The sequence below is a fragment of the Chryseobacterium sp. CBo1 genome, assembly GCF_001693475.1.
Lineage (GTDB): Bacteria > Bacteroidota > Bacteroidia > Flavobacteriales > Weeksellaceae > Chryseobacterium > Chryseobacterium formosense.
This window is the reverse complement of record NZ_MAUH01000012.1, coordinates 115343-173013: the sequence shown is the minus strand read 5'-3', so window position 1 is coordinate 173013 and position 57671 is coordinate 115343. Positions and strand designations below refer to the sequence as shown.

The window sequence follows — 57671 nt, the reverse complement described above, 5'->3', positions numbered from 1 at the left end:
ATCGTGAATGCAACCTTAGATCAGGTTTCAGATTTAGATAACCCTATCTTTATTGAGGCAATCGCTGAAGAATTTAAAAACTATTATGACCGTCTTGATTTGAGAGACAACTATTCTATTTTGGCAATTCCCGGTTATTTGGGATCCAATAAAGTAGTTGAAAAATGGGCGAAAATCTGTAACGAAAACAAAGTAATGATGGTTACCGATTTTGCCAATCTTGATAAACCGGATGATGTTGTAGATTTATTTCATTCTGCGAATCTTACAGGAGGTGAATTGCACAGAAGTAATGTCATTATGACTTGTAACTGGCTGGTTGGTCGTGGTAAAGCTGAAGAAGTAGGAGAGGAAGAAAACGTAGAGCTTCCACCGTCAACTTCATTGGCAGGAAAAATCCACAAAACACTGATGTCTCAGGTTGCTGCCGGTAAAAAACACGGTAACATCAACGAAGTAGATGCCGTAAAATTCGAATTGAAAAAAAGTGAAATTTCTCAGCTGGAAAAAATGGGCTTAGTTCCTATGGTGAACGAATACGGTAAGATCATGGCATTCTCTGCAAAAACATTGTTTACGGGAGATAATATCGGTCTTCAGACATATTCTGTCGTTCGTGTATTCGATTATGTAACCAAAGTTTTATTGGATTTCTTAAACAGAAGAGCCTTCGAAAACTGGAATGCAAGAAACGAAGACGATTTGAGAAGACAGATTGTAAGCTTCTTAGACGGTATCAAAGGTGCTGATAAGCTGATCGAAAAATTCAAAATTGTACGTTTCGAACAGGATAAGGTAAATAAAGACAGAGTTTGGCTAGACATCAGACTTACTCCTTATTTCCCGACAAAAAGTTTTGTTATCAAACTAGACGGTCACAAAGGTGATGACGGTAATGAGTGGGATGCAGAATATATCCAGGATTAAATTTCCCAATATTTAATATACAAACCGGTGCGTCAAAACATCGGTTTTTTATTTTTTAATTAAATTTTAAAATCGTTTAATGAAAAATTATTCGTTCATCATTTTCGTATTTGTCATTTTATTTTCAATAATAGGTTGTAAAAAAGAATATCAAAGACCTCAGAAATATGAGATCGACCTTTTTGCCAATGAAAAAAAAGATACGGTAACAGGATATATAATGTCTGAAGATGAAGCTTACGGAATCAGTGATATGGTAATTGCGAGCTCAGATATTTCTGTTTCAGACAGTTCTTCTGGGCGTGGAAAACCGATTTATATTTATAGCGTTAATTCCGGTGATCTATTGTTCAGCAAAAGAGATTCTGCAATTTCGTATCCGTATCATTTTTTATCTAACAGTAAATTAGATTTAAAAAAAGAAAAAAATGATTCGGTGTATGTTTTTTTAGAAAAATTAAGAGGCTACAAATCTATTGCTGAGATGAAAAATATTAAATATCAATGGCTAAAAGGAGCTCCTGTTTATATTCTTGATAACGAGAAAAAATAATTTTATCTTTGCTCATCTAAATGAATTGGTTTTTTGGAAAAGAATAAAAATACTTCAGACTTTCTTCATATTGGTAACAAGCTGTTGAAATGGTATGACAAAAATGCGAGAGATTTACCGTTCAGAAAAACCAAAGATCCTTATAAAATCTGGATTTGTGAGATTGTTTTTCAGCAGACCAGAATTGCGCAGGGTCTGAATCATTATAACAATTTTATCGAAAGATTTCCCGATGTACAAACTTTGGCAAAAGCTCCCGAAGATGAGGTTTTGCTGTATTGGAAAGGTTTGGGATATTACTCACGTGCGATAAACATTCACAAAGCGGCACAGCAGATCATTAATGATTATCAAGGAATTTTTCCTTCAGAATACGAAGAAATTTTAAAATTAAAAGGAATCGGGAAATATACCGCAGCAGCAGTTTCCAGTATTTGTTTTGACGGAAAAATGCCTGCAGTTGATGGTAATTTTTATCGTGTGCTGAGCAGAATATTCGCAGATGATTTTGATATTTCAAATTCTAAATCTTTTACTTATTTTTCTCAGCTGTCAACTCTGATAATGCCCGAAAATGTCGGCGATTTTAATCAGGCGATGATGGATTTGGGCTCGGAAATCTGCAAACCTAAGAATCCTGTCTGCGGCGAATGTCCTGTAAATGAAGATTGTCTTGCTTTTTCATTGAATAAGGTTCCGGAGTTTCCTGTTAAAACAAAAAAAACAAAAGCGCAGGATTTACAATTGCAATATTATTTTATTCATCGAAACGGTCAGTTTCTTATTCAGCAAAGAAAAGATGATTTTATCTGGAAGAAATTGTTCGAATTTCCACCAAAAATTTCTGATGATTTAAAACCATTTATAAAAAGTGTAAAAACCATCAGTCATAAGCTTACCCACAAAAATTTAAGCATAGAAATTTTTAATGTTGAGGTTGATTCTGAAACAGTTTGGGAAGATTTTATTATTAAAAACAATTATATCATCACTGATGTTGAGGGTTCTCATGAAAGATCTTTTCCAAAACCGTTGGAAAATTATATCCAGAATTATGAAGCAGCTTATAGGATTTTGTAGGAAGGAAGTTGGATGATGGAAGATTACAGTTTTAAGAATAAAACTTTTCTAATAAGTGAAATTTTCGATTGAAACTGGTCTTAGCTGAGTGAAACGCCTTTGCGAACGAAAAATATGCAATAACTAATGAAAAAAATCTTTGTGGACTTTGCGTTAAAAAAATCTTCTCCAACAAAATTCAAAACTCATTGAAATGCTGAAATTTGTATCTTAAAATCTGAAATGTAATTTGTATTTTTGCCGGATGATTAAAAAAGTCATTTTTATTTTTGTTTCGATGCTGATTATTTCGTGTGCAAAAGAAGCTACTCCAAAACCTTACGGAGAGTTAAGACTGGAGTATCCTGCGCCGAAATATCAGAAATTTGAGCCTAACTGTATGTACTCCTTTGAGATCTCAGATTTTGCCAAAATTTATGATGCCAAAAGACCTTGTTGGTATTATCTGAACTATCCGAAAATGAAAGCCAAAATTTTCCTGACCTATTATCCGATCAATAATGATTTTGCACAGCAGATTCAGGAAACAGAAAAAATGGTTTACAAACATACCATAAAAGCAAGTTCGATCGATACAAAATCTTTCGAATATCCTGAAAGAAAAGTCTACGGTAATTTTTATGAGCTGAAAGGACAGGCTGCTTCCAATCTGCAGTTTTATGCAACCGACAGTACAAAACATTTCGTGACAGGATATTTATATTTCAATTCTAGACCAAAACCCGATTCTCTAGCTCCTGCAATAGATTATATCAAGAAAGATATGATGCATTTGCTGGATACTTTTGAATGGAAAAAATAAAAAATTTTAAAAACACATAACAACAGATATGCAACCTTTGGATTGCATATGACATTAAAAAATAACAGTATATGAAACTTTTAGTCGTAGGAAGCGTGGCATTTGATGCAATTGAGACGCCGTTTGGTAAAACAGATAAAATTTTAGGAGGAGCAGCTACATATATCGGGATCACATCTTCTATTTTGGGAGTGAAATCCGGAATTGTATCGGTCGTTGGTGGAGATTTTCCACAAGAATATCTGGATATGTTTACCAACAGAGACATAAATATTGAAGGAATAGAAATTGTAAAAGAAGGTAAAACATTCTTCTGGGCAGGAAAATATCATAATGACCTGAATACAAGAGACACTTTAGCGACTGAAGTGAACGTTTTGGAAAATTTTGATCCTAAAATTCCAGATTCTATGCAGGATGCAGAGATTTTATTATTAGGAAATCTTCACCCGGGAGTTCAGCTTTCTGTACTTGAAAAAATGAATCAGCGCCCTAAATTGGTCATCTTAGACACGATGAATTTCTGGATGGATTCTGCAATGGATATTCTTAAAGATATGATTGCAAAAACGGATGTTATCAGCATCAACGACGAAGAAGCAAGACAGCTTTCAGGAGAATATTCTTTGGTAAAAGCAGCGAAGAAAATCCACACAATGGGTCCTGATTATGTGATCATCAAAAAAGGGGAGCACGGTGCATTATTATTCCACGACAACAAAATATTTGCAATTCCTGCGCTTCCTTTGGAAGAAGTTTTCGATCCGACAGGAGCGGGAGATACTTTTGCAGGTGGTTTTGCAGCTTATCTTGCTAAAAAAGGAAAATTCGATTTCGAAACCATGAAATCTGCATTGATCGTAGGATCTGCAATGGCATCTTTCACAGTGGAAAAATTCGGAACCGAAAGATTAGAAGAAGTAAATGAAGCAGATATTCAAAGCAGATTGAAACAATTTAAAGAATTAACGACTTTTGATGTAGAACTGCAATAAATAATCTCTTTTAAGAAATATTTATAATAAAAAATTTAGTGCAATTCATTAAGAATTCTAAATTTGCAACTTGTTTAAAAATGTAAAATGATAAATAAACTAAAAATCACTTTTCTTCTTGGAGTTTTCACGATGTTGTTCTCAGGGAATATGAATGCTCAGCTAAAGAAAGGACAGTTGGTAGACGGTATTGCAGCAGTAATTGGTGACGAGATCGTGTTGGAATCTGATGTGGAAGAGCAGATAAATTACGGAAAACAGCAGGGAGCTTCAACTACCGACAGATGTGAGTTTTTGGAAAACTTAATCAACAATAAACTTCTTGTTTACGAAGCAAAAAGAGATACTTTAATTGAAAACCGTTCTGCTATGATTAAAGATCAGGCAAACGCAAAGTATAATCAGATGCTTTCACAGTTTCCTGACGAAAAAACAATGCTTGCCGCATATAAGTTCAGAAATCAGTATGAGATGAAAAATATGATCGAAAAAATCGATACAGATACTTATTACGGACAGGCAAAATACCAAAGAATTACCGAAAAGGCAGACGTTACCCCGAACGAGGTAACTGATTTCTATAATATGTACAAATCTCAGCTTCCGGAAATCAAAGACGAGGTTTCTCTTTCGCAGATTATGATGTTCCCTAAACTTACGGAAGCTCATAAAGATGAACTCATTGGTAAGCTTAAAAAAATCAAGGCCGATATTCAGGGTGGAGAAAGTTTTGACAGTCAAGCCAGAATTTACTCTGATGATAAAGGAACCGCTGCAAATGGTGGTTTGATGAAAAACATCTTTAAAGGACAGATGGTAAAACCTTTTGAAGCGGCAGCTTTAAACCTTCAGGAAGGCGAAATTTCGGATCCTGTAGAGTCTGAATTTGGGTATCACATCATTCAATTAGTGAAAAAGTCTGGTAAAGCTTACGATGCGAGACACATTCTTTTGATGGCTACTCCTACTGAGGAAGAGATTACCACCGCTAAAAAGAAATTAGACAGTATCAGAGGATTGATTTTGGCGGAAAAAATGACTTTTAAAGATGCTGCATTTAAATTTTCAGATGATAAAAGAACCAAATTCAATGCAGGGGTAATTCCGGGAGCAGATGGTTCAAGTAAAATTGAGAGAGTAAGTATTCCGGGGATTATCAGTTATGAACTTGCAGGTTTGAATAAGAATGATATTACTACTGCATTTGATGATACTGATGAAAGAGAAAGAAAAGTGGTGAAGATTGTAAAGATCGATGATGTAATCCCGTCACACCAGATTACTCTTGAAACGGATTATGACAGAATCAAACAGATGGCTCTCAATAAACGAAAAGGTGAAATGGTCGAAAAGTTTGTGAACTCAAAACTTCCGACAACATTTATCTCTATCGATGGAAGATATGACAGTTGTAGTTTTAAAGGCAACTGGAAAAAAGAATCACTTAGCAAATAGAATAAAAACCTTCAGATTTTCTGAAGGTTTTTTTATGGAAAATAATCTTTAAATACATTGTAAAATCTACGTTTTTAGTATTTTTACCTGATGAGCAATTTTATAGATTTCAACTCCGCTAAAAAACTTCACGCAATGAACGAAAGCAGAAATAAAATAACAGAACTTTTTAATATTAAATATCCCATTATTCAGGCAGGAATGATCTGGCATTCCGGTTGGAGACTGGCTTCAGCTGCTTCAAACTGTGGCGGATTAGGTTTAATTGGTTCTGCGAGTATGTATCCCGATATTTTGCGTGAAAATATTCAGAAATGTAAAAAAGCCACCGATAAACCTTTTGGTGTAAATGTAGCGTTGCTCTATCCAAATTTAGATGAAATTATTCAGATCATTTTGGAGGAAGGAGTGAAAATCGTTTTCACTTCTGCCGGAAATCCCAAAACGTATACAGAAATCCTTCAGAAAGAAGGTATAAAAGTCGCTCACGTAGTTTCTTCGACAAAATTTGCAGTGAAATGTGAAGATGCAGGAGTTGATGCGATTGTTGCAGAAGGATTTGAAGCAGGTGGTCACAATGGAAGAGATGAAACGACAACATTTTGCCTGATTCCCAATGTAAAAAAGCATATTTCTAAACCCTTAATTGCTGCAGGTGGAATTGCTTTAGGTTCTCAAATGAAAGCTGCCATGATTTTAGGCGCAGACGGTGTTCAGATTGGAAGCCGATTTGCTGCAACCATCGAAGCAAGTGCCCACGAAATCTGGAAAAAGAAAATTACTGAACTGAATGAAGGAGATACACATCTTACTCTGAAAGAATTGGCACCCGTAAGAATGGTTAAAAATAAATTTTTCAACGAGCTGGAAGGGATTTATAATGTAGGAAGAAATACCGAAGCTTTAATGGCTTCTTTAGGTAGAGCAAGAGCAAAAAAAGGAATGTTCGAAGGTGATATGGAAGAGGGCGAACTGGAAATCGGTCAGGTTTCCGCTTTGATTGACGAAGTTCTTCCGGTAAAAACAATTTTCGAAAATCTTCTGAAGGAATTTAATGAAGCAACAAATCCCAGTTTGTAATAATGTTTGAAGGAATCATTGATGTAAAAGGTAAAAGTTTATTTGCAAAATATAATCAGACATACGAATACCAACCTACAGTTGTTTTTTTACATGATTCTTTAGGTTCGGTTCAGCTTTGGAGAGATTTTCCAGAAAAACTGGCGGAAGCTACTCAATGTAATGTTTTACTGTATGATCGTTTAGGCTACGGAAAATCGTTCCCGATGGAGACTCACGAAAGAGAAAACGATTATATGGAGCAGGAAGCAGATGTATTGAATGATCTGCTTTCAGAATTAAATATTAATAATGCAATTCTTTTCGGACACAGTGATGGCGGAACAATTGCTTTGATTACTGCATCAAAATATCCGCAAAAAATAAAGGCTGTCATTTGTGAAGCCGGACATATTTTTGTCGAAGACATTACCGTAAAAGGAGTGGAAGAAGCATTATACACTTACAATACGACCAATCTTCCCGCACGTCTGCAGAAATATCACGGCGATAAAGTAGAAACCATGGTAAATGCATGGACAGAAATCTGGCTCAGCAAAAAATTCAAAAGCTGGAATATTGAATATCTTTTAAAAAATATTACATGCTTGTTATTGTTTATCCAAGGAGAAAATGATGAATACGGAACTTTAGATCAGGTTGAAAAAACAGTATCTCAGGTAAGCGGAACGGCAGAAAAATTTATTATTCCGAATATTGGCCATACACCACACAAAGAAGCTCCGGAAATTGTTTTGAATAGATCGGTTGAATTTATAAATTCTTTGGTCAATTAACGTAGTGAAATTCCCCTCCTTTGGAAATCGAGGAACGAAATTCGCCGAAACAAAAAATAAATAAAAAAATAATGAGGCACTGGTGGCGAAAATTCGAAGAATTTTGACGGGGTGGTAAAATAAATTTTAAATTATCTAAATATCAATTGATGTGGGCTTTAGCCCACCTTAATTTTGGGGTAAGAAAGAGTGGCTTTAGCCAAAACCTACAAATTTCTCAATTCCACTTCAATATTTTTCCTTGCCTGAACTTCATATTTAGCTTTAAAAAAATCTGTTTTAAAAATACTTTCCAATTCCAAAAAATGCTCTAAAACTTTTTTCCTTCCAGGTTTATAAAGAAAATTGGGATAAATAGAATACTCTTTTCTGATTTGTTTTGTGTATTCCAAATAAGCCTTATTATCTTTTCCAAGAATTGATAAATCAGCATCTAAAAGAAAATTAGTGTCTTGGTCATCAGATTTTTGATGTGATTTTGTAGCCAAAATCTGCGCATATACTTTTTGAATATCTTCTTTAGCTATATTTAAATCTTCAAGTCTTTTTTTTGAAAATTCTGCACTTTTCTCCTCATTAGACTTTGAAGAAGCATCATAGATTATATCATGATAAAAAATGGAAAAAGAAACATTGTTAAAATTTTTGATCTGAGCTTTTACACTTTCCGCTTCTTCAAACATATTTTCTAAATGTCGAAGATTGTGATAATGTCTGCTTTCTGCAGAATATTTTTTTTCAATTTCATTCCAGAAATTGACAATCAGATTTTTATTATCTGTAAAATTCAGGCAAAGCATTTCAAATATTACTTTTAAAATCATCCGTTCAGGGTTTGATTACAATAAAAAAGGAACTTAAAAAAGTTCCTCAATTCTTATAAGCTGGCTTTCAATTCAGCCCAACCACCACCGTTGTAGCCGTCTTTTAAACCTTGAGAATTAAGATATTCCAAAGCTTTTCCGCTTCTGTTTCCGCTTCTGCAGAACAACACGACAGGCTTTTCGATTGATAAAATCTCATCTTTTCTTTCCTCAACTTCTCCTAAAGGAATATTTGTTGCTCCTTCTATATTTCCGTCCATCTCAAGCTCCATTGGCTCACGAACGTCGATTAATGCGTAATTTCCTGATTGTAATACATCTGCTAATGACATAATAGTATGTTTTATTGTTAAATGGTTTTTGATTGATCAAATTTTTTCAGACCTCCAAATTCCAACAAATTTATAAAATAATCTTAGTTTTGCAATGCGAAATATATGAATTCAACAGCCGAAAAATATTCACAACTCATTAAATCTAAAGCTAAAAGTTTTGGGTTTCAGAATTGTGGAATTTCGAAAGCAGATTTTTTGGAAGAAGATGCACGACATCTTGAAAAATGGCTGAAGAATAATTATCATGGCGAAATGAAATACATGGAAAATCATTTCGATAAAAGACTCGATCCCAGGCTTTTGGTGGAAGGTTCAAAATCAGTGATTTCGCTTTCTTACAATTACTTTCCTGAAGAAAAAATTTCCGCTTTAGAGAATTACAAAATTTCAAAATACGCGTATGCGGAAGATTATCATGAAGTGGTGAAAGAAATTCTCCGTGAATTGGTTGCTGAGCTTCAGACCGAAATTGGAGAGTTTAATTTTCGTGTTTTTGTAGATTCTGCGCCGGTGATGGAGAGAAGCTGGGCAAAAAAATCAGGAATTGGCTGGGTCGGAAAAAATGCAAATCTGATTACCAAACAAAGTGGTTCGTTCTATTTTTTAGCTGAAATTATTTGTGATTTAGATTTAGTTTCAGATCATGAGACAACTGACCATTGCGGAAGCTGCAGAAAATGTATCGATGCTTGCCCGACAGATGCTATTGTTTCTGAAAAAATTGTAGATGGAAGCAAATGTATTTCATACGCAACCATTGAACTGAAAAATGAAATTCCGGATTATTTTAAAGATCGAATGGAGGATTGGATGTTTGGTTGCGATATTTGTCAGGACGTTTGCCCGTGGAACCGGTTTTCTGCACCGAATCTTCAAAATAAATTTAAACCAAATGATTCTTTAAAAAATTTCAAAAAAGGAGAATGGAAAGAGCTTACTCAGGAAATGTTCTCGGAAATTTTCAGAAAATCTCCTGTAAAGCGTACAAAGTTTGCAGGTTTGAAAAGAAATATTGAATTTTTGAATCAATCTTCAGACAAGAATTCTGAAATATTATAGGATAAAATCACGGTCCGGAATTTTAGTCCCGGAAAATAAAGGGGGTAGTTCATCATCCTTAAAACAAATGGTTTTAAAGAAGTGACAGAATTTTAGCAATAAAAATCTAAAAAGCCCTTTCTACAAAAGAAAAATTGACTTTCAAAAAGATAAAATCTCTTAGAAAATCAACGTTTTTTTTGTACTCTTTTTGGAGCTGTTTTTACTCTTATTTTAAATCTCTTTTGGGATTTGTTACTTTTGTGCATATTTTCATGTGTTTGATATCTAAATTTAACTAATTTTTCAAATAAAATAAATACTTTTAGCGAAAAATTTAAAATTAATTTTTATTAACCTCAATTTTCAAAAAACATGAAGGTGAAAATCATAGTATTTTATTTCCTGAAAGCGTTGGGAATCATTCTTGGGATCGTTGTTGTGTATGCTCTTTTAGGGTATTTGCTTCCGTTTATAGAAATTTCGGCAAAAGATGACGGTGAGAAAAAAGAAATTCCGATTTACATTTATACCAATGGTGTTCATACCGATATTGTAATGCCTGTGAAGAACGAATTGCATGACTGGAGCGCAAAAATTCCGTTTAATAATACAAAATCTAAAAAAACCGATTATCAGTTTGTGGGAATCGGGTGGGGCGATAAAGGTTTTTATCTCGATACACCGACCTGGGCTGATCTGAAGTTTTCAACGGCTTTCAATGCTGCATTTTGGCTGAGTGAATCGGCAATGCATTGTTCATATTATACCAAAATGACGGTGGCAGATGATTGTAAAATGATCATGATCAGTAAAAGCCAGTACATAGATTTGGTGAAATTTATAGATGAAAAATTTGATAAAGATGCAGCCGGAAATTATATTTTGATTCCTACCAATGCAGTTTATGATGATAATGATGCATTTTATGATGCAAAAGGAAAATACAGTTTCCTGAATACCTGCAACACCTGGGCGAATGACGCATTAAAAGCTGCCGGACAAAAAGCTGCTTTCTGGACGCCTTCCGATTACGGAATTTTTCTTCACTATAAATAATTTACAATGAAGTTTTCTTCAATGATTTTTATGATGATTGTTTTTCTCTCGTGTCAGAAAGGGAAACAATTTTCTGTTTTTGAAAATGAATTGACAAAACAGAGTGAAGTTGTTCAGAACGAAGAGAAACCTGTTTTAGATTTAATTAAAACTAAAAATAAAGGTACAGAAGCTTTAGAATTTTGCAAAGAGAGAAAACTGAATACGGATTTCTGTATTTTAATCGATATGAGTCTGCATTCGGGAGTAAACCGGTTTGTCGTCTGGGATTTTAAAAAACAGAAAATTGTGAATAAATATCTTGTTGGTCACGGATGCGGAACAAATTCCTGGAGCGGTGATGAATCAAAAGATCATCCTGCATTCAGCAATGAAGACGGAAGTCATCTTTCTTCGTTGGGAAAATATAAATTGTCGGGAAGAGGTTACAGTGATTGGGGAATTCATGTGAAATATCTCATGCATGGTCTGGAAGAATCAAACTCGAATGCATTGAAGAGATTTATTGTTTTTCATTCCTGGGATCTGATGAGTGATGAAGAAACTTTTCCAAAAGGCTCACCTGAAGGGTGGGGATGCCCTACTGTTTCAAACAGTGCTTTGAGAGCTATAGATCCGATGATCCAAAGCTCCCAAAAACCTGTTTTGATGTGGATTTATAACTAAATCCAATTAGTATTTCAAATATAATCTTCGCCATTTACTTACCGTGTTTCTGCTTAGATTGAAGTGATTGGCAAGTTCTACATTATTCAGCTTTTCGGTTTGTTGATAGGTAAGCATTTCCAGAATGGTTTCATAATCATACGATCTGTGCTGTTGATTAAAGCTCATTGTAAGTTTATCTTTCAGCCCGAATATTCTGTTGTTGATTTCAATCACATCCAGAATAGTAAGGTTCTCTTTATTGAAATAGTACTCGAATTCCTGATAACGTTGCGGGCATTTTTTCAATACAATATCTTCAAATATCTTTTTGTAGTTTGGTTTAAAATCTTGTGACATAAGTTGTGTTTTTAATGTTTATGTTTGAATAAAATAATCCTTAAAACTAATCTTTTGCTCTCTGAGGATTCGCATTGTATTTAGAAAACCATTTGTATAAGGTAGTTTTGGGGATATGATAAATATTGATAATATCCTGTTTGGTTTTTTCGCCTGAATTTACAGATTCAAGAATAAATTCAATAATTTCTTTGGTATAAATGTTCTTTCGAAACTGAGGGAGCGGTGAAGAACTGTTTTTGCCTTTATTCTTTTCTGATCTTTTTTCTTTATGCACAGAAGAAAATAGCAGGATGTGCTGAGAATAGACCCTGAAGAAGTCGTATTCCAATAATTTGCTCCATCTCAAAAGGGTATAAGAGTCAATGCTTTCTGATGTATACATTTGCTCGACTTCCTCTGGTGTAGATTTCAGGAATGTACAGATACGATTCATATCAGTATTTGTTTCATGCACTCTTTTTTCGATTATTTGACCGATGTGTATGTTTTTAAAGTCAATCATGATTATGTTTTTTTAGGTAATTATTTTTTATCACGTGTTGTATTTTCAGAATCTTCGTTTGTTGCTTTTATATAAAAATAGAGGGATATTTTTATATAAAGGCTTGATGGGAATAATCTGGTGTTAATTATAGTTGTTGAGATTTTACCATAGTCAATATTTTTTTGGATTAAATTTATCTGTTTTATCATGCCAAAGTATATTTCAACTTCGACATGAAAACAGATTTTTTAAATGTTAATCAGAACATGCTTGTGTAGTAAGGCAATGCCATCCGCAGCTTGTTTCATTATTCACATTTTTTAAAGATTTAAAACATTTTTTGGTCGTATCATAGCCATTTCTTTTTGTCTAAGTAAACTGTTTAAATACGTACTGGTAAATATTTTAATTAATAGTCAGTTTTATTTCCAGTAGTTCCAGTTAGCCCCGTCATAAACAGCAAGCATTGATGCTTGAGTATCATATACCATTGTACCTGCCACAGGACTTGGAATATTTAGGTTTGCCTCACTTACTTTCGGAAGTACCAAAGCTTTAGTGGTAGATTCGAGTACCAAAACTCCCGGTTTGCTGCTTGTTGCAGCACCCATCACAACTCCGTTTATTCCTGGAATGGTATCTGTTCCTGCATTGGCATAAGGATTTGCCGTTGCCTGCCCTGCAGTTGAAAGATCCGTCCAGGCACCGTTTTGCATTACTCTTACCGATTTTACGGTGTTGTCGAGCACAAAAGTTCCGTTTACCGCTCCCGGAGCTGTGTTTACGGCGGGAAGAATGATTCCTTTAGCTTCAGTACCGAACTCAAGAAGCACGCTGTCATTGGTCATTGTGGTTTTTCCGATGGCAATCTGCGCTTTAGCATTGCCTGAAAAAAAGAATGCTGCGGGAATAATTGCCAGTGTTATATATTTTTTCATGATTTTAAAAATTTGATATTTAATTATTAATACTTTCAAACCCGGCAATTCTTTATCAGTTTACCGGGCTGAAAGTTTAATTATTTACTGAGCACTGAAGCCTACTTTTTGCAAAGCATAAGACATTAAATTGTGAATGAATATCTCCTGTGGAGTGTCGATAACTGTACCTCCTACAGCCCCCGCACGATAAATTCCTTCATCATACACGAATATTGCTCTACCTGATGCACCGGTGATGTAAACCCCTGCATTTGTTGTACTTGTTACGGTAGGGAAATTCATATATGCTGTGATAAAAGAACCTGCAGGAATATTAGCCACCGGTGGAACCGCCTGTCCGGCTGTTCCTATAATGGTTGCACCACCACCTGTACCGAATATTCCGTTACTGATGCTGTTATTTAATGTTCTTGCCTGTGCATTTCCTCCTGCCTGTGCGTCAGATCCATTACTGATGTTACCTGTACCTCCGAATGCAGTATTAAGCGCATTTCCTGCAGACTGTAATCCATCCGCCAAGACAAAAACAACACCTCCTAAATCTGTATATTCCTTGATTTTAGCAGCAGAAGCAGCGGTCATATTATTATAACCTGTTACGATCATATCGTATTTAGCCTTCATCTGTGCAGCGGTGAATGTAGCAGCAGTAGCATTTACATCGGTATTGGCATCAATCCAAGTCCATCCTGAAACACCTTTGAATGTTCCAGTAGGTCCATAGTTTGTAGTAGCCTGCAGCTGGTTTCTGAAAGTACCGTGATTACTGAAGAAATTATATCCGCTAGTTCCCCAATATCCTACATTCACGTTTCTCTGCGGTAGTCCGTCACAAGCAGTTTCCAGACAGTTCCAGCCTGTTCTTCCTGAGTCTACAGAAGGGGTAGTTCCTCTGTAAAGCTGTACGCAGTTTACAGTGGTATTGTAGATCATCATTCCTTCTACCGGAACAAGAGCATCTCTTTCGGTAGTTGTCATGTGTGTAATAACAAACCCTTTTTCAGCACCATCAAGAACGATGTGTCCGTTTGGTACATTCTGAGGCCATAGAGTAGAAGGGTTAGATTTTGTAAGGATTCCTACTTTTGTTGGAAGTGGAGTTCCTGCCACTCCCGGCTTGATACAGTCATAGCCTGAAGTTGTATCACACTCATTAAATAATGTAGTTTGAGAGAATCCTGCACCCTGTCCCTGATCTCCAGTAATATCGGCAGCTCCTCCTGAGTTTACAACTGTAGGCACACCCTGAGCATCCACACATCCTGTACCTGCGCAAAGGTTTTGGTTAGAAGCAGAAGAGCCTGTTCCCACACCAAGTCCGCTTGCAGCAGCAACCAATTGTGCTGAAGTTACGTTATCACCTCCTTCGATGGCATCCAGACATCCGTCGTTATCAGAATCTAAATCCAGAAAGTTTGGTATTCCGTCGGTGTCAGTATCCTGACATGCATTGATTACAATATCTCCAAGAGAGAAATCGTCAGAATCGGCAGGTCCTGCTAAATAATCAATTTTTAAACTTCCTGTAGAAGGTACACCGTAAGGTAAATCAATTACCCAGTTGTTGTAAATAGTACCCACTGCAACAGTTGTTAATGATCCTGACGCTCCGTTGCTATATGTAAGTGTAGATGTAGTATTAACCCCATTAGCTGTTGCAATTCTCATATATTCTACGCCTGCATAAGACAAAATCAAAGTCGATGAATTTGCTAAAGCGGTTCCATTATTGGCTGCAAATTTTGAGATCAATACCTGAGGTCTGTCATAATGATAAAGATTTGTTATTGATTGTGTAAGAGATTGTGTTTCACCATCTCTTTGGAAACGAATACCATTACCAAAAGCTAAAGGAGCTGTGATATTATCCCAGAATATCTGGTTTCCTGCACCTACTGCTGTAGAAGCAAAAACCCAATCAGGATTTGCTGTCGCAAATTGAGCAGGCGTCAAAAATCCTGGTGTAGTTGGTAAAGTTGTGAAATTTCCTCTTTCAATAATATTTGCAGATCCACATTCATCGGTATCTAAAATACCATCATTATCGTCATCCAAATCACAGTTGTCTGCAATACCATCTCCGTCTGAATCGGTTCCTGAACAAGCAATTCCTTCAGCAAAAGTAATATATCTTGCAGTAGGGTTGCTGTCAAAGTTATAATTAAATACCCATTTTCCAGATGTAAAAGTTCCTGTTACCGGAGATACATTGGTTGTAAAGGCATCATCATCCGCCACGAGCATATAAACCGTATTTCCGGCTGTAAATGTGCTTCCGTAAGCTGATAAATCAGACTCAAAATACATAGACCCAGTTGTATTGGTACGTTGAGATAACCATATTCTTTGGATTCTGTGCAAAGTATTTGCTCCTACTGTAACGTCGATGAGCGGAGTTAAGGTATTGTTGTTATCTCCCAATAGCATATAGCTTTCGTCCGCAGGCAATGCTGTTCTTGCAGGAGCAAGGTTGCTCGATACAAAATCATTGTCTTTCGCAATAGTAAGAATAGTACCAGCGTTGACACTTTTCGATACTTTTTGATCAAAACCTCCGATATCAGCTCTTGCAATACCAAAAATATTGTTATTATAAGCAGTATTAAGAGTTCCACTCCATACAATTGAAGTAGGAGAGGCTGTAGAACCAAGGTAATGTTGATTAGCAACTTGTCCTAATGTAATACCGTATTTAATCGCCATGTAAGAATCTACTCTTCTACGTTCTTCTGCAGATAAATTACCTGCACCATAGATAATAGTTTCTCCTAAATGACCAATAAATCCTCTGTTATCACTACCATTACCACCAAATTGAGAATCTCCGAAAAGATGTCCACCATTTAAATTTCTAACACCAGTACCACCATGATTAGTAGTTGCAAAATTAGCACTTCCGTTTAATGCTTTTGTAGTTGTATTAGCAGTAAATGTATTATACATGATACTTGGAATGGTTGTTGAGAATGCTCCTGCTGCTGTAAATAAACCAGTATCAGTATTTCCGCCTGTATTGGAAAGCCTTTCCATAGCGTTATCTATTTGGATACCCAGACCATCCCATCGGCGTATACCTCCTGTTAGAAATGCATTGTCTACTAATGATCTGAAAATACTAGAGAAAGCTCCTCCGCTCGTCATTCCTTCCTTAGTGAATGTGAAAACATCGTATGAATCTGCAGAAAATGTTCTTACAGAAACAGTACCAAGTGTTTGAGTTCCTGCTGTAAAGTTAACTCCCGGGTTGAAGTTGAAGTAATTTGCAGCTCCATCAACATATTTTGGAAAAGCATTTGTTCCCATTTGGCCAATTACATTCCCTGAAAAATAATCAGTCCAAGTGGTTACATCAGTTCCTACACCTGTATTGGCAGCATTTTTATCTGCTCTGTACCAATAGCTTAATGAATTAACTACACCACCTGGTGCACGCCCGAATCCTGCAAATGTGAAGAATTCACCATTACCTAAAGTAACTGTTGCAGTATTGTAAATAACACCGTTTATAGTAACTTCAGTAGCCATAGGTGTAAAAACATCTGTGGTATCAAAAGTTTCATTATTTGATTGTACTAAGTACAAATTCTGAACGCCTTTTGGCCAAGCTACTGTTACCTGACTAGATGGCAAAGTATTCTGAACTTTCCAGATCGATTCAAATCTAAAGTTAGTTGGTCCGTTTGTAGTTCCTGTATACGCTAAAGAAGTACTCAATCCCTGTCTCAATCCATTGTCTCCAACAATTAGATATTGTCCTGCAGCTAAACTGTTAGTATTTGCAGCATTGGTATCTGCTAAAGAAGTACCAGCTCCAATAATCATTTTTTGATTTGCATTAACACTCTTTGATTGCTTTTGGTGCAATGCTGAAAGTTGGTCATAGGCGATTCCAAAAATATTATTATTATATGCTGAGTTGGCTGCACCATCCCATACAATTCCGGCGTCTGATGCTAAATAGTTATCTGTAGCAACACGTTCTAATGTAATACCATATTTTATAGCCATATAAGAATCAATTCGACGACGTTCTTGAGCCGTTAAATTCCCTTCACCATAGATGATGGTTTCCCCTATATTTCCAATAAAACCGCGGTTGTCACTACCATTACCACCAAACTGAGAATCTCCGAAAAGATGTCCTCCATTAAGGTTTCGTATACCTGTTCCTCCATGGGTAGTTGTCGCAAAATTAACATCACCATTCAAAGCTCTGGTAGTTGAATTAGCAGTAAATGTATTATACATTATACTTGGAATGGTTGTTGAGAATGCTCCTGCTGGTGTAAATAAGCCGGTATCAGTATTTCCGCCTGTATTGGAAAGTCTTTCCATAGCGTTATCTATTTGAATACCAAGGCCATCCCATCGGCGTATGCCTCCTGTTAGAAAAGCATTATCAACCAAAGATCTGAAGATACTAGAAAAAGATCCTCCACTGGTCATGCCTTCCTTAGTGAATGTGAAAACATCATATGAGTCTGCTGAAAATGTCCTTACATTCACGTTTCCTAATGTTTGAGTACCTGCTGTAAAGTTAATTCCCGGATTGAAATTAAAGTAATCTGTCGACCCTGGATTAAATTTAGGTAAAGCATTGGCTCCCATCTGTGCAACAACAGCTCCTGAGAAGAAATCTGTCCACGTTGTTACATCAGTACCTGTTCCTGTATTGGCTGCATTTATATCTGCACGGTACCAGTATGATAAATTATTTACCACCCCTCCCGGTGCATTTGCAAACCCGGCAAATGTAAAGAATTGTCCATTATCTAAATTCACTGTTGCAGTATTGTAAACCACGCCATTCACTGTAACTTCTGTAGTCATAGGAACATATGCATTTACCGTTGCAAAAGTCTGGTCAGAGGATTGTAGCAAATACATGTTCGCTATTCCTTTTGGCCAAGCAACAGTTACCTGTCCTGCAACGTTGGTGTTCTGTACTTTCCATACAGATTCAAAACGGTAATTGGTTGGTCCGTTAGGTCCGCCAGTGTACGCAAAAGGAACAGCTAGTCTTTGTTTTAAACCGTTATCTCCAACCATTAAAAACTGACCGTTTGTAAGAGCATTTGTATTTAAAGCGTTTGTATCAAATAAACCACTACCGTTTCCGATAATTAATTTTTGATTCGGATTCGTACTTGTTGATTGCTTTTGGTGTAACGCAGATGCATCATCTCTTACAATTCCGAAGATATTATTGTTGTATCCAGTGTTAGTGGTTCTGCTCCAAATAATAGCACTACTTGCAGTAAGATAATCTTCACCCAATGTAGAACCGTTTTTCATCGCAAGATAAGAGTTGACTCTTGATTGCTCATTAGCCGTTAAAAAACGGTTGTACCAGACAATTTCCATAATGTCTCCTGGAAAAGGTCCTCCGTGAGTCCAGCCAGATTGACCAATTCTTAGTCTTTTACCAACTAATTGGAATCTATTTCCTCCTGTAAATGTTGTTGTCTGATAGATTCCGTTTAACCCTAATCGTTTTTCGCCACCAGAAAATGCAGATGTACCCCCGCCAATTCCTGAAGGATTATTGGTTGTCGCAGAAAAGATATTTATTGCTCCTGTTGTATAAGGAGTCGTAAAATCTGTATCTGTTGTAGTTCTTGAGAATTCATAATGGTTTGGTAATCCGGTGTTGGTAATCGATAATCCTGGCTCAGCAGAACTTGTATCGTCATCGATCCCTATAATACGTCCTTCGGTAGTTGCCGATGTAGGTCTTACTACTGAAAAGATCGAGTGATTTGCTTCAACTCCAACCCCTGTGCTTGAATGCAAAGTAGAGTTGTTGTCATTGTAAAAATATTTTGAAGCAGTGTATCCTGTCGTATAAGGATGAAAATTATGTGTTCGATCAGCAGGAGAAAGAGCCCATCCGCCTACCGCAGGTATATCATTGGCATTTGCGGAGTGATCTTTCCATGCAGTAGCGATATTTCCAGCGTCGTCCGATTTGACCCAGAAATCTGGTGCCGCAACTCCTCCTGGCGATTGGCCGAATACGGAAAGCATGGGCAAAACCGTACATAGAGTTAAGAGAAATTTTTTCATGGTTTCGTTGTTAATCATTTTTAGTTATTTTTTTCATACCAAATTTTTGGTATCACGCATTAGAAACTGTCTTATTCTTCATGAGATTAAGGTTTCCAGAAAGCCCATTTGTATTATAAATGATGATTTCTTTTTCGACAATTGCTGCCCGATTTTTTGTATCTGCAAATTCCAAGGATACCGAATGGTTTGTGATAGTCGGTTTCCCAATAGCAATTTGTGATTTTACAATACTTGTGAGTGTAAGTATTGCTACTAAGGGTATTACTCTTTGTTTCATTTTCACTAAGGTTTTAATATTATGGATTAACGCAATGTTATCTGTTATTTTGAATTGCAAAATAGCATCTGAACTAAAAGCAATAATTCCTTCGATAAAAGCTATTGAAGGAGTTGGCATTTCATGATTTATTTTAAGGGGTAAATTTTTGCCAAATTGTATGTTTAAGTTTGTTAGAAATATATCTGCACTGCCGCAGTTTATGGCGGAAGCGCAGATGTGTTTTGTATCAGATAAAGCCTCAGTGGCATTTTTTGCAATGAGATTATTTAGATTATCTTTTTTTATAAGAATTTTCTTATAGAGATAAAATTTTATTTTTTGTAACCTTGGCATTTATGCTGTGTATTAAGTTGTTAGACCTTAACAATAAATGTTTTCTGTAATGATTATTAAGATCTAATTTTCTACCTTTTTTAATAAGACAGAAGAATAATTCTCTGTTATATAATGGTCTCCTCTTTCAAACAGAAAGTTTTTATTACTTCCAATAGTTCCAGTTAGCCCCGTCATAAACAGCAAGCATTGATGCTTGAGTATCATATACCATTGTACCTGCCACAGGACTTGGAATATTTAGGTTTGCCTCACTTACTTTCGGAAGTACCAAAGCTTTAGTGGTAGATTCGAGTACCAAAACTCCCGGTTTGCTGCTTGTTGCAGCACCCATCACAACTCCGTTTATTCCTGGAATGGTATCTGTTCCTGCATTGGCATAAGGATTTGCCGTTGCCTGCCCTGCAGTTGAAAGATCCGTCCAGGCACCGTTTTGCATTACTCTTACCGATTTTACGGTGTTGTCGAGCACAAAAGTTCCGTTTACCGCTCCCGGAGCTGTGTTTACGGCGGGAAGAATGATTCCTTTAGCTTCAGTACCGAACTCAAGAAGCACGCTGTCATTGGTCATTGTGGTTTTTCCGATGGCAATCTGCGCTTTAGCATTGCCTGAAAAAAAGAATGCTGCGGGAATTATTGCCAGTGTTATATATTTTTTCATGATTTTAAAAATTTGATATTTAATTATTAATACTCTCAAACCCGGCAATTCTTTATCAGTTTACCGGGCTGAAAGTTTAATTATTTACTGAGCACTGAAGCCTACTTTCTGCAGGGCATAAGACATTAAATTGTGAATGAATATCTCCTGAGTAGTATCTATCGCTGTACCTCCTACAGATCCTGCACGATAAATTCCTTCATCATACACGAATATTGCTCTACCTGATGCACCGGTGATGTAAACCCCTGCATTTGTTGTACTTGTTACGGTAGGGAAATTCATATATGCTGTGATAAAAGAACCTGCAGGAATATTAGCCACCGGTGGAACTGCCTGTCCGTTAGCTCCTGTAATGGTAACACCACCACCTGTACCGAATATTCCGTTACTGATGCTGTTGTTTAATGTTCTTGCCTGTGCATTGCCTCCTGCCTGTGCGTCAGATCCATTACTGATGTTACCTGTACCTCCGAATGCAGTATTAAGCGCATTTCCTGCAGACTGTAATCCATCCGCCAATACAAAAACAACACCTCCTAAATCTGTATATTCCTTGATTTTAGCAGCAGAAGCAGCGGTCATATTATTATAACCTGTTACGATCATATCGTATTTAGCTTTCATCTGTGCAGCAGTGAATGTTGCAGCAGTAGCATTCACATCAGTATTGGCATCAATCCATGTCCATCCTGAAACACCTTTGAATGTACCTGTAGGCCCATAGTTTGTAGTAGCCTGCAGCTGGTTTCTGAAAGTACCGTGATTACTGAAGAAATTATATCCGCTAGGTTCCCAATATCCGATGTTTACGTTTCTTTGCGGTATTCCGTCACAAGCAGTTTCCAGACAGTTCCAACCAGTTCTTCCTGAGTCTACAGAAGGGGTAGTTCCTCTGTAAAGCTGTACGCAGTTTACAGTGGTATTATAGATCATCATTCCTTCTACCGGAACAAGAGCATCTCTTTCGGCAGTTGTCATGTGCGTGATAACAAAACCTTTTTCAGCCCCATCAAGAACGATGTGTCCGTTTGGTACATTTTGAGGCCATAGGGTAGAAGGGTTAGATTTTGTAAGGATTCCCACTTTTGTCGGAAGAGGAGTTCCTGCCACTCCCGGCTTGATACAGTCAAAACCTGAAGTTGTATCACACTCATTAAACAAAGTAGTTTGAGAGAATCCTGCACCCTGTCCCTGATCACCAGTAATATCGGCAGCGCCCCCTGAGTTTACAACTGTAGGCACTCCTTGAGCATCCACACATCCTGTACCTGCGCAAAGGTTTTGGTTAGAAGCAGAAGAGCCTGTTCCCACACCAAGTCCGCTTGCAGCAGCAACCAATTGTACTGAAGTTACGTTATCACCTCCTTCGATGGCATCCAGACATCCGTCGTTATCGGAATCCAGATCCAGAAAGTTTGGTATTCCGTCGGTGTCAGTATCCTGACAAGCATTGATTACAATGTCTCCAATATAAAAATCGTCAGAATCGGCAGGTCCTGCTAAATAATCAATTTTTAAACTTCCTGTAGAAGGCACACCGTAAGGTAGATCAATTACCCAGTTGTTGTAAACAGTACCCACTGCAACAGTTGCTAATGAACCTGACGCTCCGTTGCTATATGTAAGTGTAGATGTAGTATTAACCCCATTAGCAGTTGCAATTCTCATATATTCTACGCCTGCATAAGACAAAATCAATGTTGATGAATTAGCTAATGGATTAGAGTTACTTGCGGCAAATCTTGAAATTACCACCTGAGGTTTAGCATAATGATAAAGATTTGTTACTGATTGTGTAAGAGATTGTGTCACAGCATCACTTTGGAAACGGATACCATTACCAAAAGCAAAAGGTGATGTAGTATTACCCCAGAAAATTTGAGTGGCAGCTCCTGCACCTGTAGAAGCAAGAACCCAATCAGGATTTGCTGTCACAAACTGAGCGGGAGTGAATGTACCCGGTGTAGCTGGTAAAGTTGTGAAATTTCCTCTTTTGATGATATTTCCTGCTCCGCCACATTCATCCGTATCTAAAATACCGTCATTATCTTTATCTAGGTCTAAGACATCTGCAATACCATCATTATCTGTATCAGTACATGCATTGGTAGCTGAAATCTGAGAATAGCCCACACCTTGCCCTTGATCACTTCCTATGTCAGCAGATCCACCAGTATTTACTAAAACAGAAACTCCAAATGTGTTTACTCCTCCATTTGCAGCAACATTGATACTTCCATCTGGATTAAGCTGTGTAGCTGTTACATTTTCGTCTCCTTCTACAGCATCTGGGCAACCGTCATTGTCACTGTCAATGTCAAATATATTAGCAATCCCGTCGCCATCTGTATCTTGACAAGCAAAAACAGTAACTGATCCCATACCTAAATCTCTTGTATGGTCAGGAGATATACCAGCTACAAATGTAAGAAGCAATTGTCCTGAAGCTGGGAGACCTGCAGTAAAAGGAAGTTTGATGGTAAGATTGGTTTTAGCTGAAATCTGATCTGTTGAAGCTACCGAAGGTAATGTTGATATGCTTACTGTTGCACCGTTATTAGCTGTTACCACAGGGGCAGCAGTTCCTGTAGAGCTTATTGTAGCGTATACTGTACCGGCATAAGAAACTGTGAATGTAAAGCCATTTTCTGTCTCAATACCTGGTGATCTGTACCAATATAGGTTATTCAGTGTTATTAATGCCGCAGGCATCATCCCGGTTAGGTTTTGAGATAGGGTTGTTGTTGTTGATTGATCCCTTCTAAATTCCAAACCGTTTGAGTTTAAGTTTACTCTACCGGTTCCTGATGGCCAAATAGCAGAATAAGTACCACCTACCGTCCAGCCAGTAACGGTATTGGTATTTCCTCCTGTTGTCGGGAAAACTCCGTTCGAAACTCTGTTAGTAGATCCGCACTCATCGCTGTCTAAAATACCGTCATTATCATTATCTAAATCATATAGATCTGCAATTCCATCATTATCAATATCATTACATTCATTTATTGATGATTGCTGAGCAAATCCTATACTTTGACCTGCAGCATTATCTATATCTGCAGCACCACCAACATTAACTAAATTAGGAATTCCATTAGCATTAACTCCTCCTGTCGCTCCAGTGTTGATGCTTCCGTTAGGATTGAGTTGTGATGCAGTCACATTATCTCCACCTTCTCTTGCATCAGGGCAGCCATCATTATCAGAGTCTAAATCCAGATAATCAGGAGTTCCATCATTATCGGTATCAAAATATACAGGAATTGAACAAGGATTATCAAACCCAATACTATTATTAGACCCAAATTCGCCTGTGGAACCAGTGAATCCGAAACGAACATTAGTTGTTCCCCCGAAAATAGTCGTTAATGAATTTGCACCAGTTGCCGGAAAAGTATAATTTGTTACAGCCATTCCATCAAAAGTATATGACAGATTACGTGTTGTCGCATTCCAAATCACATTCACCGTATGCCATAATCCATCATTTACTGTTCCATCCCCCAACTGTCCGTCACCTGCTAACTTCGTCCATCCTGTTGTTGCTGTACCTGCTGTCATTCTTATGCTACCATGATCAAATGACGGATCACAATTTCCTCCATTATTAAGATCATTATCACAACTATTCTCAAAGGTATCCAGTTCTAAAGCAATTCCGTTCGAAATACCTCTGGCTCCTAAGCCTTGGCCTACAATTCCGGCTGCGGAGGTACCTAAAGGATCATTTTGAAAAACGATAGCTATACCATCTGCATCTGATAAAAGGACTTTCATATTAATATTAAAACTTTGGGCAAAATCAATTTTACCGTAAGACCATGCTTGTCCTACCTGAGAAGCTCCGTTTGTTAATCTAAATTGGTTTGTAGGAGCAATTCCTGAAGAATTTGTAAGAGCAGTTGCATTGCCATTTGATTTAAATGTGGTATTTGGGTCACCATTAAAACCATTTTCCACACAGTTTGGTATACCGTCATTATCTGCATCAAGATCACAAAAATTACTGATACCGTCTCCATCGGAGTCTAATCCGGCACTGCATGAACTTACATCGGTATCTGTTGCGCTATTATTAGCTAAATTTGAATCTGTAGAAGTAACAGGTGAAGTTATTATTGCAGTATTGGTGAGATTACCAGTAAATGCAGCTGGAATATTTACTGTAACCGTATAAGTAACTGTACCGTTAACAGGTAAAGAAACTAAATCATTAATAGCACCTGTCTGAGTACCAGTTACTGCTGTTGTACTCCCTGCAGATGCAACTGCGGTATATGTCATGTTGGCATTTGGAATTCCTGCAGGTACACTATCTGTAACACTTGCATTCAAAACTCCGAAAGAACCGTTATTTCTTACCACAATTGTATAAGTGGTACTAGTTCCTGCAGTATATTGCGTGGTTCCGTTTGTTTTTGTAATGGAAAGATCTGTAGCAAAAGTAATTGGAGCAGTTACGCAATGCGCACCGTCGTTACCTAAACTTGCAGGTGCACCAGAAACTAATACTCGTGTACCATTTGTAATGTTAAACTGATAAAATCCACCGTTGTTACTCACTCCAAAAATTGCTCCTGTACTAGATCCCATCATCGCGCCAAAAGGAGTTCCGGCAATAGCAGTTCCGATAGAAGTCACTACTCCGGTAGTTGTATTAATACGAGTCAATAATCCAGTTGTATTGTGAACTCCATAAAGGAAACCATCAACAGGATTGTAGGCAAAATCGGATACCGTTAGAGATGAAAGTAATGGGATAGGAGTAGCTGTAAGTGTTGCGATATTGATTCTGTACAGGGTATTTACACTTCCTGCACCGCTTACATAAAAGTTTCCTGCACTATCAATTTCCCCTGAGTTGAAACTAATTCCTGTAGGCAGATTTGTAACGGCCCCCAAATTTGTGAAAGTTCCGTCTGAGTTTATTCTAAGAATATTATTACTTGCATCGGCTATTGCATATAAGTATCCGGTAGTAGGATGAAAACCCATAGCATTATACTTTATAGATGCTATAGTTCCTATTGCAGGATAAGTAAAAGGATTTGTGAAGGTATTTACGTTATATAACGTAGTATTGGTGGCTGCATTTGGGGCTTGTCCCAAATACATTGAAGAATCACAGGTGAACTGAGAGTACACCAAGAGATTCCCTGTAAAAAGCATTACAGTTAAGAATAAATTTTTCATTATCATTGGTTTAAAATTGTGTAATATATATGTGTTCAGATTAAGTATTTTTAATCAGGCACATGATCTTAAAAGAAATTTTTTAAACTTCTTCATAAGATTTAAAGGGAATTTGATTTTTAAATATTAAGCTCTTGTTGATTATGTATCTATTTGATCACATCATTATTTAAGGGAATAAGCTAATATTTAGGCAAGAAAAGGAGGAGGACGTGTAAAATAATAAGACACAGCCAATCCTCCTTTTAGAAAATTTGAATAGGTATATGATGAATTTGTGTTGCCATGGTAATGAGTATCTATACGAAGAGTTTCAGTAATAATAGAAATCTTCAACTGTAAATTTGTATTAACAGTTCCTTCGTTGAAATGTTTTTTTGAAATATCAAATGAGTCTTTTGAATTCTTTGATATGCATGTTTTTACGATTACTTTTTGAATTCTTTTCTCTACAATCGGTTTTTTTTCTTCCGTTTTCGCCAAGTAATTCTTTTTGATTTTCGGCTTTACTTTTTTTTCTTTATTAATAACAGGATTATCAGCAGAAGATGGTAAAGAAATATTTTCCATACCATATATCGTTGTTCCTTCTGAAATGTGTAGAACGTTATTTTCAGATTTAGGAATGGTAATTGTATAAGATGAATCTGCGATGATCTCATCAGATGCATCTTTTGAAATTGCTGCTGAAAAAGAATTTGGAAGTAAAGTAAGTATCCATAATAAAAACAAAACAAATTTCCCAATGAAACCTTTTGGTTTCGTTGAAAGGGAAATGATGTTGGTGTTTTTTCTAATCATGGTGGTTTTTAATAATGTTTCTTTATACTGAGGGATATCTAGTAAAGAATACGAAGCAATATTACATTGATATTTGGGGGAAAAAAATAATTTTATACCATTAATTCTGAAATAGTTCTTTAATTATTTATTGTTTTACAATTAAATAGTGTTGATTTTCAAATTGTTGTACTTATTTTAACTTTTGTTATAATTTTTTAACGTATTAATTTTTTGATTAATTAAACGTTAGGCTCGGATTGTCTCATTGGTAATTTTTTTAATAATTATTGATAAAAAAAACAATATTTCTTTATCGGAGTTAATTGTTTTTGAATTTGAAACATTTGATTATATGAATATCATGATCTGTTTATTCTGAAAAATATATTTATTGTATTTGAGATTCTAAAACAAATTTTATATAGAATAATAGCAGAAAAATATATTTAAAATTTCTTTAATTTTTCATGTGTTATATATTGCATTTTACAATTTATATATATTGTTAATTAGATACTTGAGCTTTTTTTTAATAGAATAATATCAGAATATATTCTATATACTTTTATTCTTATAACTCTTTCGAACATTACTTTTGAGGTAATAACCATTTTGCAATTATTACGATAAATTTATGTATCGAAATTTACCGAACCAGTCGAAGCATTTTTTTTCTGTAAGAAAGACAAGCTATAAAGAGTTTTTACCTAGATTTTTTTCGCTTATTTTCCTGATAAATTACTTAGGATACGGTAGGATTAGTGCACAATCGCTCATCTGCAATAAGGAAAGCAAAATAACTGATTATGTTAATAAAGCAGTCGATCTTAATCAGAATGGAAAGTTATTTGAAGCAAGGAAGATTTTGGAGGAAACAATACACTTTGCAAAATCTGAAAATTGTAAAAAAGGAGAGTTGCTTGCTACTAAAAATCTCATGCTTCTATATTCTAAAATAGGAGATTACAAAAAAGCATTTAAAATTTCTGATAAAGTGCGTGATCTTGCAGCATCTCAAAAAGATTACACAACACTATCAATATTATATGATACAAGAGCTACATTGTGTGATAATTTAGGAATGTACGATGAAAGTCTTAATCAATATAAAAGTGCTATTAAAGCATCTATGCTCATTGAAGATGCAGATGAAAGATATTTTTACACCTCTTTTATTTACTATAATTTAGCACCATATTATCATGGGAAGTCTGATGATAAAGTGTTGTATTACCTCAAGAAATGTAGAGAAGAAGTACTTAAGGTTGATGATATGAGCCTTACTGTTCTTAACGAAAAAAAGAATAATCTGCTGATTTCTGTGAATATGAATCTGGGTATATACTATAAAGATTCTAAAAATATGAATAAGGATATCGTTTTATCTGAAAAATATTTTCTGGAAGCTCTAAAAATGGTTAACCAAAGTACTAGTAGTTACAATTCTGATACAAGAATGGATTTGTATCAGGCACTGCAAGAGTTTTATCATTTAAAGAAAGATTATACAAAGGCAATTGACTACGGTGAATATATGTTGACGATTGAAAAATCCTGCAACAGGCCATATAGTAGAAGATTGACTTATATGGTTTTGGCAAAATCATATCTGAGCTTAGGTGATAATGAAAAGTCTAAAAGATATCTTGATCTTTATTCTAAACTTAATGACAGTATTGTTTCTATTGAAAAAGAGGCGGTGGAGATTCCTATGCGTCAGGTAATTGCAGAAACAAGCGAAAATAGCCAGTATACCCTTATTAAAGGTGTTTTATTTGGTTTACTGGCATTGATTATTACTTTTGCAGGCTTTATTGTATATCGTAACAAAAAGAATTTTTTTTTAATAAAAAAAATACATACATCAAATACTGCCGCTCTAGAAAATGAAAATGTAGCTTTAGTGCCTGATAATGAACAAAAAAATGAGTGTTTAAATTCTAATATTTCAAAACAAGCAATCGGAATTTCAGAAGAAATGGTAAGTTTTATTTTAAAAAAGCTTGCTAAATTTGAAGATTCAGGAAAGTTTTTGCGTAAAGATATTAATCTTACCTGGCTTTCTAATCATCTTAATACAAACACAAAATACATATCGGAAGTTATAAAGATTCACCGAAATAAAAACTTCAATAGCTATATCAACGGGCTGAGAATTCAATATATTACCAACAAATTGATTAGTGATCCTGTATATCGTGAATACAAAATCAGCTATCTTTCTGAAGAATGTGGATATGCATCAACACAAGTCTTTGTGATTGCATTTAAAAAGGAAACCGGTGTTACTCCGTCTCACTTTATAGATCAGCTCAAGAATCAGGATTAGTAGTACTCATATCATCATCTTTAAGACTTTCAATGAAATACGAAGGTGTCATGCCATGTATTTTTTTAAAAGCAATCACGAAAACCTGAGGCGAGGCGTAGCCACAGACATCTGCTAAATAACTGATTTTATACTCGCGATAATTAGGCTCGTTATAAAGCTTATGAATAATGAAATTGATTTTAAGTTGATTAATATAATTGCTAAAGTTTTGTGATTTGTGATGCTTTATAATTTCGGACAGGTATTTAGAATTGGTATTCAACTGCCCCGCCAAAAGACCAATGGTAAGATCTTTCTTTAAAAATTTAGTTGATTTTTCAAAAGCAGCAAGCTTTTTAAGAATCCTTGTTTCGGTTTCAGAAGAAATGGTGTTTTTTTGAGAATTTGCTGAATTTTCAGGATCTAAATTATTCTTTTCCTCCTGCAAGTCTATATCTTCACTAAAATCGGTGGTTGAATTATCAATATATGCAGAAGTTTCATTATTAAGATTCTCAATAATTTTCTCGTATTTCTGACGTAAGATTCTGTTTTTTCTTTTCCAGAGAAATGTGGTTACCGTTCCGGCAATTAATATAAGTACGCCGATAATGAATAACATTTTTTTTGAATTCTCTTTATAGTCTTTATCCGTTTCTGCAATTACATTTTTCATTGCAGTATTGGCATTAGACTTATTTATGACATTTAAGCTGTCTTTAAGATTAGTATACTTTTTCATAAATAAAGCAGACTTTTCTTTGTCTCCCATCTCTGTGTAAGCTGTAGCAAGAAATTCGAAAGATTCTACTCTTACGGTTGGATCATAGCTTTGCTTCTCTAAATTTAATGCCTGATTTGCATAATCAATAGTTTTTTTAAACTCTTTTTTCTCAAGATAAAGCCAGCTCAATTGATTAAGAAGAATAGCCATATCTCTTTCTGGTAAACTTGGTTTTTCTTTCTGTATTTTTTCGGCTGTTAAAAGATTTTTCTCGGCTAATGCTAAATTTCCTTTTTCATCTGAATATTCTAAATAAAAAATTCCAAGACGTAAGTATATGTATATGATCTCAGAGTATTTCTTTTTATCCGGAATCTCACCATTGTTATCCTTAATTTTATTTGCTGCCTCTAAAGATTTTTCAAGATAATATAAAGTAGAATCTTTATAAGATTTATTATCGGATAAGTTTGTCAGATTATTGTAATGAGAATGCATATCCATATAGGTCTGAGTAAGTCTCAGGTATTTTCTATCAGGATTCTCAATAGTTTTTGCAAAGAATATTGCTTTTTGAACATCCTTTTTGCTTTCGTCATCAAGACCAAGATACATGAGTGCTAAGGCATTTCTTCTATAAATGCTAGATATAACTCCGGTGGGATCTTCTTTTTTATCTTTTATAATTTTTTTTAACTGATTTCCCAGTTCAACTACTTTTGTATGATTACGTTGTAGATTATAGTTGGTCATGAGATAATCACCACTTAAGAGAATTCCTTTTTCATATGACATTTTTTCTGCATCGGCTCTTAACTGAAGCAGCATTTTTTCTTCATCTTTAGTATTAATTTCATTTTCTTTAATATAAGATAATTTTTTATCAATAGTTGCTTTTGTTATTTCAGAAGAAACAGCATCCTTTTGATTTTGGGCAAAAAAAGAAATATAAGAAAGAAATGCAAAAAAAATGTAGAAATATCTTTTCATGACTTTACGTAATAGTTTGTATAAAATTTGGTGAATACGGTGTCAAAAGTACAACATATAGTTTATATACCACATCTCTGTAATTCAATTATTACAAAAATTTTAAATTTTATTGAGGATTTTTTAATATTTTAAAATTAATTAACATAATGATTTGAAATTTGGATAAGTATAGATTTGTACTTTTTAATTATTAATAAAATTGAAAATCAATATTTTAAATAATTTTGTTCATTAATAATTGAGTAGTTTATCTGCGGTTTGATATTTTTTTTCTATAACTTAATTAAAGGTCTCTCTTGCCGCTTTATAATCAATAAATTTGCTGTTCTTAAGAAGTGAACAGTGAAGCAGACCTTGATTTTCGGATTATTCTTTATTTCCAACCTATTTTTTTCGCAGCAGACAGACAGTTTAGAATTAGTGATAAACAATCCCGATGTAGAGGATTCGATTGTTGTAAATACTAAAAACAGTATTGGTAGACAGCTTGTGGTGGACGGAAAACAAATTTTCAACAATATTGCTCACAGCTACGCAAGTCCTTTTTCATGGAAAAAAGATAATTGGGTCGATGTAGGTGGTGTTGCTTTGGGAACAGTGCTCTTGTATTCTGTAGATCATGATACCAGTAAATATTTTATGGATCAGCGGGAAAAAGTTCCGAGTGTTGTCAGAAAATTTGGCGATTATTTCGGCGGACCACAAAATAATTATGGAATTACGAGTTTGGTTTACTTAACCGGACTTTTCACTAAAAATGACAAAATAAGAGATACCGGAGTATTGATGATTTCTTCAGCAACCACGGCCGGATTGATACAAACCTTATCAAAAACATTAGTAGGAAGAGCAAGACCCGGAACAGGAGAAGGTAAATTTCATTTTAAACCTTTCAGTGGCGAACCGGCGTATCGTTCTTTTCCTTCAGGTCATACGGTATTGGTGGCGACAACGATGTTTTCTCTGGCAAAACAGTTTTCAAATCCTTGGGTAAAAGCAGGTATTTATACGATCGGTGCAATTACACCTTTATCCAGAGTCTGGGATGGGGCTCATTTTTTTTCAGATGTTTTCCTGAGTGCAGCAATCAGCTATTTTGTGGTGGAGGGAACCTATAAATACATGAACAAAAACCAAATTAAAAAAGAAGGAAAAAACAAAATCGCATGGAGACTGAGCATGTCGCCAAATATGCTTGGGCTAAACGGTGTTTTTTAAATGTAAAATCACTTTAAAAATTCAATATAAATCCTAATTTTGATCTACATAAATTACAGCATTGAATACTATTTTAATTATCGATGACGAAGAAAAAATAAGATCACTTCTTTCAAGAATTATAAGCCTGGAAGGATTTGAAGTTTTTGAAGCAAGCAATCTGAAATCTGGTCTCAAAAGACTTGAAGTTTCTGATATTGATATTGTCATTTGTGATGTGAAGCTTCCGGATGGTAACGGTGTGGAGTTTTCGAAAATCATTAAAGAAAAATTTCCGGTGACAGAGGTTATTCTTTTAACCGCCTTCGGGAATATTCCCGACGGAGTGATGGCGATAAAAAATGGAGCTTTCGACTACATTACCAAAGGTGACGACAATACCAAAATTCTTCCGCTTGTATACAAAGCCACAGAAAAAGTAGCCTTAAATAAACGGGTCATCCAGCTGGAAAAACAGTTGGATAATAAGCAGTCTTTCAATAATATAATCGGTAAATCCGAGGTATTGCTTTCATCGGTAGACTCTGCAAAAAAAGTTGCAATAACGGATGCAACAGTGCTTCTTACAGGAGAAACGGGAACCGGAAAAGAAGTTTTTGCACAGGCAATTCATCACGCAAGTAAAAGAAGCAAAAAGAATTTTATCGCCGTAAACTGTTCTGCATTTGGGAAAGATTTGCTGGAAAATGAACTTTTTGGTCATAAAGCAGGAGCTTTCACAGGAGCGGTAAAAGACAGCAAAGGTATTTTTGAAGAAGCCAATCTGGGAACTGTTTTTCTTGACGAAATTGGCGAAATGCCACTGGATCTTCAGGCAAAATTATTAAGAGTGCTGGAATCCGGTGAATTTCTCAAAGTAGGAGACAGTAAGCCTATAAAAACAGATGTCCGCATTATCGCAGCAACCAACAGAGATCTTGAAAAAGAAATTGAAAATGGAAATTTCAGAGAAGACCTCTATTACAGGATTAATATTTTTAAAATAAATCTACCTTCCTTAAGAGAAAGAACTTCAGACATTGAGCTGATTGCAGATTTTTTCCTCAAAACGTTTTCCCGGAAAATAGGTAAAAATATTTCTGCTGTTTCTTCTGCTTATCTTAAAGCATTGAAAAACCACAGATGGAAAGGTAATATCCGGGAGCTTAGAAACGTCATAGAACGCAGTGTGATCTTAACGGATTCTTCAATTCTTGATATAGAAAGTCTTCCGCCCGATATTGCAGAAAACAATTCAGATAACGAAAGTAATAAACTGATGTCAGCTTTTTCAATGGCAAGTGCAGAAAAGATTCAGATTCAGAAAGTCCTTAATCATACAAAAGGCAATAAATCGGAGGCAGCACGTCTTCTAGAAATTGGTATTGCAACGTTGTACCGCAAAATAGAAGAATACAAAATTTCGTAAAATATTTTTCCATTCTGATAATGACCCTATCATTTTGATAGGGTTTTTTGTTTTTTGGCATGAGATGTTTTGATTGTAATGTTTTGATTGTTAAATATTTATGGTTAAATATTTTATCTCGGAATAAATCTTGGCATTATGTATTCAAATAATAAAAAATGAATCATACAGAAGCCGTTGCAGAGATCATCAAAGTGATCCCGGAAACAAAAGAAGAATTTCAGGAGTCTTACAAAACCAAGTCACCTTACATGGTCATTAATGTTTTTACCCGACAAATCAAAAAACTGATCAGAGATAATGACCAAAAAATTCTGCTGAAATCTATTCGAAAGATGAATCAGTTGTATAACAAAGGTGATCAGGCTTTAAAAAATGCCATCGAAAATATCTTCATATATTCTTTAGACAGCTTTACATTTTCGAGTGAACCCGCTTACAAAAAAATGATTTTCGACAAAATGTCATTGAGCCTTCAGAATAATTACCTGCATCAGGTTTACAAATCAGGGATTTAAAATAAAAAAATATGAAATCAAAAATCAGAAAAATCGGAAGCTGGAAAGAATGGAAATCTATTCGTGAAAAGCATAATCTTGAGATTGTAACAATTAACATCGCTGTGATCTTAGGCGTTTTTGTTGCTGCGGCAATTATTCAGTATTAAAAAATTACGATATGACAACAATTATTTTATTGATTCTGGGATCGGCTTTTTTCGTTTTGTTTTACCGTCTAATTGAATATTTCGATGAAATTTAAAACATTCTGCTTTGAAAAAGATCAACCGAATTACTGCCATAGAATATATGAAGGTATTTTTTCCTTCCATTCGCAGTGAGATCACAGAACTTTCTGTGCAGCACAATTTTCCGGGAATCGTGCAGATCACGATAGACAATATGAAAAGTCTCTCCCAACATTCAAAAATTCAAAAAATGAGTGTCTCAATAAGAAGAATGTACTGGATTTATAATAACGGAAATTCATACATCAGATACATCATAGAAAACCTTTTTGTAAGGTCTTTTGAAAGCTGGAGAAAAAATCTGCAACCCCAGCAATGGAAGTTTCTTTATCAGGAAATTCCTCCTGCTTTCCGTGAAATTCACAGTCTGCAAATAATACAAGATCAAAAATTAAAAAATTAGATATGACCCTATTATTCATCATCGCCATAGCTGTATTCGCCTACATGTGCTATGTACTCGTAAAACCTGAAAAATTTTAAATATGCTGTAAAGCAATGAAACAAAACATTATCAATAAATTCAAAGACTGGGGAATACTGTTTTTCTGGATCTCCTGTATCGTCGCATTTCTTTATCTGATTATTACTGTAAAAGAATTCGAATTAATTCATTAAAAAACTTATGAACACTGAAATTTTAGGCATTGTAGCAATGTTTCTTATAACATTGCTGCTCGCAATACCTTTAGGTAAATATATAGCAAAAGTTTACTCCAACGAGAAGACTTTTTTAGATCCGGTTTTTAATCCGATAGAACGTTTTTTCTATAAATTTTCAGGCATCGATCCGGATCATGAAATGAATTGGAAACAGCATCTTGTTGCACTTTTAACGATCAATCTGCTTTGGTTTTTTATGAGTATGCTGGTTTTGATGAATATGAGCTGGCTTCCTCTCAATCCCGACGGAAATCCAGATATGTCACCGGATTTGGCATTCAATACAACTATTTCATTTTTAGTTAACTGTAACCTGCAGCATTACTCGGGAGAAACGGGGATGAGCTATTTCGGACAGATCTGGCTGATGTTTCTTCAGTTTGTATCGGCAGCAACCGGTATGGCAGCATCAATCGTTGTTTTTAAAGCTTTTAGAGAAAAAACAACCGAAAAACTCGGAAATTTTTATGATTATTTATTAAAATCGATCACAAGAATTTTGTTGCCTATTTCATTAATTATCGGTGCCGTGATGGTTTTTGAAGGAATGCCGATGACTTTTAACGGGAAAGATAAAATGATTACACTGGAAGGCAAAACGGCGGATGTTTCCACAGGGCCTGTTGCTGCATTCGTACCAATCAAACATGTCGGAACCAATGGAGGCGGATTTTTTGGAGCAAATAGCGCACACCCTTTAGAAAATCCTAATTATTTTACCAATATGGTAGAAATGTTTGCGCAACTTGTTATTCCAATGGCAATGGTTTTTGCATTCGGACATTTCATTCGCAGAAAAAAATTCGGGTACATGATTTTTGGAGTAATGACTGTTGGATTTTTATTACTTGCCGTTCCAACCATTACCATGGAAATGAATGGTAATCCAGCAATCAGCCAGATGGGAATTGATAATTCTTTAGGTGCAATGGAAGGGAAAGAAATCCGGTTCGGAGCGGCAGCTTCAGGATTCTGGAGTATTGTGACAACCGTTATTTCTACAGGTTCTATCAATTCAATGCATGACAGTGCTGTACCTCTTTCAGGAATGACGCAGATGTTGGCAATGATGGTGAATGCTTTTTATGGTGGTGACGGCGCAGGGATTTTGAATATTTTCATCTATATCATTCTTGCCGTATTCATTAGTGGATTAATGGTAGGAAGAACTCCCGAATTTATGGGCAGAAAAATTGAAGCAAGAGAAATGAAAATAGCGATGATTGTGGCATTATTTCATCCGTTTCTCATCTTAGTGGGCGCTGCTGTGGCAACGGCATTTCCGGAAGTAGGAGCTTCTACGCTTAATAATCCGGGCTTTCATGGCTTTAGTGAGATTTTATACGAATACACTTCTTCGGCAGCTAACAACGGAAGTGGTTTTGAAGGATTGGGTGATAATAATATGTTTTGGAACATTTCAACAGGAATTGTATTAATATTAGGTCGATTCATTCCTATTATCGGACCTGTAGTGATTGCTGGTTTACTGGCAAAGAAAAAATACATTCCGGAAGGCGAGGGTACCCTAAAAACCGATACTTCCACTTTTGGAATCATGATTTTCGCTGTGATTGCCATCATTGCTGCACTTTCGTTTTTCCCTGCATTGGCATTGGGTCCTATCGCAGAATATTTTTCAATGAAATAAAATTAGATAAGAGAAATTAAAATGAATAATAAATCATTATTTCAGAAAGAATTGGTTCAGGAAGCTTTAAAACAATCATTTGTAAAACTGAATCCAAAACTAATGATCAAAAATCCGGTCATGTTTCTGGTATGGCTCGGTACATTAGTCATGCTGTTTGTCAGCATCTGGACTTTAACAGGTGAAAAATCGCAAGGAAGCTTTATGTATAACTTTACTGTTTTTATCATCCTTTTATTAACGGTATTGTTCGGAAATTTTGCGGAAGCCATTGCCGAAGCAAGAGGAAAAGCTCAGGCAGATAGTTTACGTAAAACAAGAGAAGAAACACCTGCAAAACTTCGAAACGGAGAGATAATTTCATCAGCCAAATTAAATAAGGGAGATATTTTTGTTTGTGAAGCGGGAGATATTATTCCTTCAGACGGAGAAATTATTGAAGGTTTGGCAACCATTGACGAAAGTGCCATTACCGGAGAGTCGGCTCCTGTCATCCGAGAATCAGGAGGTGATAAAAGTTCTGTAACCGGTGGAACAAAAGTTTTATCTGATAAAATTGTTGTACAGGTAACAACGCAACCTGGAGAAAGCTTTTTAGATAAAATGATTGCTTTGGTGGAAGGTGCATCCCGCCAGAAAACACCGAACGAAATTGCATTAACGATTCTGCTTGCAGGTTTTACACTGGTATTTATCATTGTCTGCGTTACGTTAAAACCATTTGCAGCATATTCAAACATAACCATTACCATTGCGTCATTTATTTCTTTGTTTGTCTGTCTTATTCCAACAACCATTGGCGGACTTTTATCTGCGATCGGGATTGCCGGAATGGATAGAGCTTTAAGAGCAAACGTCATTACCAAAAGTGGAAGGGCGGTAGAAACTGCGGGAGATATTGATGTGCTTCTTTTGGATAAAACAGGAACAATTACCATTGGAAACCGTAAAGCCACTCATTTTCATGCTGCTGTTGGTGTTGATGAATTAAAACTGATAAAAGCTGCGGTGTTAAGTTCAATGTCGGATGAAACTCCGGAAGGAAAATCAATTATTGAGTTGGCTGGTGTGAATCCGTTGAGTTATCAGGTGAATGATCCGGTTTACATCAAATTTACCGCAGAAACAAGAAGTTCAGGTATCGATTATGAAAATGTAAGAATCCGTAAAGGAGCAACCGATGCGATTAAAAAAATTGTTACCGGTGCCGGAAATCATTTTCCTGAGGGTGTGGAAGAAACAGTTCGTGCCATTTCTCAAAATGGAGGAACACCGTTGGTGGTTTCGGAAAACGAAAAAGTTTTAGGAGTGATAGAACTTCAGGATATTATAAAACCGGGAATCAGTGAACGTTTTGAGAGACTTCGAAAAATGGGAATTAAAACGGTGATGGTAACAGGTGATAATCCGCTTACGGCTAAATTTATTGCTGAAAAAGCAGGAGTAGACGATTTTATTGCCGAAGCAAAACCGGAAGATAAAATGAACTACATCAAAAAAGAACAGCAGGAGGGAAGATTGGTTGCGATGATGGGAGATGGAACCAATGATGCTCCGGCTTTGGCTCAGGCTGATGTGGGCGTAGCAATGAACAGTGGAACACAAGCTGCAAAAGAAGCGGGAAATATGGTGGATCTCGATAATGACCCAACCAAATTAATTGAAGTGGTGGAGATTGGTAAACAGCTTTTAATGACAAGGGGAACACTCACAACATTCAGCATTGCCAATGATGTTGCCAAATATTTTGCCATTATTCCGGCTTTGTTTATCACTGCAATTCCTGCTTTGCAAGGTTTAAATATTATGAATCTTCACAGTCCGGAAAGTGCCATTTTATCGGCAGTTATTTTTAATGCGATCATTATTCCGATCCTTATTCCGCTGGCTTTAAAAGGTGTTGCTTATAAACCGATCGGTGCATCAGCTCTATTGAGACGCAACTTATTTATTTTCGGTTTAGGGGGAGTAGTAATTCCTTTTATCGGAATAAAAATTATAGATCTTTTTGTTTCATTACTATTTTAAAATCAACAGGCAGGGCAGGAAGAATACTTCATCCAATTACAATGTCTCATATATTAACTTATCTATTTTCTTCTTGTCTTTAGCCTGAAAAAATTTCATCATGAAAAAACATATTTTACCGGCAGTAAAACTGACCGTTTTATCCATCATTCTTCTTACAATAGTTTATCCGGCGATTATTTGGGCAATTGCACAATTTTCACCAAATGGTGGAAAAGGAGAGCTGATTACACACAACAATAAAACCTATTATTCCAATATCGGGCAGTCTTTCAGTGAAAACCGTTATTTCTGGTCACGACCTTCAGCGGTAGATTACAATTCGGCAGGTTCGGGAGGAAGCAATAAAGGCCCGTCAAATGAAGAATATCTGAAACAGGTACAAGCCAGGGTCGACACTTTTTTAATGAAAAATCCTGGAGTAGCGAAATCTGAAATTCCTGTTGATCTGATAACGGCGAGCGGAAGTGGTCTTGATCCTGATTTTTCTGTACAGGCAGCAAAAGTTCAGGTGAAAAGAATTGCTCAAGACCGAAATATTTCTCAGGAGAAAATCAATCAGCTTATCGAAGCTAATATTCAGAAGCCTTTTCTAGGACTTTTCGGTCCGGAAAAAATCAATGTACTTAAGCTGAATATTGCTTTGGATCAATTAGGAAAATAATAGCGAATCATCATTTAAAAATAATCAGTAATCCTGATTTTAATCTTATATTTAAAAATAATAATGAAAAAAATAATCTTTGTTTTGTTTGCAGTTTTTGGTTTAAAAAATGTGCAGGCTCAAAGCGATTCAATTGTTAAACCTCTTACAGTAAGCGGATATTCCGAAGTGTATTACATGGCAGATTTTAATAATCCTAAAAACAACAGCAGACCGGGTTTTGTCTACAGCCATAATCGTAATAATGAAGTGAATGTCAACCTTGCTTTCATAAAGGCAGGTTATAATACAGACAGGCTAAGAGCAAATCTTGCATTGGCAGCGGGAACTTACATGAATGCAAATTATGCGGCAGAATCAGGAGTAATGAAAAACATTTACGAAGCAAATGTAGGTTTAAAAATCTCTCAAAAACACAATTTGTGGATTGATGCAGGTATTTTGCCTTCCCATCTTGGTTTTGAAAGTGCGGTGGGAAAAGATAACTGGACGCTTAGCCGAAGCCTCTTTGCAGACAATTCTCCCTATTTTGAAACCGGAGCCAAAATCTCTTATACTTCTCCGACTGGAAAATGGTTTCTAAGTGCATTGGTGTTAAATGGATGGCAGCGAATTCAGAGAGTTGACGGTAATTCTACCCCCGCATTTGGTCATCAAATTACCTTTAAACCTAATGAAAAGCTGACACTGAACAGCGGCTCTTTTATCGGAAATGATAAACCGGATTCGATTCGACAGATGAGATATTTCCACAATTTATACGGAATTTATCAGATCAATAAAAAAATAGGAATTACCGCAGGTTTTGATATGGGTGCCGAACAAAAAACGAAAGGCAGCAGCAATTATAATATTTGGTATACTCCCGTATTATTGCTGAAGTATAATGTAAATGAAAAATTCAGTTTAACAGGAAGGGGAGAATATTATCAGGATGAGAAAGGCGTCATTATTTCTACAAATACCCAAAACGGATTCAAAACTTTTGGATATTCTCTGAATGCAGACTATTATATTTTGCCGAATCTGGTCTGGAGAGCTGAAATTCGTAATCTGAACAGCAAAGACGCTATATTTATGGATCGAAGTGAAGAGCTCAATAAAAACAGTTTAACGGCAATTACAGCTTTGGCATTTTCGTTTTAATTCAGAAAAAGCTTAATTTCCCTGCTATGATCTTGCAGGGGAATTTTTTAATTTAAAAAACTCTACAATGGAAGAGCCCAGAAAATCAGCAGAAGATTTTTTACATCTCATTAATCAGTCGAAAAGAGGAAAGCTTAAGATTTACATCGGAATGAGCGCGGGCGTCGGTAAAACTTACAGAATGCTTCAGGAAGCTCATGTTTTGCTGCAAAATGGTATTGATGTAAAAATTGGATATATTGAAACCCACAACAGAAAAGAAACCCACAGTTTATTGGATGGTCTACCAGTTATTCCCAGGAGAAAATTATTTTATAAAGGAAAAGAACTGGAAGAGCTGAATGTTTCGGCGATTCTTGTTCTCCGTCCGGAAATCGTCATCATCGATGAACTTGCCCACACCAATATCGAAGGCAGCAAAAACAAAAAAAGATGGCAGGATGTAATGGATATTCTGGAAGCAGGTATCAATGTGATCAGTGCGGTAAATATTCAGCATATTGAAAGCCTGAATGATGAGGTGAAATCGGTAACCGGGATTGAAGTTGCAGAAAGAATTCCTGATACCGTGCTTGCAGCAGCAGATGAAGTGGTCAACATCGACCTTACGGCAGAAGAACTGATTAACCGATTAAAAGAAGGTAAAATTTACGATAGCAGTAAAATTCAGTCTGCATTGGGCAATTTTTTTAAAAGCGAAAATATTTTACAGCTTCGGGAGCTGGCTTTAAAGGAAGTCGCCTCACAGGTTACCCGAAAAGTGGAAGCCGAAATTACGATTGGTAAAAGTTTAAGAAAAGAAAAATTTTTAGCTTGTATCAGTTCAAATGAAAAAACGGCAAAAAATGTTATTAGGAAAACCGCAAGACTGGCTAATTATTATAACAGTCAGTGGTTTCTTTTATACGTTCAGGTTCCGAAAGAATCTTCCGACAGAATTACATTAAGCAAACAGAGACATCTGATTAATAATTTCAAACTGGCTACAGAATTGGGTGCAGAAATTATCAGAATTGAAAATAAGAACGTCGCTTTATCAATCATGGAACAATGTGACGAAAGAAATATTACAACGGTATGCATCGGTAAACCGCATTTGGATATTTGGAGGATCATTTGGGCGACAGATACTTTTAATTCTTTACTGAAAAGACTTTCTAAGCAAAACGTAGATTTAGTAATTTTGTCGTGATGAAAATAAAAACCAAACTTAACGCAGGAGTCGGGCTGCTGTTTCTGATGATCATCATTCTTTCAACTTTGGGAGGATGGTTTATTTATCAGCTTAAAAAAGATACACAGAATATTCTGGTTGCCAATTACAATACCCTGCAATATTCCCGAAATATGCTTTTGGCGCTTGAAGAGATCGATACAGATTCGCTTGCAGTGACAGAATTCCAGAAAAATCTTACCCTGCAATCTAAAAACATCACAGAAAATGGTGAAAAAGAGACTACGCAAAGCATCCGGAATCATTTTTTAAATTTAAAACTAGATAAAACCAATACAGCTCTGCAATCTTCCATCCGTAAAGAAATTACAGAGCTCATGCAGCTTAATATGAGCGCCATCCAGCTCAAGAGCAGCATTGCCAATACAACTGCACAAAATGCCATTGCCGTAGTTTCTGTTGCAGGGATATTGTGTTTTCTGATCGCTTTTATTCTCATGGTCAATTTACCGGCAAATATTGCCAATCCGATCCGGGAACTTACAGCAAGTATTCATCAGATTGCCCAACAAAATTACAGACAGAGAGTACGGTTTGAAGGTAACAGCGAGTTCGGAGAATTAGCCCGTTCTTTCAATACGATGGCAGAAAAACTTCAGGAATATTCTGAAAGCAGAATCGATAAAATACTGAAAGGTAAAAAACGCATCGAAACGCTTATCGATAACATGCATGATGCTGTGATCGGTATCGATGAAAACCGTAAAGTTCTTTTTGTAAATGATGAAGCTTTAAAAATCTCAGGTCTTAGAAAAAACAATTTTGTAGGTCAGCAGATTCAGGATGTTGCTGTGACCAATGACCTCATCCGCACACTGATTAAAGAAATTATAAATCCCGAATCAAAAAAAGATCAGCCGAATTCTTTGAAAATATTTGTAGAAGGAAAAGAAAATTATTTCGAGAAAGATATTGTTGATATTAATGTAATTCCTACAGGCGAAGAAGAAAGTCGATTTATCGGTCAGGTGATTATGTTGAGAAATATTACGCCTTTCAAAGAGCTTGATCTTGCAAAAACTCATTTTATAGGTACGGTTTCGCATGAATTCAAAACGCCTATTTCGTCTATACAAATGGGATTGCAGCTTCTGGAAAATGATAAAATCGGAAATCTTAATGAAGAACAGCAGAAACTTGTAAAAGGCATTAATGACGATACCGTAAGATTGCTGAAAATTACAGGTGAATTATTGAATTTAGCCCAACTGGAAACAGGTGTTACCCAGCTCAATATCCGTTCGTTCGAAATCAATTCTCTTATCCAGGAGGCTGTTAATGCAAATAAATCTGTAGCAGATAAAAAGAAAATATCCATCAATACTCATCTTGATTCCCAGCTTACAACGATGATTGCCGATGAAGAAAAAACACTTTGGGTACTCAATAATATTGTGTCGAATGCAATCCGTTATTCTTCAGAAAATTCGCAGGTAAACATTAATGTTGAACAATTTGAATCTGATCATATTAAATTTTCAGTCTCAGATCAGGGGCCGGGAATTGAAAAGCAATATCTGAATCATATTTTCACCCGATATTTTCGTGTTCCGGGAACTAAAGCCGAAGGCACAGGTTTGGGTTTAAGCATCAGCAAAGAATTTATCGAGTCTCAGAATGGAAGAATCGATGTAGAAAGTGAAATAGGAAAGGGAAGTACTTTTAGTTTTATTCTTAAAGAAAATTTAAATAAAAAAACGGAAACTATTTAGAGATATAATCCTTTATAAATGCCAACTGTTTTCAGTTGGCATTTATTATTGCTATTAATAAATACAGAATTGCTAAAAAAAGTTAAAAAACCTGTTTGTATGACTTGAATCATAACTACTATGGTTTTTTTCATCGTAGCTTTGATAGACACCAAACAAGATATATTATGAAATCATTGAATATTTCAGCATCTCTGCTGTCTGCTTGTTCGTTGCTGAACAAAGCGGGTTTTCAAAAAAATTCAGAACATCCATAAAATTACCGAGAGGGTAGTTTTAATATTTTTTATGTGAATTAAAATCTGATTAAGCTTTTTCAAATTTAAATAGAATTAGTTTTTATCTGATTTAAAACAATTCAACCATGAGCAGAAATTGCCTCAAGGTTATCCCTTATGTCTTTGCCAAAATAAACCACGGAAATCCGAATACTAGTCAAGGATTTTCACAATCACTCAATATTAATTTTAAAAAATTCAGTTATGAACAACAGAAATTCAAACAACAGAAATTCACGAAACAGCTCTTCACAGAATTCGTCACTTCTTGAAGAAATTTACCAATTAGGATATGACCATGGTTATACCGATGCAACGGAAGATGAAGAATATGATGATGATTTCTCTGATTATGAGGATTATTATGATGAAGAATATGAAGATGATGACTATGACGAAGACTATGATGACGAAGACTATGATGATGAAGATTATGACGACGATGATTATGATGATGAAGATGACGATGAAGATAACAGAGGTCGTGGAAGATCCGGACGTTCAGGAAGCGGAAACCAAAACAGAGACAGTCAGGGAAGATTTACCTCCGATAGAAGAAGTTCTCGTGGCTCTGGTTCAGGATCAGGATCGGGACGTGGAAGATCATCAAACGGTGGGAATTTAGGAAGCGGCTCAAGAGGGGGAAATTCTGGCGGGAGATCAGGTAATTCAGGGAACAGTTCAAGAGGAGGAAGCTCAAATTCAGGACGTGGGAGATCATCAAACAGTGGAAATTCGGGAAGCAACTCAGGAGGTTCTAACTCTGGTTCAGGATCAGGTCGTGGAAGATCAACCAACAGTAATTCAGGAAGCAGTTCAAGAGGCGGAAACTCGAATTCAGGACGTGGAAGGTCATCATCTAACAGTGGGAATTCAGGAAGCGGCTCAAGAAGCGGAAGATCAGGTAATTCTGGTAGAGGATCAAATTCCGGATCGGGAAAACAGGGCTTTGCTTCGATGAGTAAAGAAGAAAGAACAAGAATCGCAAGAATGGGAGGTCAGGCTTCTCATGGCGGCGGAAGAGGTTCAAACTCGGGATCAGGTAGATCTGGTTTCGGAGGAAGAAGAAATTCATAGTTTTTTTATACAGACTGTCTCCTTTTACACAAAAGGGGGCAGTTTTTTAACCAATTAAAAATATTACATTATGCCAACCAAATCAACCAATACAGCAACAAGCGGTACAGGTACTAATTCAACACAGGATTCATCATCAACAGATGTACAAAACAAAACTGAAAAAGATGCAACACTTAAAATGGGTAATGCAACCGTAGAAAAAAGCGAAATGAAAAACGCGCCGTTGCACAAATTTTTTGTGGATGCTTTAAAAGATATTTATTACGCTGAAGATACCATCGTAAAAGCTCTAGAAAATATGCAGGAAGCTGCAACCACAGAAGAACTGAAAGATGCTTTCGAAGATCATCAGCTACAAACCAAAAAACACATCAGCAGACTCGAGAAAGTTTTCAAGTCGATCGGTGAAACGCCGGAAAAGAAAAAATGTGATGCCATTGAAGGAATCATCAAAGAAGGTCAGGAAGTCATTAAATCTACAGAGGAAGGTACAATGACTCGTGATGCTGCTTTAATTATTGCTGCCCAAAAAGTAGAGCATTACGAGATCGCAACGTATGGCGGTCTTGTACAGTTAGCCATTACCATGGGACACGATAAAGCTGCAGACCTATTAGAGAGAACACTCCAGGAAGAAGAAGATACAGATTACAATCTTACTGAAATTGCAGAGACATACATCAATTTCGAAGCAGAGCAGGAAAATTAATTCTTATTCAGCCATGCGACAGATTTTGTTGTGTGGTTTTTTTATGTTTAAATAAAATTGATACACTTGAAAAAAAGGCGAACATCATAATATCTTTTAGAGTCATGATTATTGTTTAACTGGCACAGCAAATTTCTGGCAGCTTTTTAGCTGATATTATCAAAACTTCTTAATAAATCCATAATTATTTAAAATTAATAGAAATGAAACCTAAAAATATTCCCGGTGTTCCCCAGCATTTTAAAGGAAGCTTTCACGATACAGAAAGTACAGTTGAAATAGAAAAAAATGATGAAATAGAAGCGAAATATAATGTGCTGAAACAACGACTTTTTTCGATCAACAACTGGAGAAGATATTGCCCGGAAAGCAAAACCGACTTTAAGCTTCATGATGCTTCAGGAATGATGGTTGAACGGCTGCCCAAAATAGGAGATTATATCAGAATTGATATTCCTGGTTCCGGAGGAAGCGAAGGAAGATCTTTCGACTGGGTTCAGATCATTATGATCGATGCCGATTTTTCTGATCGCGTAATGATCCAGTGCAGACCATCAACTGATCCTGCAAAAAAGAACAGCCGGAAAATTGCTCATTTCTATTCTCATGCGGCGACATCAACATTTATTGTTTCAAAACAGAATAATATTTTAAAAGCCGGAATTTACGGAAGAAACGAATACCCGAATCTGAAATCAGGTTTTTTCAACAGCCTCCGAAATGTATTTATCGCAATTGGAGGAATGTTGGGATTTTCAAAGATCCAATGGAAATGTCTCGTAAAAGGACTGGTAGATTTTAGATAATTTATTTCTTTAATTTGAAACTATGGTTGACTTATAAAAAAAAGATCCTACAGGATCTCTTTTTATTTTTTGTCTTAATGATTACTCATTAATTGCTTTTGAATTGAGATTGGTATCTGCAATTTTGGTGAGCAGATTGTTGCAGTTTTTTTCTTCATCCAATGTCGAAAGAAGATATTTCAGACAATCTTTTTCTTTTAAAACTTTAGCATAAGCTGCTAACGTACCATACGTTGCAATCTCATAATGCTCTACTTTTTGTGCGGCAGCAATAATTCCTGCATCGCGCACAGCTCCAGGTTTTGTTTCTTCCATAATGCTTTTTCCTTCATCCAGAAGTCCCTGCATTGCATCACATTTTTTTGCCTGTGCTTTTTTCTTTAACGCTTTGAAGCAGCCTTCAAGTCTCTTTGCATGTTCTTTGGTCTCTTCTAAATGATCTCCGATTGCTTTTTTCAATTTTGGATCAGTAGCATTTTTCTGCATTTTCGGTAATGCTTTTGCAAGAGCTTTTTCTGCCCAATATATATCTTTCAGTGCATCTTCAAAAAGATCGTTTAAATCTTTTGCGGCATCCTTTTTGGCAGGAGTCTTAGAAGCGTTTTTCGATGTTGATTTTGCATCTGTTTTTGTGGTTTTTCTTGCCGTTGTCTTTTTTGCTGATGCATTTTTAGTTTCCATAAAAAATTTTGTTTAATTGATTAGTGGATTTAAAAATTACAATTATCAGACCATCAAATTTAAAATGGTAAAGATGTGGTATCTAAATGATTTTTTATTCAAGATATGATTGCAAACATATCACACAGGATTTTTAATCACTAAATTAGGATATTACAAAATAATTGCTGCAAATAGTACAGAACTTTTTGAAACCGATTGGGGAATTATTATTACGGAATACACAATTTTTGTAGAAGAATATGGTTACAAAATATCTGCATGGTTTAGTTTTAGCTATAAAAATTCGGTGATTTATACTGAAGATCTCGATCTGCATCTCAGGACTGAAACTCAAAATAAGCAGGTTTATTATTCTGAATTTATTTTAGGATGCTTTAGAACCCAATTGCAGAAACACTAACCTGAAGAAAAATAATTAAAAAAATAATACGATGAACAATGTACAGCTGAAAAACAAAACCGCTCTTATAACGGGTGCCGATAGTGGAATAGGTAAGGCAACTGCGCTTCTTTTTGCAAAAGAAGGCGCAAACATAGCCATTATTTATCACAGCGATGATGAAGATGCAGAAAAGGCAAAAAAAGAAATCCTTACTCTCGGAAATGAATGTATCATTCTGAAGGGTGATGTAAATGAAAGCGATTTCTGTGAAAGAGCAGTAAAAGAAACCGTTGAAAAGTTTGGCGGAATCGATATCCTGATCAATAATGCCGGAACTCAGATTCCACAGGATGATATTTTAAAATTGAAAGAAAAAGATATACGCACCACTTTTAATTCGAATATTATCGGGATGATATTGCTTACAAAAGCAGTATTTCCTCATTTAAAAGAAGGAAGCAGCGTCATCAATACTACTTCGGCAGTTGCTTATCAGGGGCACGAAGAACTGTTAGATTATTCTGCAACAAAAGGTGCGATCGTCTCTTTCACAAGATCATTGGCTTTACAGTCAAAACCCAAAGGAATTCGGGTAAATGCTGTCGCTCCGGGTCCTGTAGCAACACCTTTGACGAAAGAAACTTTTGGCGAAGAAAAAGAGGACGAAAGCAAACCTCCTTTACAGAGAAATGCATCCACAGAAGAGATTGCGCCAAGTTATCTTTTCCTTGCTACCGAAGCTTCTGCTCAGATTACTGGCCAGGTTTTGCACCCGAACGGAGGAATCATTGTAAATGGTTAAATGATAAAACGGTGAAAACAATCATGCTGTTTTCACCGTTTACCATAAGCTTGCGAATCTCATGTTAATATCACCAGATTATTATTCTTCCTCTTCTTTCTTGAAACTCATTACTTCAAAAAGACCGTCGGAAGAATATTTTTTACAGCTTTCATCATCAAATTTTTCAGGATTTTTCAGAAAATCATCGATGTATTTTTTGCTGTCATCCGTATTTGCTGGTGCAATTACAAGATGATATTGTTTCAGAACCGATTCATCTGCGTTTTTAAGAGATTCATTTTTGTGTTCCAAAGCTTCTTTATAGTTCATTGCTTTATTTTTTTAATTATTAGATCTAATTTTCCTTATTTTTATATCGTTCAATATTGCTGAACTGGTTGTAAGAAACCCTTAGTTTTTTTAATTGATCTGCAATCACTTCCGAACTTTCGCTGCATAGATTTCCACTTTTCAATGCGTCTTCATAAGCCTGAATGGCGTGTTTCTCACCAAATACTACATTTTCCAGTGTTTCCTGATCGTTATTGGTTACTGGTAAAGAATTTTTAATGTCGATCCAGGTACGGTGAAGATTTCCTGCGATTGAAGTTGTGTCTTCATTCGCATTTCCGCCTTTATGAGTAATCAGATCGATAATTTCGTTCTTCATGATTTTCGATTGTGAAATCATTTTGTCATATTCACCTTTAAGGTCAGAGTAGCTTTCCCATACCTTCCCTTCGACTCTTTCAAAGCCTTTTATCCGGTCATTGGTAATGTGCAGAAGATCATTGAGAACTGAGATTGTTTTTGAATTTTCCATAATAATATTTTTAACGAATATTACAAGAAGCATGCCTTGTGGGATGTGTTTTTAGTGGATTATGATGAAAATTTTTAAGTATAAATAAAAGAATTCTAAAAACATTCAAAACATCCTAATTATAAAATTACTGCATTGTTTTTATAATTAATCTAAGATGACTGTAAACAGGGTTTATATACCATGAATAGGTACTTTTAAGTAAAAATTTGATGTAAGATTGATCGTTTATGTCAGAGGTCATAAACTTCAAAGCTTTCGTTCTCTAATTTTGCGACGGTAATATTACTCAAGTGGAAATATGGTATTCACTTTCCTGAAATTTTGCTGGATACTTTTATAATGATTAAATTTCTATGATTATTGACGAAGAGATACTTATTGAGCATGGTGCAGACACACAAAAATACGCAGCCGGAGAAACAATTTTACTCGAAAATACAGTTCCTAAATTTTATTACCAGATTCGGTCGGGAATTGTAAAACTAAATACATATCGTGATGATGGCAATGAATTTATTTTCAGTCTGCCTTCAGATGGACATTGCTTTGCCGAAACTTTTTTATGGGGAGATATTCCGTACTGTATTAATGCTGTGGCAATTACAGATACGGAAATTATAAAGGTTGCCAAAACCAACTTTATGAATATGCTCAATTCGAGGGCAGATATTATGAAAAATCTGATGTCTTATACAGCAGAAAGAATGTTTTACCGATACAAAATGTTGAGTACATTGTCTGTCAACAACCCATCATACAGGATTTTTAAAGTGCTTGAATTTCTGAAATCACACAACAATGTTACTGAGCCTTTCAAATATGTCGTTCCGTTTTCGAGACAACAGCTGGCAAGTCTTACTGGTCTTCGGGTAGAAACGGTCATCAGAACTGTAAAAAAACTCGAAAAGGAAAAAAGGCTGATGATTTCTAATGGAAAAATCTGTTTTTAATCTGGTTATGATCTGGCTCATATTCCTGATCCCGTAATTATAATTAGCTTTGAGATAGCATAGAATCGAAATCCATATAGTTACTTCTGTGCTTTAATTAGACAAACCCCTTTTTTCAAGGGGTTTTATTTATTTTATTTTATCGTAAATCAATTTCGTGACTAGAGCTCCGAAGAGGTAATAGCCTACGGTCATGATCTTTTTTTGATTGTTTTCTGCAACCGGTTGATCATTTAGACCCATCTTTTGTGGTAAAACGATAGCTCCGATACCTGCGGCAAGTCCGCTTGTGAAATGATGACTCGTTGCTGTAGTTCCGTAATAAACAGCGTTGCTTACAATATCTCCGGCAAGAGTTGCAGCATACAGTTTATCCGGATCAGAAATTTCTAATGGAGTAGAATCTGTTACTTTTTGTAGAGCTTCTTCGCCAAGTTCATTAATGTGCGGTACATTGTTGAAGTTTTTTCTGATGATTTCGTGCAGAAGGTTGAGCGCAATAGCTCCGCCTAAACCTGCGAGCATTTTTTTTACCATAACGATTTTATTTTAAATTAAATTTTTTCTTCTTTTTTAGTGGATGCAATCGCCCATGCCATTAAAAGCGGCTGCATAAATAATCTTGCAAAACGTCTATTGTCGGTATCGAGACCGAATCCGTCTTTCCGGTTTTGGTATTGCGAAAGATTTCCGGGAAATACAGCAGCAAAGAATCCTGCAGTAACTGCACCGATAAGGGATCTCTGTTTTTTCGGAGCCAATGCAACGGTAGTTCCCAAAAGAATTTCTGCAATACCCGAGTAAACGACTGTATCATCTTTTTTCAACGGAACCCAATCGGGAACCTGAGCCTGAAATTCTTTTCTGGCAAACGTTAAATGTGAAATTCCTGCCGCAATAAGCATTCCGCCCAAAGCTATTCTTGAAATGTTTTTAGTGTCCATATTTTTTATTTTAAGTGAAATGAAATAATGAATCGATATATTTAGCCTTCAGAAGTGTTTTTCTTTGGCTGCAAAATCATTCTGATCGAAGGATTATTGGTAATAAATAACCTGAACCATTCGAAAGCGAGCCTTATTTTGTTTCTGAATCCTGTCAGAGGAATAATATGAATGAAAAGCCAGGTTAACCACGCAAAAAATCCTGTGTACGAAAATTTCGGCAGATCAACCACTGCTTTGTATTTTGAAATAATTGCCATGCTTCCTTTATCATTGTAAATAAATGGCTGCAGGGTTTCTTTCTTTTCCTGTCTAATGATATTTTTAGCGGCTAATTTTGCCTGTTGAATGGCAACCTGAGCAACCTGCGGATGTCCTTTCGGGAAATTTTTGTCACTTAAGTGAAGACAAATGTCACCCAACGCAAAAATATTTTCGAAGCCTAACACACGGTTATATTCATCTACCAACAATCTTCTTCCTTTTCCGATGCATGTTTCAGGGATTCCCGGAACTTTACGCCCGATCACTCCGGAAGTCCAGATCAGGCTTTCGGTTTTTATTTTTTTACCGTCTGATAAAATTACATTTCCATCGGAATAATCTTTCACAGAAACATTAAGCAAAATATTAACGCCTAATTTTTTTAAATTTTCATAAGCTGTTTTTTTGGCTGCATCACTCATTGGAGAAAGCAGAGTAGGAAGAGCGTCTACCAAATACAAATGAGAAAGATTTAGCTCTATTTCCGGGTATTCTTTTTCGGCAATATAAGCTCCCATTTCTGCAATCATTCCGGCAAGTTCTACACCGGTTGGCCCACCACCCGCAATTACGATATTCTGAAGACGCTCAGCACGGTTCAGATTTTTATTTCTGGCAGCTTTTTCAAGGCTCATCAGCAGATGATTTTTCAAATACAATGCTTCATGAATGGTTTTCATCGGAAGTGCACATTTTTCGACATTTTCGAGTCCGAAAAAATTGGTTTCTGTACCTAACGCAACTACTAAATAATCATAAAAAATTTCTCCTGTATCGGTTTCAATATGTTGTGTTTCTGTATTTACATTGATTAGACTTCCCATGTGATAATTCACATTATCATATCTGGCGAAAAGCTTTCTGAAAGGATAGCTGATGTGAGAAGGCTCAATAAACGCAGTAGCGACCTGATAAATAAGAGGAGGAAAAAAATGATAATTATTTCTGTCTACAAGTGTAATCCTGAAATTTTTATTGCGTGCAATACTTTTTACAAGATTAATACCTGCAAAACCTCCTCCTATGATGACAATATGTTTTTTCATAACAGGATATTTATGTGAATGGTGTAATGGCAGTCATTCAATAATAAGACCAAAAGATTCGATTTCCAGATATTGAAAAAACTTGTGGTACCTTTTTTTTAACAAGCAAAAATACTTTATATGACTGGGATCATAAGTTTCCGGAAAATATTAGATTAAATTTGATTCAATCAAACATCACAAAATTTTATTATATGAAAACCTATTTGCTTACTGCCCTTATTCTGGGAGTAACAGCGACCAGCTGTTCAAAACAAAAAACGGAAGAAAATACCAGCAACGACAGCATGTCAACAGTTGATATGTCAACCGATACATCTATGGCTTTACCACCTACAGATACTGCGGCTATGAATGCTCCTTCTGCGGGTAGAACAGATTCTGCCAATACAATGCGGGACAGTACAGCTACCTCTACCAGAAAATAATTTAAAATTTATTTATAATTCTAACTCTAATTATCTGCACCCCAAGTTTTTCTTAGTTTAATGCCCATATTATTAATCAACTGGGGTGCTTTTTTCCATATTCCATTTATTCTGACAGAGTTCTCATTGATCAAGTTCTACATAGAATTATAGATTTAAAACTTAAAGATTGACTGAGATTAATCAGCCAATCATTTTTATTCTTGACTTTTTCAACAATATAACCACAAATAATTAATATGGATAACAAACCACAAAACGAAAAGCAGGATCAGCTGAATTATTACAAAACCTATAATTCCGATCAGAAACTTACTACCAATCAGGGACTTAAAATTAATAATAATCAGGATTCTCTGAAAGCAGGAGAGCGCGGAGCAACACTTTTGGAAGATTTTATTTTAAGAGAAAAAATCACCCATTTTGATCACGAAAGAATTCCGGAAAGAATTGTACACGCAAGAGGTTCGGGAGCACATGGTGTTTTTAAACTTCATAAAAGCATGGAAAAGTTCACCCGGGCAAAATTTTTATCTGAAGCCGGCAAGGAAACTCCCGTTTTTGTAAGATTTTCTACGGTTGCAGGAAGCAGAGGAAGTACCGATCTGGCAAGAGATGTAAGAGGTTTTGCCATTAAATTTTATACCGAAGAAGGCAATTATGATCTTGTCGGAAATAATATTCCGGTATTCTTCATTCAGGATGCCATGAAATTTCCTGATTTGGTTCACGCTGTAAAACCTGAACCGGACAACGAAATTCCGCAAGCTGCTTCTGCACACGATACATTCTGGGATTTTATTTCTCTGATGCCTGAAAGTATGCACATGATCATGTGGCTGATGAGCGACAGAGCCATACCGAGAAGTTACCGAATGATGGAAGGTTTTGGAGTGCATTCGTTTAGATTTATAAACAGTGAGGGCGATGCTTTTTTTGTGAAATTTCATTTAAAGCCAAAATTAGGAGTTCACTCAGTAGCATGGCCTGAAGCTCAGAAAATTTCAGGAGCAGATCCAGATTTCCACAGAAGAGATCTTTGGGAAGCAATTGAAAACGGAGCCTTTCCTGAATGGGATTTGGGCGTACAGATTGTTCCTGAAGAAAATGAGCACGATTTTGATTTTGATCTTTTAGATCCGACAAAAATTATTCCTGAAGAATTGGTTCCTGTCGAAATTTTCGGAACTTTAACTTTAAACAGAAATCCCGATAATTTTTTCGCTGAAACAGAGCAGATTGCGTTTCATCCGGGGCATCTTGTTCCGGGAATTGATTTTACAAACGATCCTTTGTTACAAGGCAGATTATTTTCATATACCGATACCCAGTTATCAAGATTGGGGTCACCAAATTTCCATGAAATCCCGATTAACAGATCAGTTCCGACGGTGCATAATAATCAGCGTGACGGACACATGAGACAGCAGATTGCGAAAGGAAAAGTAAGCTATGAGCCCAATTCAATTGGTGGCGGTTGTCCGTTTCAGGCGATGATGAAGGATGGTGGGTTTGCCTCTTACGGTGAAAAAATAAGCGGAACAAAAATCAGAGCGAGAAGTCAATCATTCGTTGATCATTATTCTCAGGCAAAATTATTTTACAACAGCCAGTCTGAGCCGGAAAAAACTCATCTTCAGAAAGCTTTGATATTTGAATTGTCTAAAGTGACAATTCATGCCATCAGAGAAAGAATGGTGGGTCAGCTGAATTTTATCGATAAAGAATTGGCGCAGATTGTGGCTCAGAAATTAGGGGTTGAAGTGAAGCCACTTTCACAGCCGAATGGAAGTATTCCGGCAGACGCAGATCCTTCTACATTACAAAGTGAAGAAAGAGAGCCGAAAATTAAAATTTCAGATGCTTTAAGCATGAAAAATACGGTTAAAGATTCCATAGAATCAAGAATCATTGCAGTTCTTGTAGCAGATGGATGCGACGGAAAAAGAGTGTCGGAATTTCTTGATAAAATAGAGAAAGAAGGCGGAGTCATTCAGTTTGTTGCCCCGGAAATGGCACCTGTAAAAGCAGATGACGGCTCTCTTATCGGCCCGCAACATTCTATTTCAAGTACGATGAGTGTTTGTTTTGATGCAGTGTATGTAGCACCGGGAGAAACTTCTTCGCAAAACTGGCTTCAGCCCGACTATAAAAACAGTGTGATTGATTTTGTAAACGAAGCTTACAGACATTGCAAGGCACTTTTCTTTGATAAAAATACTGAATTGATCTATGAGCAAACCGACATTTATAAGAAAGATCATACAGATTATGCTGTAATTCTTGAAGAAAATAATAACGGAGATGAAAACTTCATCCGTGCAGTTGCCTCTCACAGAGCCTGGGAATTCGAAAAACAGAGAAACGGCTTAAAATAATTTAAAACAAACCACAAAAATATTTTTTATGAAAGCAGCAGTTTTTCACTCACCGGGTAAGATTACCTGCGATACAGTAGATGATCCTATTATTCAGGATGAAAATGATATTATACTAAAAGTAACCTCTACAGCCATTTGCGGCAGTGATCTGCATATGTATTCCGGAGGAATTCCACAGCCGAGACCAATGGTAATGGGACACGAATTTATGGGAGAAGTAGTTGAAAAGGGAAGAAATATTACCCATCTGCATCAGGGCGACCGGGTGGTAGTTCCTTTTCCTATTGCCTGTGGATGCTGTTATTTCTGCCAGAATGATCTGCCAAGCGGATGCGAGAATTCAAACCCGGAAAATTATGGTCCGGAAGGCGGAATCATGACGGAGAAAGGTGGCGGAATGTTCGGCTATACCGATCTTTACGGAGGTTACAACGGCGGTCAGGCGCAATATGTAAGAGTGCCTTATGCGAATTTCGGTCCAAGAAAAGTTTCTGATGCGCTTACCGATGAACAGGCTCTATTTCTTACCGATATTTTTCCTACGGGATATACCGGTGTTATGTGGGGTGAAATGAAGGGAGGTGAATCGGTTGCGATTTTCGGAGCCGGACCTGTCGGTTCGATGGCGGTTAAAAGTGCCATTCTTCATAAGGCCGGAAAAGTGATTGTAATCGATACTTTGCAATACAGATTGGATCAGATTAAAAAACTTACAGGTTGCGAAACCATTCTTTGGGAAGATGCAGATTCTACGGTTCAAAAAATTCGTGATTTAACCAATGGTAGAGGTGCCGATCTTTGTATTGATGCGGTAGGTTTTGAGCCTGAACGTTCTTTCCTCGACAGAGCAAAAGCAGTCATTAATTTTGAAAAAGGTTCTATGAAAGTTCTTGAAGCCTGCATGAGTGCCGTAAGAAGAGGCGGAACAGTTTCTGTTTTAGGAGTTTATGCAGTGAATTACGACAATTTCAGATTAGGACAGATTTTTGATAAAGGGATTCTTCTGAGGGCAGGACAAGCTCCGGTTCATGCAATCATCGATAAGCTGATGAAACATGTAGAAAACGGAGAGGTAAAATTAGACGATATTATTACCCATCGATTATCACTGAATGATGTATCCAAAGGTTATGAGCTTTTTGATAAAAAAGAAGATGGCTGTGTGAAAGTTGTTCTTGATCCTTGGATTTAAATAAATTTTAAAACAATTTTTAGCAAAAACAAACTCCAAAGAGAAACACTTTGGAGTTTTTATATATGATTGAAATTTGATATATATTAATTGGTAAGTCTTTCAATTTTTGTAATGACATCATCGATGTCAAAAGGCTTAGAAATAAATTCATCCGCTTTGCAGGAGTTGATTACTTCATCGGCTTTTGCATGTGCGCTGATAATCATTACCGGAATATTGGCCGTTTTTTCGTCTTCCTTTACCTGATTGCATAAATCTGTGCCTAAACCGTCCGGCAATCTTACATCCATGATAAAAAGATCAGGGACTGAAGACTGGTCACGGTTGTTGAATGCTTTAACGGTTGCAAATGACCGTACATCATAATTCTCGAATGACAGGAGTAGCTGTAATGCATCTCTGATGCCTGTCTCATCTTCTACGATAAATATTGTTTTCATACCCATCGATTGGCAAAAACGAAGCCAACTTTTATTTAGAAAACAAAATTTTAATAATCATAAAATGCACGATGTTTGCTTTTTTACGATAACCAAAAAATAGTATTATATGAATCATCCAATTTTAACGGATCAGCATGCTGTCGGATTAGGCGGTGTTGCAATCGGTACAGCTTTTGAAAAAATCTCAGACGAACAGGCACAAAACATTCTTGAAACTGCCTGGAGTGAAGGAATACGATATTATGACACGTCACCATGGTATGGTCTTACAAAAAGTGAAAGGCGTTTCGGTGATTTTCTTCAACACAAAAACAGGACAGATTTCGTTTTTTCTACAAAAGTCGGAAGGCTTTTCACCGAAGTTCCTGAAAATGAAGTTCCTCCCACAATGTGGAAAGCCCCTTTGAATTACGATTTCCGTCATGGTTATTCTGAAGATGCTGTAAAACGGTCGATTGAAGAAAGCCTTAAAAGAACTTCATTAGGATACATAGACATCGTATATGTTCATGATCTTTCTGAGGATCAGGTCGGAGACCGATATCCTTATTTTCTTGAACAGGCTAAAAAAGGAGCTTTTAAAACACTTTCCAAGTTAAGAGACGAGGGAATTATCAAAGCATGGGGAATGGGCGTCAACAAGATAGAACCTATTCTCGACTGTATAGAATATGCAGATCCGGATATTTGTCTGTCTGCAACCCAATATTCTATTCTGGAGCATGAAGATGCAGTTGATCGTTTGCTTCCTGCAGTAAAAAAAGCAAATGTAAAACTGGTTTCGGGAGCAGGATACAATTCAGGATTTATTGCTGGAAGAGATCGCTATAATTATAAAGATGTTATCCCGAAAGAAATGGCTGAAAAAAGATCGAAATTGATCGAAATTGCAAAAGAATTTAACGTAGATGTCATACATGCAGCATTACAATTTGTATTGGCAGCAGATGAATTTGTATCCATTATTCCCGGAGCAAGTACATCTTCTCAGGTTATTGATAACGTAAAAGGCTGGAAAAACAATATTCCTGTTGAGTTTTGGACAAGGCTTAAAGATGAAAAAATTATTTACGAAAAAGCTCAGGTTCCTAGCCATTAAGATTTTTTATAAATAAAATTTTGAAAGCTGCTGAATTTTCTGGCGGCTTTTCTTGTTTTTAAATAAATAATTAATCGCTAAAAATACTGCAAATTTCTTCCGCCAAAATCTTTACCTGTAAAGGTCTTTTCTTTTGATCTACATCCAGCCTGTTGTATATTCCGGTTTTTACGATGATAATATTTTCTGATGG

At 36.1% G+C, this 57671-nt stretch carries 53 protein-coding genes (2 of these 53 running past the window's edge); 34 read left to right on the top strand and 19 right to left on the bottom strand.

Translation table 11 applies throughout. The annotated features are described in order from the left end of the window. The 8 genes from BA768_RS09435 to BA768_RS09400 all read left to right on the top strand — a co-directional run. Positions 1-927, top strand: partial view of a DUF5458 family protein gene (locus BA768_RS09435; protein ID WP_034674421.1) — the 3' portion only. 435 nt of this gene lie to the left of the window's left edge; 927 of the gene's 1362 nt are visible here — the last part of the coding sequence; its start codon lies off the left edge, out of view; its stop codon occupies positions 925-927. Between the two features lie 79 nt (positions 928-1006). Further along, positions 1007-1480 carry a hypothetical protein gene (locus BA768_RS09430; RefSeq protein ID WP_034674422.1) on the top strand — a complete coding sequence of 158 codons (474 nt, stop codon included), beginning with the start codon at positions 1007-1009 and terminating at the stop codon, positions 1478-1480. A 33-nt stretch (positions 1481-1513) separates the two neighbouring features. Then, positions 1514-2560, top strand: coding sequence for an A/G-specific adenine glycosylase (mutY, locus tag BA768_RS09425; RefSeq protein WP_065720524.1), 1047 nt, complete (start codon positions 1514-1516; stop codon positions 2558-2560). Positions 2561-2804: 244 nt separating this feature from the next. Beyond that, the gene (gene gldD, locus BA768_RS09420) at positions 2805-3362 is read left to right on the top strand and encodes a gliding motility lipoprotein GldD (protein WP_034674425.1); all 558 of its coding nucleotides are present in this window, start codon (positions 2805-2807) and stop codon (positions 3360-3362) included. Positions 3363-3433: 71 nt separating this feature from the next. Next, on the top strand, positions 3434-4357 hold the full coding sequence (locus BA768_RS09415; protein ID WP_034674427.1) for a PfkB family carbohydrate kinase: 924 nt from the start codon (positions 3434-3436) through the stop codon (positions 4355-4357). Positions 4358-4444: 87 nt separating this feature from the next. After that, a complete protein-coding gene (locus tag BA768_RS09410) occupies positions 4445-5812 on the top strand; it encodes a peptidylprolyl isomerase (RefSeq protein ID WP_065720523.1) in 1368 nt (455 codons plus the stop codon). A gap of 90 nt (positions 5813-5902) precedes the next feature. Further along, positions 5903-6892, top strand: coding sequence for an NAD(P)H-dependent flavin oxidoreductase (locus tag BA768_RS09405; protein WP_228388359.1), 990 nt, complete (start codon positions 5903-5905; stop codon positions 6890-6892). A gap of 2 nt (positions 6893-6894) precedes the next feature. Then, positions 6895-7668 carry an alpha/beta fold hydrolase gene (locus BA768_RS09400; RefSeq protein ID WP_065720522.1) on the top strand — a complete coding sequence of 258 codons (774 nt, stop codon included), beginning with the start codon at positions 6895-6897 and terminating at the stop codon, positions 7666-7668. Between the two features lie 206 nt (positions 7669-7874). Here the strand turns inward: BA768_RS09400 and BA768_RS09395 are convergent, their stop codons facing one another. Both BA768_RS09395 and BA768_RS09390 read right to left on the bottom strand, forming a co-directional pair. After that, positions 7875-8492: a hypothetical protein gene (locus tag BA768_RS09395; RefSeq protein WP_065720521.1), complete on the bottom strand. Its 618-nt coding sequence runs from the start codon at positions 8490-8492 to the stop codon at positions 7875-7877. 53 nt (positions 8493-8545) lie between these two features. Beyond that, positions 8546-8824 carry a rhodanese-like domain-containing protein gene (locus BA768_RS09390; RefSeq protein WP_065720520.1) on the bottom strand — a complete coding sequence of 93 codons (279 nt, stop codon included), beginning with the start codon at positions 8822-8824 and terminating at the stop codon, positions 8546-8548. Positions 8825-8929: 105 nt separating this feature from the next. Here BA768_RS09390 and queG point away from each other — a divergent pair, with 105 nt between their 5' ends. From queG to BA768_RS09375, 3 genes are all read left to right on the top strand, one after another. After that, complete coding sequence (gene queG, locus BA768_RS09385) at positions 8930-9886, top strand: tRNA epoxyqueuosine(34) reductase QueG (protein WP_065720519.1); 957 nt, start codon at positions 8930-8932, stop codon at positions 9884-9886. Between the two features lie 354 nt (positions 9887-10240). Then, positions 10241-10924 (top strand): TIGR02117 family protein, encoded by a 684-nt coding sequence (locus BA768_RS09380; protein ID WP_065720518.1) that lies wholly within the window; start codon positions 10241-10243, stop codon positions 10922-10924. 6 nt (positions 10925-10930) lie between these two features. Then, positions 10931-11590: a murein L,D-transpeptidase catalytic domain-containing protein gene (locus BA768_RS09375; protein ID WP_065720517.1), complete on the top strand. Its 660-nt coding sequence runs from the start codon at positions 10931-10933 to the stop codon at positions 11588-11590. A 6-nt stretch (positions 11591-11596) separates the two neighbouring features. Here the strand turns inward: BA768_RS09375 and BA768_RS09370 are convergent, their stop codons facing one another. From BA768_RS09370 to BA768_RS09335, 8 genes are all read right to left on the bottom strand, one after another. Next, positions 11597-11929, bottom strand: a complete 333-nt coding sequence (locus BA768_RS09370; protein WP_065720516.1) for a helix-turn-helix domain-containing protein — start codon at positions 11927-11929, stop codon at positions 11597-11599. A gap of 46 nt (positions 11930-11975) precedes the next feature. Next, a complete protein-coding gene (locus BA768_RS09365; RefSeq protein WP_065720515.1) occupies positions 11976-12434 on the bottom strand; it encodes a transposase in 459 nt (152 codons plus the stop codon). A 404-nt stretch (positions 12435-12838) separates the two neighbouring features. Continuing rightward, complete coding sequence (locus tag BA768_RS09360) at positions 12839-13354, bottom strand: hypothetical protein (RefSeq protein WP_065720512.1); 516 nt, start codon at positions 13352-13354, stop codon at positions 12839-12841. An 84-nt stretch (positions 13355-13438) separates the two neighbouring features. Beyond that, positions 13439-19423 (bottom strand): beta strand repeat-containing protein, encoded by a 5985-nt coding sequence (locus BA768_RS09355; RefSeq protein WP_123947092.1) that lies wholly within the window; start codon positions 19421-19423, stop codon positions 13439-13441. A 52-nt stretch (positions 19424-19475) separates the two neighbouring features. Then, positions 19476-20039, bottom strand: coding sequence for a hypothetical protein (locus BA768_RS09350; RefSeq protein WP_065720513.1), 564 nt, complete (start codon positions 20037-20039; stop codon positions 19476-19478). Positions 20040-20184: 145 nt separating this feature from the next. Further along, positions 20185-20700 (bottom strand): hypothetical protein, encoded by a 516-nt coding sequence (locus tag BA768_RS09345; protein ID WP_065720512.1) that lies wholly within the window; start codon positions 20698-20700, stop codon positions 20185-20187. An 84-nt stretch (positions 20701-20784) separates the two neighbouring features. Continuing rightward, the gene (locus BA768_RS09340) at positions 20785-25896 is read right to left on the bottom strand and encodes a DUF6923 family protein (RefSeq protein ID WP_065720511.1); all 5112 of its coding nucleotides are present in this window, start codon (positions 25894-25896) and stop codon (positions 20785-20787) included. A 189-nt stretch (positions 25897-26085) separates the two neighbouring features. Next, entirely contained in the window at positions 26086-26697 is a 612-nt protein-coding gene (locus BA768_RS09335; RefSeq protein WP_065720510.1) for a hypothetical protein, read from the bottom strand. Between the two features lie 616 nt (positions 26698-27313). Here BA768_RS09335 and BA768_RS21465 point away from each other — a divergent pair. Beyond that, positions 27314-29008, top strand: coding sequence for a helix-turn-helix domain-containing protein (locus tag BA768_RS21465; RefSeq protein ID WP_065720509.1), 1695 nt, complete (start codon positions 27314-27316; stop codon positions 29006-29008). Here the strand turns inward: BA768_RS21465 and BA768_RS09325 are convergent. Further along, the gene (locus BA768_RS09325; protein WP_065720508.1) at positions 28992-30704 is read right to left on the bottom strand and encodes a helix-turn-helix domain-containing protein; all 1713 of its coding nucleotides are present in this window, start codon (positions 30702-30704) and stop codon (positions 28992-28994) included. The genes BA768_RS21465 and BA768_RS09325 overlap by 17 nt on opposite strands. A gap of 345 nt (positions 30705-31049) precedes the next feature. On the opposite strand from BA768_RS09325, the gene BA768_RS09320 reads away from it, so the two are divergent. From BA768_RS09320 to BA768_RS09260, 15 genes are all read left to right on the top strand, one after another. Continuing rightward, complete coding sequence (locus BA768_RS09320; protein ID WP_083206622.1) at positions 31050-31925, top strand: phosphatase PAP2 family protein; 876 nt, start codon at positions 31050-31052, stop codon at positions 31923-31925. A 61-nt stretch (positions 31926-31986) separates the two neighbouring features. Beyond that, on the top strand, positions 31987-33333 hold the full coding sequence (locus tag BA768_RS09315) for a sigma-54-dependent transcriptional regulator (RefSeq protein ID WP_065720507.1): 1347 nt from the start codon (positions 31987-31989) through the stop codon (positions 33331-33333). A gap of 158 nt (positions 33334-33491) precedes the next feature. Next, on the top strand, positions 33492-33851 hold the full coding sequence (locus BA768_RS09310) for a hypothetical protein (protein ID WP_034679841.1): 360 nt from the start codon (positions 33492-33494) through the stop codon (positions 33849-33851). 11 nt (positions 33852-33862) lie between these two features. Beyond that, a complete protein-coding gene (locus tag BA768_RS21260; protein ID WP_165571808.1) occupies positions 33863-34000 on the top strand; it encodes a hypothetical protein in 138 nt (45 codons plus the stop codon). 106 nt (positions 34001-34106) lie between these two features. Next, entirely contained in the window at positions 34107-34484 is a 378-nt protein-coding gene (locus BA768_RS09305; RefSeq protein WP_228388357.1) for a hypothetical protein, read from the top strand. Positions 34485-34486: 2 nt separating this feature from the next. Next, positions 34487-34564 (top strand): potassium-transporting ATPase subunit F, encoded by a 78-nt coding sequence (locus BA768_RS21770; protein ID WP_074958710.1) that lies wholly within the window; start codon positions 34487-34489, stop codon positions 34562-34564. A 142-nt stretch (positions 34565-34706) separates the two neighbouring features. Beyond that, the gene (gene kdpA, locus BA768_RS09300) at positions 34707-36395 is read left to right on the top strand and encodes a potassium-transporting ATPase subunit KdpA (RefSeq protein ID WP_065720505.1); all 1689 of its coding nucleotides are present in this window, start codon (positions 34707-34709) and stop codon (positions 36393-36395) included. A 21-nt stretch (positions 36396-36416) separates the two neighbouring features. Further along, positions 36417-38423, top strand: coding sequence for a potassium-transporting ATPase subunit KdpB (kdpB, locus tag BA768_RS09295; protein WP_065720504.1), 2007 nt, complete (start codon positions 36417-36419; stop codon positions 38421-38423). 100 nt (positions 38424-38523) lie between these two features. Continuing rightward, positions 38524-39087, top strand: a complete 564-nt coding sequence (locus BA768_RS09290; RefSeq protein ID WP_065720503.1) for a K(+)-transporting ATPase subunit C — start codon at positions 38524-38526, stop codon at positions 39085-39087. 63 nt (positions 39088-39150) lie between these two features. Continuing rightward, positions 39151-40233, top strand: coding sequence for a porin (locus tag BA768_RS09285; RefSeq protein WP_065720502.1), 1083 nt, complete (start codon positions 39151-39153; stop codon positions 40231-40233). A gap of 67 nt (positions 40234-40300) precedes the next feature. Then, positions 40301-41425: a histidine kinase gene (locus BA768_RS09280; RefSeq protein WP_065720501.1), complete on the top strand. Its 1125-nt coding sequence runs from the start codon at positions 40301-40303 to the stop codon at positions 41423-41425. Beyond that, complete coding sequence (locus BA768_RS09275) at positions 41425-43179, top strand: ATP-binding protein (protein WP_065720500.1); 1755 nt, start codon at positions 41425-41427, stop codon at positions 43177-43179. The genes BA768_RS09280 and BA768_RS09275 overlap by 1 nt, the downstream gene beginning before the upstream one ends. A gap of 482 nt (positions 43180-43661) precedes the next feature. Then, positions 43662-44534, top strand: coding sequence for a KGG domain-containing protein (locus tag BA768_RS09270; protein ID WP_065720499.1), 873 nt, complete (start codon positions 43662-43664; stop codon positions 44532-44534). 70 nt (positions 44535-44604) lie between these two features. Continuing rightward, a complete protein-coding gene (locus BA768_RS09265; protein WP_083206621.1) occupies positions 44605-45246 on the top strand; it encodes a ferritin-like domain-containing protein in 642 nt (213 codons plus the stop codon). Positions 45247-45449: 203 nt separating this feature from the next. Next, complete coding sequence (locus BA768_RS09260; RefSeq protein WP_065720498.1) at positions 45450-46052, top strand: hypothetical protein; 603 nt, start codon at positions 45450-45452, stop codon at positions 46050-46052. An 81-nt stretch (positions 46053-46133) separates the two neighbouring features. Here the strand turns inward: BA768_RS09260 and BA768_RS09255 are convergent, their stop codons facing one another. After that, positions 46134-46733, bottom strand: a complete 600-nt coding sequence (locus BA768_RS09255; RefSeq protein WP_065720497.1) for a ferritin-like domain-containing protein — start codon at positions 46731-46733, stop codon at positions 46134-46136. Positions 46734-46842: 109 nt separating this feature from the next. Here BA768_RS09255 and BA768_RS09250 point away from each other — a divergent pair, with 109 nt between their 5' ends. Both BA768_RS09250 and BA768_RS09245 read left to right on the top strand, forming a co-directional pair. After that, positions 46843-47136 carry a hypothetical protein gene (locus BA768_RS09250; protein WP_065720496.1) on the top strand — a complete coding sequence of 98 codons (294 nt, stop codon included), beginning with the start codon at positions 46843-46845 and terminating at the stop codon, positions 47134-47136. Positions 47137-47167: 31 nt separating this feature from the next. Continuing rightward, a complete protein-coding gene (locus BA768_RS09245; protein WP_065720495.1) occupies positions 47168-47920 on the top strand; it encodes an SDR family oxidoreductase in 753 nt (250 codons plus the stop codon). 81 nt (positions 47921-48001) lie between these two features. Here the strand turns inward: BA768_RS09245 and BA768_RS09240 are convergent, their stop codons facing one another. Continuing rightward, positions 48002-48232: a hypothetical protein gene (locus tag BA768_RS09240; RefSeq protein WP_065720494.1), complete on the bottom strand. Its 231-nt coding sequence runs from the start codon at positions 48230-48232 to the stop codon at positions 48002-48004. A gap of 25 nt (positions 48233-48257) precedes the next feature. Next, a complete protein-coding gene (locus tag BA768_RS09235; protein ID WP_083206626.1) occupies positions 48258-48725 on the bottom strand; it encodes a PA2169 family four-helix-bundle protein in 468 nt (155 codons plus the stop codon). Between the two features lie 356 nt (positions 48726-49081). Between BA768_RS09235 and BA768_RS09230 the strand changes: the two genes are divergently transcribed. Beyond that, positions 49082-49678, top strand: a complete 597-nt coding sequence (locus BA768_RS09230; protein WP_083206620.1) for a Crp/Fnr family transcriptional regulator — start codon at positions 49082-49084, stop codon at positions 49676-49678. 129 nt (positions 49679-49807) lie between these two features. Here the strand turns inward: BA768_RS09230 and BA768_RS09225 are convergent, their stop codons facing one another. The 3 genes from BA768_RS09225 to BA768_RS09215 are packed head-to-tail and all read right to left on the bottom strand — an operon-like array spanning position 49808 to position 51932. Beyond that, a complete protein-coding gene (locus BA768_RS09225; RefSeq protein WP_051882475.1) occupies positions 49808-50215 on the bottom strand; it encodes a hypothetical protein in 408 nt (135 codons plus the stop codon). A gap of 17 nt (positions 50216-50232) precedes the next feature. After that, positions 50233-50622 carry a membrane protein gene (locus BA768_RS09220; RefSeq protein WP_034676808.1) on the bottom strand — a complete coding sequence of 130 codons (390 nt, stop codon included), beginning with the start codon at positions 50620-50622 and terminating at the stop codon, positions 50233-50235. A gap of 41 nt (positions 50623-50663) precedes the next feature. Continuing rightward, positions 50664-51932: an NAD(P)/FAD-dependent oxidoreductase gene (locus tag BA768_RS09215; RefSeq protein WP_065720491.1), complete on the bottom strand. Its 1269-nt coding sequence runs from the start codon at positions 51930-51932 to the stop codon at positions 50664-50666. Positions 51933-52126: 194 nt separating this feature from the next. Between BA768_RS09215 and BA768_RS09210 the strand changes: the two genes are divergently transcribed. The 3 genes from BA768_RS09210 (at position 52127) to BA768_RS09200 (ending at position 55933) form a co-directional block, all read left to right on the top strand. Next, positions 52127-52360: a hypothetical protein gene (locus BA768_RS09210; RefSeq protein WP_065720490.1), complete on the top strand. Its 234-nt coding sequence runs from the start codon at positions 52127-52129 to the stop codon at positions 52358-52360. A 239-nt stretch (positions 52361-52599) separates the two neighbouring features. Next, a complete protein-coding gene (locus BA768_RS09205; protein WP_065720489.1) occupies positions 52600-54738 on the top strand; it encodes a catalase in 2139 nt (712 codons plus the stop codon). Positions 54739-54766: 28 nt separating this feature from the next. Then, the gene (locus tag BA768_RS09200; RefSeq protein WP_065720488.1) at positions 54767-55933 is read left to right on the top strand and encodes a zinc-dependent alcohol dehydrogenase; all 1167 of its coding nucleotides are present in this window, start codon (positions 54767-54769) and stop codon (positions 55931-55933) included. Positions 55934-56019: 86 nt separating this feature from the next. Here BA768_RS09200 and BA768_RS09195 read toward each other — a convergent pair whose 3' ends face one another. Next, positions 56020-56376 carry a response regulator gene (locus BA768_RS09195; protein ID WP_065720560.1) on the bottom strand — a complete coding sequence of 119 codons (357 nt, stop codon included), beginning with the start codon at positions 56374-56376 and terminating at the stop codon, positions 56020-56022. A 109-nt stretch (positions 56377-56485) separates the two neighbouring features. Between BA768_RS09195 and BA768_RS09190 the strand changes: the two genes are divergently transcribed. Further along, complete coding sequence (locus BA768_RS09190) at positions 56486-57478, top strand: aldo/keto reductase (protein WP_065720487.1); 993 nt, start codon at positions 56486-56488, stop codon at positions 57476-57478. Between the two features lie 70 nt (positions 57479-57548). Here BA768_RS09190 and BA768_RS09185 read toward each other — a convergent pair whose 3' ends face one another. Next, on the bottom strand, positions 57549-57671 hold the end of the coding sequence (locus BA768_RS09185) for a serine hydrolase domain-containing protein (protein WP_083206618.1). The gene runs 1020 nt beyond the window's last position; 123 of the gene's 1143 nt are visible here — the last part of the coding sequence; its start codon lies off the right edge, out of view; its stop codon occupies positions 57549-57551.

Bases quoted from the DNA above. Each gene is read 5' to 3' on its own strand.
- BA768_RS09215 (WP_065720491.1), bottom strand. From the start codon at position 51,932: ATGAAAAAACATATTGTCATCATAGGAGGAGGTTTTGCAGGTATTAAT.
- BA768_RS21260 (WP_165571808.1), top strand. From the start codon at position 33,863: ATGAAATCAAAAATCAGAAAAATCGGAAGCTGGAAAGAATGGAAATCT.
- kdpA (WP_065720505.1), top strand. From the start codon at position 34,707: ATGAACACTGAAATTTTAGGCATTGTAGCAATGTTTCTTATAACATTG.
- BA768_RS09395 (WP_065720521.1), bottom strand. From the start codon at position 8,492: ATGATTTTAAAAGTAATATTTGAAATGCTTTGCCTGAATTTTACAGAT.
- BA768_RS09375 (WP_065720517.1), top strand. From the start codon at position 10,931: ATGAAGTTTTCTTCAATGATTTTTATGATGATTGTTTTTCTCTCGTGT.
- BA768_RS09270 (WP_065720499.1), top strand. From the start codon at position 43,662: ATGAACAACAGAAATTCAAACAACAGAAATTCACGAAACAGCTCTTCA.
- queG (WP_065720519.1), top strand. From the start codon at position 8,930: ATGAATTCAACAGCCGAAAAATATTCACAACTCATTAAATCTAAAGCT.
- BA768_RS09200 (WP_065720488.1), top strand. From the start codon at position 54,767: ATGAAAGCAGCAGTTTTTCACTCACCGGGTAAGATTACCTGCGATACA.
- BA768_RS09400 (WP_065720522.1), top strand. From the start codon at position 6,895: ATGTTTGAAGGAATCATTGATGTAAAAGGTAAAAGTTTATTTGCAAAA.
- BA768_RS09335 (WP_065720510.1), bottom strand. From the start codon at position 26,697: ATGATTAGAAAAAACACCAACATCATTTCCCTTTCAACGAAACCAAAA.
- BA768_RS09345 (WP_065720512.1), bottom strand. From the start codon at position 20,700: ATGAAAAAATATATAACACTGGCAATAATTCCCGCAGCATTCTTTTTT.
- BA768_RS09360 (WP_065720512.1), bottom strand. From the start codon at position 13,354: ATGAAAAAATATATAACACTGGCAATTATTCCCGCAGCATTCTTTTTT.
- kdpB (WP_065720504.1), top strand. From the start codon at position 36,417: ATGAATAATAAATCATTATTTCAGAAAGAATTGGTTCAGGAAGCTTTA.
- BA768_RS09225 (WP_051882475.1), bottom strand. From the start codon at position 50,215: ATGGTAAAAAAAATGCTCGCAGGTTTAGGCGGAGCTATTGCGCTCAAC.
- BA768_RS09190 (WP_065720487.1), top strand. From the start codon at position 56,486: ATGAATCATCCAATTTTAACGGATCAGCATGCTGTCGGATTAGGCGGT.
- BA768_RS21465 (WP_065720509.1), top strand. From the start codon at position 27,314: ATGTATCGAAATTTACCGAACCAGTCGAAGCATTTTTTTTCTGTAAGA.
- BA768_RS09285 (WP_065720502.1), top strand. From the start codon at position 39,151: ATGAAAAAAATAATCTTTGTTTTGTTTGCAGTTTTTGGTTTAAAAAAT.
- BA768_RS09275 (WP_065720500.1), top strand. From the start codon at position 41,425: ATGAAAATAAAAACCAAACTTAACGCAGGAGTCGGGCTGCTGTTTCTG.
- BA768_RS09370 (WP_065720516.1), bottom strand. From the start codon at position 11,929: ATGTCACAAGATTTTAAACCAAACTACAAAAAGATATTTGAAGATATT.
- BA768_RS09350 (WP_065720513.1), bottom strand. From the start codon at position 20,039: ATGCCAAGGTTACAAAAAATAAAATTTTATCTCTATAAGAAAATTCTT.
- BA768_RS09310 (WP_034679841.1), top strand. From the start codon at position 33,492: ATGAATCATACAGAAGCCGTTGCAGAGATCATCAAAGTGATCCCGGAA.
- BA768_RS09195 (WP_065720560.1), bottom strand. From the start codon at position 56,376: ATGAAAACAATATTTATCGTAGAAGATGAGACAGGCATCAGAGATGCA.
- BA768_RS09380 (WP_065720518.1), top strand. From the start codon at position 10,241: ATGAAGGTGAAAATCATAGTATTTTATTTCCTGAAAGCGTTGGGAATC.
- BA768_RS09245 (WP_065720495.1), top strand. From the start codon at position 47,168: ATGAACAATGTACAGCTGAAAAACAAAACCGCTCTTATAACGGGTGCC.
- BA768_RS21770 (WP_074958710.1), top strand. From the start codon at position 34,487: ATGACCCTATTATTCATCATCGCCATAGCTGTATTCGCCTACATGTGC.
- BA768_RS09340 (WP_065720511.1), bottom strand. From the start codon at position 25,896: ATGAAAAATTTATTCTTAACTGTAATGCTTTTTACAGGGAATCTCTTG.
- BA768_RS09240 (WP_065720494.1), bottom strand. From the start codon at position 48,232: ATGAACTATAAAGAAGCTTTGGAACACAAAAATGAATCTCTTAAAAAC.
- BA768_RS09280 (WP_065720501.1), top strand. From the start codon at position 40,301: ATGGAAGAGCCCAGAAAATCAGCAGAAGATTTTTTACATCTCATTAAT.
- BA768_RS09260 (WP_065720498.1), top strand. From the start codon at position 45,450: ATGAAACCTAAAAATATTCCCGGTGTTCCCCAGCATTTTAAAGGAAGC.
- gldD (WP_034674425.1), top strand. From the start codon at position 2,805: ATGATTAAAAAAGTCATTTTTATTTTTGTTTCGATGCTGATTATTTCG.
- BA768_RS09290 (WP_065720503.1), top strand. From the start codon at position 38,524: ATGAAAAAACATATTTTACCGGCAGTAAAACTGACCGTTTTATCCATC.
- BA768_RS09210 (WP_065720490.1), top strand. From the start codon at position 52,127: ATGAAAACCTATTTGCTTACTGCCCTTATTCTGGGAGTAACAGCGACC.
- BA768_RS09410 (WP_065720523.1), top strand. From the start codon at position 4,445: ATGATAAATAAACTAAAAATCACTTTTCTTCTTGGAGTTTTCACGATG.
- BA768_RS09230 (WP_083206620.1), top strand. From the start codon at position 49,082: ATGATTATTGACGAAGAGATACTTATTGAGCATGGTGCAGACACACAA.
- BA768_RS09390 (WP_065720520.1), bottom strand. From the start codon at position 8,824: ATGTCATTAGCAGATGTATTACAATCAGGAAATTACGCATTAATCGAC.
- BA768_RS09325 (WP_065720508.1), bottom strand. From the start codon at position 30,704: ATGAAAAGATATTTCTACATTTTTTTTGCATTTCTTTCTTATATTTCT.
- BA768_RS09415 (WP_034674427.1), top strand. From the start codon at position 3,434: ATGAAACTTTTAGTCGTAGGAAGCGTGGCATTTGATGCAATTGAGACG.
- BA768_RS09365 (WP_065720515.1), bottom strand. From the start codon at position 12,434: ATGATTGACTTTAAAAACATACACATCGGTCAAATAATCGAAAAAAGA.
- BA768_RS09355 (WP_123947092.1), bottom strand. From the start codon at position 19,423: ATGAAAAAATTTCTCTTAACTCTATGTACGGTTTTGCCCATGCTTTCC.
- BA768_RS09220 (WP_034676808.1), bottom strand. From the start codon at position 50,622: ATGGACACTAAAAACATTTCAAGAATAGCTTTGGGCGGAATGCTTATT.
- BA768_RS09265 (WP_083206621.1), top strand. From the start codon at position 44,605: ATGCCAACCAAATCAACCAATACAGCAACAAGCGGTACAGGTACTAAT.
- BA768_RS09405 (WP_228388359.1), top strand. From the start codon at position 5,903: ATGAGCAATTTTATAGATTTCAACTCCGCTAAAAAACTTCACGCAATG.
- BA768_RS09430 (WP_034674422.1), top strand. From the start codon at position 1,007: ATGAAAAATTATTCGTTCATCATTTTCGTATTTGTCATTTTATTTTCA.
- BA768_RS09235 (WP_083206626.1), bottom strand. From the start codon at position 48,725: ATGGAAAATTCAAAAACAATCTCAGTTCTCAATGATCTTCTGCACATT.
- BA768_RS09205 (WP_065720489.1), top strand. From the start codon at position 52,600: ATGGATAACAAACCACAAAACGAAAAGCAGGATCAGCTGAATTATTAC.
- BA768_RS09255 (WP_065720497.1), bottom strand. From the start codon at position 46,733: ATGGAAACTAAAAATGCATCAGCAAAAAAGACAACGGCAAGAAAAACC.